This is a genomic window from Microvirga aerophila, assembly GCF_003332305.1.
Taxonomy (GTDB): Bacteria; Pseudomonadota; Alphaproteobacteria; order Rhizobiales; family Beijerinckiaceae; genus Microvirga; species Microvirga aerophila.
The window spans coordinates 111,981-158,021 of record NZ_QOIO01000004.1 but is presented as its reverse complement, the minus strand read 5'-3'; the positions used below and the strand labels follow the sequence as shown (position 1 = coordinate 158,021).

The following is a 46,041-nucleotide window of genomic DNA, read 5'->3' as shown; positions in this document are numbered from 1 at the left end:
CGTGCTCGCCAACGACACGGACGTGGACGGTCCCTCAAAGACGATTGCCTCGGTGAAGGTCGACGCGGCTCAGGGCACAGCCGAGATCGTGGACGGCAAGGTCGTGTTCACGGCGGCCAAGGACTTCAACGGCGATGCGACCATCACCTACACGGTGAGCGATGGCACGCTGAGCGATGAAGGCCAGGCCGTTGTGAAGGTGACGCCGGTCAACGACAAGCCGGTGGCGGTGAATGACGCGCTCAAGACGAGCGAGGACACCCCGCTGACGGTTGCGGCGGCGGATCTGGTCACAAACGACACGGACGTGGATAGCGCCTCGCTGTCGGTCTCGGCCGTGACTCAGGGCGGCCACGGCACGGTGGAGCTGAAGAACGGCCAGATCACCTACACGCCGGAGGCCAACTTCTCCGGCACCGACACCTTCACCTACACGGTGACGGATGGCCAGGGGAACGAGTCCACGGCTACGGCGAGCGTCACGGTCACGGTGGACGCCGTCAACGACAAGCCGGTGGCGGTGGACGACACCGGCACGGTGGCCGAGGAAGGCACGGTCACGATCGACGTGCTCGCCAACGACACGGACGTGGACGGTCCCTCAAAGACGATTGCCTCGGTGAAGGTCGACGCGGCTCAGGGCACAGCCGAGATCGTGGACGGCAAGGTCGTGTTCACGGCGGCCAAGGACTTCAACGGCGATGCGACCATCACCTACACGGTGAGCGATGGCACGCTGAGCGATGAAGGCCAGGCCGTTGTGAAGGTGACGCCGGTCAACGACAAGCCGGTGGCGGTGAATGACGCGCTCAAGACGAGCGAGGACACCCCGCTGACGGTTGCGGCGGCGGATCTGGTCACAAACGACACGGACGTGGATAGCGCCTCGCTGTCGGTCTCGGCCGTGACTCAGGGCGGCCACGGCACGGTGGAGCTGAAGAACGGCCAGATCACCTACACGCCGGAGGCCAACTTCTCCGGCACCGACACCTTCACCTACACGGTGACGGATGGCCAGGGGAACGAGTCCACGGCTACGGCGAGCGTCACGGTCACGGTGGACGCCGTCAACGACAAGCCGGTGGCGGTGGACGACACCGGCACGGTGGCCGAGGAAGGCACGGTCACGATCGACGTGCTCGCCAACGACACGGACGTGGACGGTCCCTCAAAGACGATTGCCTCGGTGAAGGTCGACGCGGCTCAGGGCACAGCCGAGATCGTGGACGGCAAGGTCGTGTTCACGGCGGCCAAGGACTTCAACGGCGATGCGACCATCACCTACACGGTGAGCGATGGCACGCTGAGCGATGAAGGCCAGGCCGTTGTGAAGGTGACGCCGGTCAACGACAAGCCGGTGGCGGTGAATGACGCGCTCAAGACGAGCGAGGACACCCCGCTGACGGTTGCGGCGGCGGATCTGGTCACAAACGACACGGACGTGGATAGCGCCTCGCTGTCGGTCTCGGCCGTGACTCAGGGCGGCCACGGCACGGTGGAGCTGAAGAACGGCCAGATCACCTACACGCCGGAGGCCAACTTCTCCGGCACCGACACCTTCACCTACACGGTGACGGATGGCCAGGGGAACGAGTCCACGGCTACGGCGAGCGTCACGGTCACGGTGGACGCCGTCAACGACAAGCCGGTGGCGGTGGACGACACCGGCACGGTGGCCGAGGAAGGCACGGTCACGATCGACGTGCTCGCCAACGACACGGACGTGGACGGTCCCTCAAAGACGATTGCCTCGGTGAAGGTCGACGCGGCTCAGGGCACAGCCGAGATCGTGGACGGCAAGGTCGTGTTCACGGCGGCCAAGGACTTCAACGGCGATGCGACCATCACCTACACGGTGAGCGATGGCACGCTGAGCGATGAAGGCCAGGCCGTTGTGAAGGTGACGCCGGTCAACGACAAGCCGGTGGCGGTGAAGGCGGTTGCTGACCAGTCCTCGGCTGAGGATGCGGCGTGGAGCTTCGTGGTTTCGCCCGGCACGTTCTCGGATGTGGATGGCGATGCCCTGACGCTCTCGGCAAGACTCGGGAACGGCGGAGCGCTGCCGACCTGGCTCAGCTTCAATGCCGCCACGCAGACGTTCTCGGGTACCCCGCCTAAGGACTTCAATGGCGACATCGAGCTCACGGTCACGGCCAGCGATGGCACGCTGTCGGCGTCCGACACCTTCAAGCTGACCATCACCCCGGTCAACGACGCGCCGGTGGCTGTAGCTGATTCCTTCGGGGCCGACATAAAGACAGCAAAGATCTATGAGGGGACAGAGTACATCATTGATGTTTCTGAGCTCTTAGCTAATGACACCGACGCGGAGGGAGATGTAATCAGCCTCGTACCAAACTCGATCTCGGGCGCGACCAAGGGGCTGCTTGGCACTGTTGTCGAAAACGGCAAAACCTATGTAACCTACACGTACAACGGCCCGTCGCTCGCTGATGGATCGATAGGATCTGACTCGTTCCGGTACTCCGTTAGTGACGGAAAGGGAGGAGCGTCTCAGGGAACAGTTGACCTCAAAATCACCGGCCTACCTAATACAAGCATTCCAGCTACAAACGCAGCTGATGTGTTGAGCGGTGACAAAAAAGGCATTGCGAACGACTACATCGATGGTCTTAACGGCGATGATGCGATCTCAGGCCTAGGTGGCAATGACAAGCTGATGGGTAACAATGGCATCGACAAGCTCTACGGCGGCAGTGGAGCTGACATTATTGATGGCGGTCGGGGCGACGATTTGCTCGAGGGTGGACGCGATAACGATTTCCTAACGGGCGGACTAGGTGCCGATACGTTTGTCTTCGGAATGCTCGAGAATGGCGTCTCGGTTAACACTGGTACTGATCGGATCCAGGATTTCAAGCCCGGCGTAGACGACATTGTTCTAAATGCCGGGGTAACCATCACAAGTCTTGGACCTCAGTCAGACCTAAACGGAGATAAGATGCTAGATACGGTACTGAACCTCAGCAATGGTGGGAAAGTTGAGATCCTAGATATCAGTCACCTATCGTTGGCGGACTGGCAGTTGATAGCATAAACAACTAAGCCATTATACGACGAGGAGAAGGGAGGCGGACCAGCCTCCTTTCGAATCCAATTATTTACGAGAACAAACATCTTAACAGTAATCGAAGCGGCTTTACTCACATGCAAAGAATCTTGAGTAGGCCAACCACAATGTATGCTCCCGGTTGTGTGCGACCGCAGATCGTGAACTGCTGAGTTGTATCCCATAATCTTCTGACCAACGGTTTGCACGAGGCCGTGGTCAGATGGTTGACTTAACGTTAGAAGCCAATGTCCTCGCTTATCGTGAAATGTGTTTGGTAGCGGAACGTTGTTGGGACCGGGTGCTTTGGGCGATTGAGAACTATACGTGGCGCTTCGATGGCGCGCGGCGCCACGCGGACTAGGCGATCACGACGGCAGGCTCGATCCGGCCCTGTTGGAGGCGTGTGGCCACACGGCGGATTTCCTGGACAGACCTCGCACTAGCGCTGTCGCCTGGCTTCATCGTTTCTTTTTGGGATAAGGTGAGCGCGCTGGCGCACCACCGCCATCATGGCAAAGGCCAGCATCACCAGTGAGACATGCTGGTGCCAGCCACGCTAGGAGCGGGTTTCGTTGTGGGTGAGCCCCAGTTCGGTCTTCGCCGTCTTGAAGGCATCTTCGATAGCCCAGCGCTGCCCCTCCACCCGCGCCAGCTCTTCGGTCGGTGGCCGACCGGACACCAGGTCGCGAAGAACGCCAGAGCCTGATCAGAGATGGTGCGCCGGATCAGCAGCCCCGTATCCACAGGCCGGTGAGATCAATCTTTATATTCCTCCGCCCTGAGATGCGCCAACTGGACATAGGCCCATTCATACAGGCGCTCTCCCTTGGTGCCGTCTCCCGCCGACAGGCATCGCCAAACCTCACAGGGAAGAGCCTTCGCGATCTGCTCGGCCGTGCCGGCAACTTCAGGTTTGTCGATCCAGGAAGAGAACTGATCGGCGGCGTGAACCCCAGCACATAGCTTTTGCTGGCCCGTCGCAGCTGCATCTCCAGTTTTCCGATGCCATAGATCGTGTCGGTGGCCACCCACGCGAATGGCACGCCGGCCGCCATGGCACGCTCGATCATCTGCGCGAGCCCGGAAGGGGGCACCTGCTTATGGGATACGGACGCGCAAAACTTATGGTGCGCATTGCAACGAAAGAACAATCACTTGTCAGATCTGGTGACACACTTATGAAGTGTGTAGCAAGCTGTCCCATTGGGTAGCTTTGCCTTTAGCGTCCCGCTTGCTTCCCATATGCTTCCCAATTCAGATTTCTGGGAAGCAGCTCTCGAACCTACGAGGCATTAAGTTATTGATTTTGAATGGTACAGCCGCCCCGGCTCGAACGGGGGACCCCCAGATCCACAATCTGGTGCTCTAACCAACTGAGCTACGGCTGCACGCGAGGCAGGGTTTAATCGCCTGAGCGACCAATTTCAAGGCTTGTTTGACGTCGCAGCGCCAGAAAACGGAAAACGGCGGGCGAGGTGCCCGCCGTTTCTGAGGATTTGGGTTGTTGCCTTATTCGGCCGTGGCGCCCGCTGCCTTGAGAACCGGGGTCCAGCGCGCCACTTCGCTCTCGACGAGCTTCTGCAGGGCTTCCGGCGAGCGCTCGGCGCCGGTCGGGAGCACGCCGCCCAGGTCGAGAAGGCGCTTCTTGGTGTTTTCGTCGTCGAGGGCTTTCACGAGGGCGTCGTTCAGCTTCTTGACGATTTCCGGCGGGGTGCCCTTGGGCGCGAACATCGCGTTCCAGGCGCTTACCTCGTAGCCTTCGAGGCCAGCTTCCTTGGTGGTCGGCACGTTCGGCAGCGCGGGAGAGCGCTGGGCAGTCGCGATCGCGAAAGCCTTGATGTTACCGCCCTGGATCTGCGGCGCCACGTTGACGATCTGGTCGGTCATGAAGTCCACCGTGTTCGCCATCAGGTCGTTCAAGGCCGGGCCCGTGCCGCGATAGGCCACCATGGTGGGCTTGGCCTTGATGACCGAATTGAAGAAGATGCCGGTGGAGTGGGAGACCGAGCCCACGCCCGCATGGGCCATGTTCACCTTCTCGCCGTTGGCCTTCATGTAGTCGAGGAAGCCCTTCAGGTCGTTGGCCGGGAAGTCCTTCTTGGCCACGATCAGGATCGGCGTGCCGGCCGCGAGGCCGATCGGTGCGAAGTCCTTCGTCGGATCGTATTTCAGGTTGGGGTAGAGGGCCGGCGCAGCGCCGTGGGTTCCCATGTGGCCCATCATGATGGTGTAGCCGTCAGGCTGGGATTGAGCCGCCCGGGTGATGCCGGTGGTGCCGCCCGCGCCTGCCACGTTCTCGATAACGATCTGCTGCCCGAGGGTGCGGGACATGTGATCGCTGACGATACGAGCGATCACGTCCGTCGGTCCGCCAGCGGCGAACGGCACGATCATCGTGACCGGGCGTGTGGGGTAAGTCTGCGCCTGAACGCCCGTGGCCGCCAAGCCAACGAGCGCCGCAAGAGCCAATGTCATCTTCTTCATCAGTTTCCTCCCAGGAAAGGTTCTGTCGTTACATTTTGGGCGCCGCTCGCCAGAAGACAAGCTACTCCGTGAAGACCTCGTCCCTCCCCTTCCGAATCGAGGGGAGCAGCGCGAGGACGAGAAGAACCAGCGCAACCAGAAGCAGGCCGGCGCTGATCGGTCGGTCGATGAAGGTGTCGAGCGACCCGCGCGAGATGATGAGCGCGCGCCTCAGGTTTTCCTCCATCAGCTTGCCGAGCACGAAGCCGAGAAGCATCGGCGCGGGCTCGAAGCCGAACTTCATCAGCATATAGCCGACGAGACCAAACAGCCCGATGAACATGACGTCCGTCGGCAACGAGTTGATGGAGTAGATGCCGATGCAGCAGAACATCAGGATCGCCGGGAACATGAGCCGGTACGGCACCTTGAGCAGGCGCACCCACATGCCCACGAGCGGCAGGTTGATGATCAGCAGCATCAGGTTGCCGACCCACATGGAGGCGATCATGCCCCAGAACAGGTCGGGGTTGCGGGTCATGACCTGGGGGCCCGGCACGATGCCGTGGATGGTCATGGCGCCCACCATGAGGGCCATCACGGCGTTGGGCGGGATGCCCAGCGTCAGCAGCGGAATGAAGGATGTTTGCGCGCCGGCATTGTTGGCGCTTTCCGGCCCCGCCACGCCCTCGATGGCGCCGCGCCCGAAGCGGCGCGGGTCCTTGGCGAGCTTCTTCTCGACCGTATAGGCGGCGAACGGCCCGAGTACCGCGCCGTTACCCGGCAGAATGCCAAGGGTTGCGCCGATCAAGGTGCCCCGCAGCACGGGCTTGTAGGCCTGCTTGAAATCGTCCCGATTGGGCAGGAGCCGGCCGATGGCCTGGCGCACCACGTCGCGGGACTCGGTGTGGTCGAGGTTGCGCAGGATCTCGGCGATGCCGAAGATGCCCATGGCCAGCACGGCGAAGTCGATGCCGTCGGCCAGGAACGGCAGCCCGAAAGTCATGCGCTCCTCGCCGGTCTCCAGATCGGTGCCGACCGTGGAGAGCAGCACGCCCACGAGGATCATCGAGATCGCCTTCAGGATCGAGCCCCGCGCCAGCACCACGGCGAACACGAGGCCCATGACCATCAGCGAGAAATACTCGGTGGGCCCGAACACCAGCGCGAGCTTGGTGAGAGGAGCCCCCAGAGCCGCGATGACCAGGGTGGCGACCGTTCCGGCGAAGAACGAGCCGATAGCCGCAATGCCGAGCGCCACGCCTGCTCTGCCCTGGCGGGCCATCTGGTGCCCGTCAAGGGCGGTGACGACGGAGGTCGCTTCACCCGGGATGTTGACCAGAATGGCCGTGGTCGAGCCGCCGTATTGCGCGCCGTAATAGATGCCTGCCAGCATGATCAGCGCGCCCGTGGGATCGAGCCCGAAGGTGATCGGCAGCAGCATGGCGATGGTGGCTATCGGGCCAACACCCGGCAACACCCCGATCAGTGTGCCCACGAGACAGCCCAGAAAGGCGAGACCGAGATTCTGCAACGTCAGCGCAACGCCGAAACCAAGGCTCAGGTTGGAGAAGAGGTCTCCCATCAGATCCTCCCGGTGTGGTCTGCGACGTCGACCGTCCTGGTTGTCCGGCCGCGTCCGGCGAAGAACACCGCGATCGCCACCAGAACCATGACGGCGGCCGTTGCCCGCAGGACCGCCTTCTGGGACCAGTCAGCCGGGAAAAGACCCGCTAGGGCTTGGGGGAAGACCGGGATCGGCAGGTTCAAAAGGTCGCCGAAGAGCACCATGCAGAACGGCGTCAGACTGAGCGCCAGGATCACGAGATCCCGCAGCCGCGCCTCGGGCGTGGCGAAGCCGCCGATGATGATGGCGAGCGGCCCCGCCACCACGAGGCCGAGGCCCGGAACGGACGGGCCTCCGAACGCGAAGGGCCGGATGGTGATGGCGAAGGCCAGGATCGCCCCGATCACCAGCACCGGCCCACGCAGGCTCCAGCGCTCGAGCGCATCCCCGTCCTTAAGGAAGGCGGAGGCCAGCAGGACCAGCCCGCACAGCCCAACCCCGTAAGCCAGCCAGTCCGGCAGCATAGCCGGGCCCATGGCGCGTAAGGAGCCCTGGTCGAGATCCCGCGTGAGCCAGAGGGCAAGCGCCGCAAGGGCGATCAGCAGAAGCCCGCCAGCAAAATTTTGCGGCGCGCGGACCAACCCATGGCGCCCTGCGGCTCCGGGGCTTTCGTCTGAAGTGGACATGGACGCCTCCCGAACGGGCGCGTTTGGCGCGCCCAAATTTTGTTCGATCCAAACCGTGACTAAGCCCTCGCGGGGGATCTAGCAAGTTACGGCAATTTAGCGCGATCGACCGGAAAGACATGGGGTTTCGGCGATATAACCTGTGCCAAAAGCCTGGGGAGAGAATTGACTTTAGTCGTATGTTCCCGCGTTTTTTCGGTTGAAACCCTGCGTCATATCTATAGTTAGGCCCCATCTGGATCCTTGACCCGAAACCTCCCAGGGGCCCCATGGACTATATTTTATCGACGACATTTCTCGTTTCGCTCCTTCAGGTCATTTGGATCGACATCCTGCTCTCGGGCGACAACGCAGTTGTCATCGCCATGGCGTGCCGCTCCCTGCCGGCGCACCAGCGCAAGCTCGGCATCATGCTCGGCGCCGGAACCGCAGTTGGCCTGCGCATCATCTTCGCGTTCCTGATCTCGGAACTTCTCGGCGTCCCGTTCCTGCGCATCGTCGGCGGCCTGCTCCTGTTCTGGATCGCCCTCAAGCTCATCCAGGGCGAGGACGAGGATGCGCATGGCAACATCGAAGCCAGCACCAGCCTCTGGAAGGCTGTGCGCACCATCGCCATCGCCGATGCGGTGATGAGCCTCGACAACGTGGTGGCCATCGCGGCCGCCTCCCGCGGACACCCGGAACTCTTCGTGTTCGGCCTCCTGCTGTCGATTCCGCTCATCATGGTGGGCGCCACCCTGATCACGAACCTGATCACCCGGTTCCCGTTCATCGTCTGGGCCGGAGCGGGGCTTCTCGGCTACATCGCGGCCGAGATGATCGTCACTGATCCGATCGTGCTCGAATGGCTCGCTACCTATCCCGGCCTCACCGTGCCGGATCCGGGGCACCCGCCGCTGGATCTCAAGCCTTCAGCCGCAGTCCTCTACAGCGCCGCCGCCGTCGGAGCGCTCTTCGTGGTGCTCGTCGGCTATGTCCTGGCCCGCAACGCGGGCCGGGGAGCGGCCAAGACTTAAGGACCAATCAAGTCGCGTCGTTGCCCATCGTGAAAGGAACGGGCCCAACCTAAAAAGTGGGCTCCCCTTTCGGGATTGGCGCTCCGGCGCGGTTGACGGGCAAGGCGGTGAAGGGCACAGAGCAAAGCCTCATGTCCACCCTCCGCCCCCACTTCTCCTCTGCCGGCTTCAAGCACGGCGCGCGTCTCGCCGTGCCGGCTTTCCCAGGCTTCATCATGTTTGCCCTGGCGTTTGGCGCAGCAGCCGCCCAGAAGGGGCTGTCGCTCGGCGAGACCCTGGGGCTCAGCGCCTTCGTGTATGCAGGCGCGTCCCAGATGGTCGGCCTTGAGATCTGGCAAAAGGTCTGGACGCCCTCGACGATCCTGACCATCATCACCGTCACGGCGGTGGTGAACGTGCGCATGATCCTGCTGGGGGCCACGCTTCAGCCCTGGCTCAGGGACGAGCCCAAGCTCCGCAGCGCCCTCAATCTCTTCCTCCTCACGGAAGCCGGCTGGATCATCAGCACCCGCTACCACAGCGAGGGGGGACGCGATGTAGGCATCCTCCTCGGCTCGGCAGCCATCCTCTACGTCGTCTGGCTCGGGGCGACTCTCGCAGGCTACTTTGCAGGAGCGTTTGTGCCTGACCCGAGGCGCTTCGGCCTCGACCTTGTCATGCCGGTCTTCTTCAGCATCATGCTGGTTCCCTTGTGGAAGGGCGTAAGGCCCGCCCTGCCGTGGCTCGTCGCAGGGCTCGTTTCCCTCGTGGTCCATGCTCTGGTGCCCGGCTATCTCTTCATCGCAGCCGGCGCATTGGCGGGCGTCGTCGCCGGAATGCTGATCGAATGACCGCTTTCGAGTCCTTCGTGGCCGGCCCCTGGGGCGCGGCGGTCGCCATCGCCGGCATGGCTCTCGTGACCTATCTGTGCCGGATCGCCGGGGTAGTGGTCATGAGCCGCGTCAGGATCACGCCGCGCATCGAGCGCGGTCTTCGCGCGCTGCCCGGCTCGATCATCATGGCGACCATCCTGCCCGTGGTCATCGATGCGGGCGTCCCGGCCATGCTGGCCATCGCGGCGGCGGTCTTCGTCATGGCCGTCACGCGGATCGATCTCGCCAGCCTCGCGGTGGGCCTTGGCGCGATCTCCCTACTCAGGGCCCTTGGCGTCTGATCCCTGCTTGAGCCGCAGACGGATGCGATAGAGCAGGCCGTCGCGCACGTTGCGATAGGCATCGAGAACCTGTTCGCGCGATCCTTGGGCTAGGCTCGGGTCAGGGGTCGGCCAGTATTCCACTTCGGCAGCGACCGTCCGAGTCAGTTCGAGCGCGGCGTGATGCGCTTCCGGCGAAAGCGAGATAATCAGGTCGAAGTTGAGGCCTTCCCACTCCTCCAGCTCCTGGAGCGTATGCGGTTTGTGCTTGGAGCCGTCGATGCCGATCTCGTCGAGGGCCGTCGCCATGAAGCCGTTCACCTCGCCCCGGCGGACGCCTGCGGATTGGACGTAGATGGATTTGCCGAAATAATGCTTTGCGATGGCCTCGGCCATGGGCGAACGGATCGCGTTCATGGCGCAGACGAACAGGACCGACTGGATCCGCTTCGGACGGGATTCCTGCACCCGTCAGCCTTTCCAGTGAAGGGCGAAGATCAGCGTGAAGATCCGGCGCGCCGTGTCGAAATCGAGAATGACCTTCCCGTCGAGGCGCTTCATCAGGAGTTCCGCAGCCTCGTTGTGCAGACCCCGGCGTCCCATGTCGATCGCCTCGATCTGCGCCGATGAAGCGCTGCGGATCGCCGTATAGTAGCTGTCGCAGATCATCTCGTAGTCGCGAATGGCCCGCTTGAACGGCGTCAGCGACAGATGGTGCATGACGAGAGGCGTGCCATCCTGTGCGCGGATGTCCAGGCAGAGCTTCTTGTCCACGAGGGCGATGTGAAGCGTGTAGGGACCGCCGTCGTAATTCGGCAGCGCAAAGCAGTTCGCCTCGACGATGTCGTAGATCGCGATGGCGCGCTCATGCTCCTGATCGGGATTGCCCCGGCCGATGGACGCCTCGTCCAGCGTCACAGCGACAAGCCGGCTTCGCTCCTTCGCTTCACTCGCCATCCCGCCTCCGATCCGGTTACAGGTTCAGGCGGATCGCCACCGATCGCGCATGACCTTCCAGGCCCTCGGACCGTCCGAGGGCGATGGCTGCGGGGCCGAGCGCCCGCAGGGCCTTCGCATCGCATTTCAGGATCGAGGTTCGCTTCATGAAGTCAAGCACGCCCAGGCCCGACGAGAATCGAGCCGACCGGGCCGTCGGCAGAACGTGGTTGGGCCCGCCGACGTAATCCCCGATGGCCTCGGGGGTATGGCTGCCCAGGAAGATCGAGCCCGCATTGCGCACCTTTGCGGCAAGCTCCTCGGCATTGTCAGTCTCGATTTCGAGGTGCTCCGGCGCGAGGCGATCGACCAGCGGAATGGCGTCTTCCAGGCGCTCGACCAGGATGATCGCGCCATAATCCCGCCAGCTCGCTCCGGCGATCTCCGCCTTCGGCAGGGTCTGGAGCTGGCGCTCGACAGCTTTCTCGACGGCGTCCGCAAGCCCTGCATCGTCCGTGACGAGGATCGACTGCGCCACGGGGTCATGCTCGGCCTGAGCCAGCAGATCGGCGGCGATCCAGTCGGGATTGGCGCTGCTGTCGGCGAGAACGAGAACCTCGGACGGGCCGGCGATCATGTCGATGCCGACTTGGCCGAAGACCCGCCGTTTCGCGGCCGCCACATAGGCGTTGCCGGGGCCGGTAATCTTCGCGACGGGTCTGATGGATGCCGTGCCATAGGCAAGGGCCGCAACCGCTTGAGCCCCGCCGACGCGAAAGATCTCATCGACGCCGGCCAGCCGCGCGGCGGCGAGCACGAGCGGGTTGGTCTCGCCCCGCGGAGTCGGCACCACCATCGTGACGCGCGGGACACCCGCGACCTTCGCTGGAACCGCGTTCATCAAGACGGAGGATGGATAGCTCGCGAGCCCGCCGGGAACATAGAGGCCCACGGATTCAAGCGCCGTCCAGCGCCAGCCGAGCGTCACGCCGACCGAATCCGTGGTCATGGAATCCTGTGGACGCTGGGCCCGGTGATAGACCTCGATGCGATCCTTCGCGAGCGCCAAGGCGTCGAGCGTGTCCCGCTGGCACTGCGCCTCCGCGGCATCGATCTCGGCGTCCGACACACGCAGGCTCTCAGCCGTCAGTTCCAGGGCGTCGAAGCGGCGCGTATAGTCGATCAGAGCCTCATCGCCCCGCGCGATCACATCGTCGATGATCGACCGGACGGCCTGATCAACGTCCTCGGAGATTTCACGCTTTGCCGCAAGAAGATCAGCGAAGGCCTGCGGGAAGGAGGTTTCCCGCGCGTCCAGCCTTTGCGCCATCAGAGGCGCTCCGTCACTTGATCATCGTGTGACGGGCAGCTTTCGGCAGCCCAGACGGGTCCCAGGTCTTTCATCTGCATTTCGATGCACTCCACATCGACCTGAATGGCTCCGCCTTCGGCGAAGATCAAGGTGGCAGTGCCGGCGGGCGCATCACGCTCCACGAAAGAAATCGCCAGCAGGTTGAGAAGCGCGTCCTTGTTGCCCTGTTCGATGCCGCGAACGCGCACAGCCGTAACATGCTCGAAATGAAGGCAGGTCAGGCGGCGCTGCGGCGTGTCAGGGGTCTCCCAGTCGAAGCGGCGGGTCTGGATGACAAATCTGCGCTCGCCGGGCAGGTACAGAACATCGCCCACGCGCAGGAGCGCATCCTGGAGATGCGCCGAGACCACGGCAAGATCTTCCGCATCAAGGGCGACGAGTTTCAGGAGATCCATGAGCCTACCAACCTGTTGCTGAGCTGTTACAGGTAGGTAGAGAGCCCATGCGGCCTGCGCAACCTCCCGCCTGGGCGCAGCTTCATCTTTCCCGGGCGTGAAGCGGGGCTTAGCCCCGCAGCCGCTCGATTTCGGCCCCGCAGCGGGCAAGCTTGGCCTCCAGGGCCTCAAACCCGCGATCCAGGTGATAGACCCGGTTGATGGTGGTGTCGCCCTCGGCCACAAGTCCGCCGATCACGAGAGACACCGAGGCGCGCAGATCCGTGGCCATGACGGGCGCGCCCTTGAGGCCGGGAACGCCTTCCACATAGGCGCTGTCGCCGTCGAGCCGGATGTTGGCTCCGAGGCGGGCCAGCTCCTGAACGTGCATGAAGCGGTTCTCGAAGATGGTCTCGCGGATGCGGGAGGTGCCGGAGGCCCGGGTCATCAGCGCCATGAACTGCGCCTGCAGATCGGTCGGGAAGCCCGGGAACGGATCGGTGGTCACGTCCACAGCCCGGATGCCGTTGCCGTTGCGCCGGATGCGGACGCCGCTATGGGTCGGGGTGACTTGCGCCCCGGCCTGCTCCAGCACGTCGAGCGCGAATTGCAGAAGTTCCGGCCGGGTGTTTTCAAGGACCACGTCGCCGCCCGTCATGGCCACCGCCATGGCGTAGGTGCCGGTCTCGATGCGGTCGGGAAGGACGTCATGGGAGGCGCCGCCGAGGCGCGAGACGCCCTCGATCACGATCTCGGACGTTCCGGCGCCCTGGATCTTGGCGCCCATCTTGATCAGGCACTCGGCCAGATCCACCACCTCGGGCTCCCGGGCGGCGTTGCGGATCACCGTGGTGCCATCAGCCAGGGTCGCGGCCATCAGGGCCACGTGGGTGCCGCCGACCGTCACCTTGGGAAAATCGATCTCGGCCCCTTTGAGGCCCTTAGGCGCGGTCGCCACCACGTAGCCGCTGTCGATCTCGATGGCGGCTCCCAGCTTGGCCAGGGCCATGATGAGCAGGTCGACCGGACGGGTTCCGATGGCGCAGCCGCCGGGCATGGACACCTTCGCGTGGCCGAAGCGGGCTAGGAGCGGAGCGATGACCCAGAAGCTCGCCCGCATGGTCGAGACCAGCTCATAGGGCGCGCAGGTGTCGATGATGGCCTTGGACGTCAGGCGGATCGTCTGCCCGGTCTCAGACGATTGCCCAGGACGGCGACCGGCGATGGAATGATCCACACCGAAATTGCTCATGATCCGCAGCAGAGAGGAAATATCCGCCAGCCGCGGCACGTTGCCGAGTTCCAGGGTCTCCTCGGTGAGGAGGCTGGCGATCATAAGAGGCAGGGCCGCGTTCTTAGCGCCCGAGATCGGGATCATGCCGTTGAGAGGCGCGCCGCCCCGGATGCGAATGCGGTCCATCTAGAAAATCCCCTTGCCTTCTGCTTTGGTGAGCTATGCCCTGAGAAAGCCGCCCAAACTAGTCGGACGGCTTGTCGCGCTCGTCGGAAACGCTCAAGCTACCGCTTTCGGTTCCAGCCGAGCTTTCATTACCAGCTGCCTTCACGGCCTGCCGGCCGCGCGCCTGAGCCTTACGCCGTTTCAGGTTCTCTTTCAAAGCCGCTTTGAGCCGGTCGGCTTTTTGTTGCGAATTCATGGCGGATATGGTTCACGCGACCCATCGTCGCCACTATCAGATAATGGCTTCGCAAGCGCCCCTCAACCAGAATATCCCTGCTCCGGATTTTGACCCGGATCAACGTCCTCTGGCATAACTGGGGCATCGCATGGCCCCTCCGATGAGATAATGGATTATCAAAACTTCTTCACGGCAGCGCTTGACCGGCTTCAGGCGGAGCGTCGGTATCGCGTGTTCGCGGATATCGAGCGTCTGGCAGGGCGCTTCCCCGACGCGCTCTGGCATAGCCCGTCCGGACCCCGGCCGATCACCGTGTGGTGCTCCAACGACTATCTGGGCATGGGCCAGCACCGGGACGTCACCCGCGCCATGGTCGAGGCCGCCTGGCGGCTCGGCGCCGGCGCCGGCGGAACCCGCAACATCTCCGGCACCAGCCATCCCATGGTGGCCCTCGAGGCCGAGCTCGCAGACCTGCACGGCAAGGAAGCGGCCTTGGTCTTCACCTCGGGCTACGTGTCGAACCAGACCGGCATCTCCACGCTGGCCAAGCTCATCCCTGGCTGCCTGATCCTGTCGGACGCCCTCAACCACAACTCCATGATCGAGGGTGTGCGCCAGTCCGGTTGCGACAAGGCAATCTTCCGCCACAACGACCTGGAGCATCTGGAAGAGCTGCTCCAGGCAGCCGGCGACCGGCCCAAGCTGATCGTGTTCGAGAGCGTCTATTCCATGGACGGCGACATCGCGCCGATCCATGCGATCTGCGACCTCGCCGAGCGCTACGGTGCCATGACCTATATCGACGAGGTGCACGCGGTCGGCATGTATGGCGAGCGCGGCGGCGGCATTGCCGAACGCGACGGCGCCATGCACCGCATCGACGTAATCGAAGGCACCCTGGCCAAGGCGTTCGGGGTGATGGGCGGCTACATTACGGCCACGAAGGCGGTGGTGGATGCGGTGCGCTCCTTCGCGCCCGGCTTCATCTTCACTACCGCGCTGCCGCCCGCGGTGGCCGCCGCCGCCACGGCATCGATCCGGCACCTCAAAGGTTCGAGCGTCGAGCGGCAGCGGCAGCAGCGGCAGGTGGCGCGCACCAAGGCGGTGCTGACCGGAGCCGGCCTGCCGGTGATGGATACGGTCACGCATATCGTGCCGGTGATAGTGGGCGATGCGGAGGCCTGCAAGGCGGCCACCGACCGGCTTCTGGACAAGCACGGGATCTACATTCAGCCGATCAACTATCCCACCGTGCCGCGAGGCACCGAGCGGCTGCGGATCACCCCCGGCCCCCTCCATACGGACGCCCATATCGACCGCCTCGCCGCCGCCCTCCTGGAGGTCTGGACCGCTCTCGGCCTTCCTCTCCAGCCAAAAGCGCAGGCCGCCGAATAAAGATCGTATTGGCGTCTTGCACACGAGGCCAGGCTGTGGCAGTAAGCGGCCCTCCTCGTTGGCGCGCTGCCGTAGCTCAGTGGTAGAGCACTCCCTTGGTAAGGGAGAGGTCGAGAGTTCAATCCTCTCTGGCAGCACCATCAACAAACCCTTATGAGATAAGGGTTTCAGCGTCCAAAAGCCCCTTCCAACCTCCGACCCTTAACGGCAAATCGCGGCAGAACGTGACGCGAATATGCCGCATCGATCCATGGAACTTCCGTGGAGCCGATTCAGGCTTCGTTCCCTCTCCGTCCCTTACTGGAGATGGACGATGAGCGAGGCGACCAAGTACCTGACCCTCACTCTATCGAATGGCGAAGTCTGGATCTCTGGAGGATCAACAAAGAGATCAGGAGCCCGCTGGATTAAAGCGACTGCGACCTTGCCAGCCAGATGAGCATCTCGCGCAGCCTCATCCGGAAACGCATCAAAGATTGTAAATGTATTGTGATCAAACCGCACTGCGTACCAGGTTGTCGTCCCGGGCTCATCCTCGACGAGAGGCAAGGCAGAACGAAGAAACTCGGCCGCCTCCTCCTCCCGGCCCGCCTTGGCTTCCAGGGGCACATACAGCGCGAGCTTAGCCATTCCAGCGTCACTTTCATTCCGACGGAGTGCCGGCTGAAGGCGATATGGGCAACCGAAAGCGGTTCCTAGATTGACCTAACCGAACCGGATGCTGTCATTCGTCTCGTAGGATGAGGCGGCGTGTCCGTCGCCGGGCCTCAGACAGGCTGGGACCTCAGGGTAGCGGGTTCGCCGATTTTCACTGGACCCGGTGCACTTAGTTCGTCGTAACTCTCCAGACCGTGTTCGACAGGTCGTCGGCGACGATCAAAGCGCCGCGCGGATCCACCGTCACTCCGACCGGCCTTCCCCGCGTGTTGCCGTCGTCAACCAGGAAGCCGGAAACGAAATCGATCGGTTCGCCAGCGGGTCGGCCGTCGCGGAACGGCACGAAGATCACCCGGTAGCCAACCGGCACGCTGCGGTTCCAACTGCCATGCTCTCCGACAAACACGCCCTCGGCGAAAGCTGCGCCCATGGCCGGAGTGGAGAACGCCACGCCGAGTGCTGCTACATGGGACCCCAGGCCATAGTCCGGGCGGATGGCCGAGGCGACTTTTTGCGGGTCCTGCGGTTGTGCGCGTGGGTCGACGTTCTGACCCCAATAGCTGTAGGGCCATCCGTAGAAGCCGCCCTCGCGCACGGACGTTAGGTAATCTGGTACGAGGTTAGGGCCAATCTCATCACGTTCGTTCACAACCGCCCAAAGCTGGCCCGTACCCGGCTGAATGGCGAGAGCCGTAGGGTTGCGCAGGCCCGTCGCGTAAGGCTTGTGGGCGCCCGTCTGTGCATCGATCTGCCAGACCATGGCCCGGTCTTCCTCAGCGTCCATACCGCGCTCGGTAATGTTGCTGTTGGACCCAATGCCGACATAGAGAAAGCGACCGTCGGCGCTGGCGGTCATGGCCTTCGTCCAGTGATGATTGATCACTGCGGGCAGATCCGTGACCTTCGTCGGCTGTCCGCTCGCCTGAGTCTGGCCGTCACGATATTCAAAGCGCACCAATGCATCCTGGTTGGCAACATAGATGGCGCCGTTGATCAGTGCCAGACCATAGGGCGCGTTGAGGCTGTCGGCGAAAACGCCTTGCATTTCATAGGTGCCGTCGCCATCGGCGTCCCGCAGCAGCGTCAGCCGGTTGCCGCCTTTTGCCGAACTTTTGCCGAGGCTCTTGATGAAGCCCGCGATCAGATCCTTGGGACGCAGCGAAGGTGCGTTGCCGCCGGATCCTTCCGCTACCAGGATGTCGCCATTGGGAAGGACCAGGGTCTGACGCGGGATCCTGAGATCTGTGGCGATGGCTTGAATCTTGTATCCCTGCGGCACCTTCGGCAGATCATTGCCCCAGTTGGCTGGCCTTGGGATCTTCATGGAGGGCAACAAGCCGCGCTGCGGTTCGGGCAGATTCGGATTGGAGCCATATTGCGGGGGCTCGGGCTCGCCGTTGCAGGCGGAGAGCGCGAGGGCCATGGTGCCGATCAGGAGCGACGAGCGGATCATTCCACCTCTCCTGTGCGAAATCCGGAATAGCCGATCCAGGCGGCAACCAGGGCCAGAAGCGCAGTGATCGCCGAGAGGTAGAGGCCCTCCGGCATGGTGGCCCAGGCATCCTTTGCATGGACGAGGGCATTGACGAAACCGAGCACCCACATCGCGAGCAGCACGACAAAATAGACTATCAGCCGCCCCTTACGGACCCTTCCCCTGCGAAAGAGATCGACCAGTGCCCAAAGCACGGCGAAAGCGCCGACAAGCAGGCCGCCGGCGATGAGCCAGGACGAGAAATTGGCCCACTGTATGTGGAAGCTCGACCAGTACGCGAGATCGCTGACCAGCGCGCCCAAGAACAGGGGAAGTGGAAAGGCGAGAAGGATAGCGTGAAGGGGGTGGAGCGGTCTCAGAAGACCTGGGCTGAACAGGGCGACCACAGCTTTACCTCTCGTTCCCGGGCTCAAGCTCGTAGCCTACGTCTGGCAAAGGTTCGATGAACCAATGCATCAGCGGTCACTAGGTTTCGTTTCGGATCCGCCGAATTGGGTTCATGTTACCCTCTGCTGCTCGAGCAGATGGTGCCGCACCGTCCAACTGGATCCGGTCCATGTGGCCGGCCAAGCCCGGGTGTCCTAGTATTTACAGCGTGGTGAGACCCTTACGAGCCTTGAGCAGGCTGCTGGGCAATGGGAATGCGGACTCGTTTTGCCGACCGGCAATGTCTACCCGCACAAGGCGCGTCTCGTCGCCAGAAGCTACGAATTCAACCCTGAAACGCCGACGCAAATAGCCAGCATTCATCGAGCGGCTGGAACGTAAAGTTCGATTCGAACCTGCCATCTCCATTGCCGAAGCGATTAGCCTGTCTGGAATCCTGGCGTAGAACGCGACAATGCGATCTCCTCTTCAGTCATGTCCTCGGGAATTCCTTCAAAGAGCGGCGTCGAGAGGTAGCGTTCGCCGGTGTCAGGCAGCATCGCGAGGATCACCGATCCCTCAGGCGCTTTCTCGGCCACTTGCATAGCGACCGCGAACGTGGACCCACCCGAGACGCCGGTGAAAATACCCTCCTTTTGGGCAAGCATCTTGGCCCATTTCGTGCCCTCGGCGCCGGTGATCGGGATCAACTCGTCATAGAACTCGCGGTCTATCGCTTCCTGGAGCACCAGTGGAATGAAGTCGGGGGTCCAGCCCTGGATCGGGTGTGGCTCGAAGGCAGGATGGCTCTCGGCCGGAGCGCCTTTCTCATCACGGCCCTGTGCGCGACCGCTTCCGACGAGTTGCGCGTTCGCCGGTTCGCTCAAGATGATCTTGGTTTCGGGCCGCTCGCGGCGCAGCACCCGCCCGACGCCGGTGACGGTTCCGCCCGTGCCGTACCCAGTCACGAAGTAGTCCAGCCGATGGTCCTTGAAGTCGCCGAGGATCTCGCGCGCCGTCGTCGCCTCATGGATGTCGGCGTTTGCGTCTGTCTCGAACTGCCGGGCGAGGAACCAGCCGTTCGCATCGGCAAGCTCCACGGCCTTCCGATACATTCCAAACCCCTTGGCGGCGCGTGGCGTCAGCACAACCTTGGCGCCGAGCATCCGCATCAGTTTCCGCCGCTCGACCGAGAAGCTGTCGGCCATTGTCACGACTAGGGGATAGCCTTTCTGAGCACAGACCATCGCCAGTCCGATCCCCGTATTGCCGCTTGTCGCCTCGACAACGGTCTGGCCAGGCCTCAGCGCTCCCGCGCGCTCGGCCGCCTCGATGATGCTGATGGCGAGCCGGTCTTTTACCGAGGCCGCAGGGTTAAAGAACTCAGCCTTGACATAAATCGTGGCATGCTTGGGCCCGAGATTGTTGACGCGGATGCAAGGCGTGTCACCGACCGTGTCGACAATGCTTTCGAACAGCCTCCCGCGGCCATCGGTAGTTCGGATCAAAGGTTTCGGGTTATCCATGGCTGGCCCTCCTCATGAATCTCTTAAGCGTGGTGAATGGCTTCAACATGCGACCGCCCTCAAACCATCACCTTGTACGGTCAAATCTGGACGCTGTGAGGGCGTGAGAAGCCGACTACAAGCTGCCTTTAGGGAAATTGAACCCGTGAACCAGGATGGTCCGTTCATGGCACGTTCCGGATAGGCGGTGAACTTCCGCTTTGGACAGGAACATCGGACGTTCCTGTCAGTGAACGAATTTCACTGCCTGACTCAGGGCAGACGTTTAACTGAGCCATTAACTGGAGCAGTGCTCCCATGCGGGTTGCGCTGTGTTAGCGCGAGCGCTGCAAGCTGGCTCACCAGCAAGATTACGAGGTGGTCGGATTTGGGATCTCAGGGCAAGGCGAGTTGGATACCGAGGACCAAGTCGTGCGGCTGGAGCCCGGCGACTCGTGGGTGGTGCTTGCGGGCTCCCAGCATACCTGTCGCATCTTGGTGACCTTCACGGCCATTGAGGCAACCGCTCCTCCAGCCCAAATACATGGCCGTGAGCAGACATGATCTGCCGGCGGGGCGGAACACAGCGGGAGCGTTCGAATGAAGATGTCGCCTCCAAGCATGAGCTGAGCTAAGCCGAACTTCCGCGACAGGACTGTGAAGCCAACCTTCGTAAGGTCAAGCCGGATGGCCGTACCTGGCCCTGAGACAACTCTTAAGTTCGTGTAAGAAGGGCGTTAATTTCCATATCAAAAAGGGATTGGTCGCCCATCCCAGGCAAGGAATTGGCCGGAGTGCGTCGCCGTCAGGGCGTCCGTAACAGCAAGCAGCCGCTCAGCAGAGTACGCCGGTGAGAACGCTTTCTTGATCTTGATGCCAGCCTGAAAGGGATGGCTCAGAGCTGTATCGACCGTTCCAGGGTGGAGCGCGACACACACGGCTTCGGGGCTCTGGCGACTGAGCTCGATCGCAATGGTTCGCATAAACTGGTTCAGGGCTGCCTTCGACGCCCGATAGCCGTACCAGCCCCCGAGGCGGTTGTCCTCAATGCTGCCCACTCGTGCAGAGAGAACAGCAAAGACGCTTTTGCCCGCTTTCGGCACGAGGGGAAGCACATGCTTGGCCACAAGGGCCGGACCAATCGCATTAACGCGGAAGCTCCGCAGAAGATGCTCTGGATCAAGGGTACGATAGGTCTTCTCGGGCTGGAGTGCCGTATCGTGGAGCAGTCCCGTGGCCACCAAGATGAAGCGCAGGGGAGCGCCTTCAACAAGCTGCGCGGCTGCGGCAACAATGCTCGCCTCATCCTCAACGTCGATCTGTCCCACCCGTACGCCAGCCAAGCTCCGATCGGGTCCCGAGCGCGAAAGCGCATGAACGGTTTCGAACCCTTCGGCGGCAAGAAGGTCCGTGACGGCGGATCCGATCCCGCCGGACGCGCCGACGACAAGGGCCTGGGCCGGGCGTTCGAGGCTGTTCAAGCGAGATGATGAGGAAGATGGAGACATCGCAGTCATCGGCTCCTTGCGGCATGAGCTTAGGCTTGGATGATCTGCATCCTGACAGCATAGCGAACCAGGTCGGGCAGGGAGTTGAGCTCCAACTTCCGCATCGCGGCGGTGCGATGCGTCTCCACCGTCTTGACGCTGAGGTCCAGGAGGCGCGCGATCTGCTTGTTGCTATTGCCTTCGGCGAGGAGTTGCACAACCTCGCGTTCGCGTGACGTCAGGCGCTCGGCCGCGGGACCCTCCAGGGTGACCTGTCCTCCTTTGAGGAAGCCGTCCAGGAGAACTTCCGACACACGCCCAGCGAAGTAGGGCTTTTTCTGCGATAGGCTTTCGACGGCCGGGATAAGCTGACGCACGGCATCGGACTTGAGCAGATAGCCCCGGGCGCCAGCACCCAGTACCTCTCTGATCAGCTCCTCGCTCTCGTGCATTGTGAAGATCAGGACCTCGGTATCCGGCAGGCTCTGCCGGATCCGGCGCGTCGCTTCGAGACCATTGAGCTCGGGCATGGACAGGTCGATGACCGCCACATGGGGCCGATGCTGAAGGGCGAGTTCGATGGCTTCCCTGCCGTTCGAGGCTTCTGCGCAGACCTGCCAGCCCACATGTTGCTCCAGGAGATCCTTGAGGCCACGCCGGACGATATCGTGATCATCGGCGAGAAGAATGCGAAGCATGATGGGTCCTAACCGGCTGATGAGGCTTCATCTTGGGACATTGGGGCTGCTCAAAGGGGTTGTTCTGAGCCCACGGGCGCGATCGGTACCCTGGCGCTCACGTGGGTACCCGAAGGGCCCGAACGGATATCGAGCTGGCCGCCGAGTTGCTCAAGGCGCAGCCTCATGCCTGAGATGCCGACACCGATCTGCCGGACCTCCCCGTTGCCTGCCTTCAGGAGGCTCCTGAGCCCTGTGCCACTATCCAGGACGTCGAGTTGAACCATATCGTTGGTCCGGTACAGAGCAAGCCGTGCCCGCTTGCTGCCCGAGTGTCGGTGAACGTTCGACAGCGCCTCCTGGGCGACCCGGTAGAGGGCGGTTGCAGTGGGCCGAGGCAATGGTTCGCCGCTATTCTCGATGCTGATGTCGACCTGAATGCCGCTTCGCTGGGAAAACCCTCTGGCGAGCCAACTCAAGGCGGCCGTGAGCCCGATATCGTCGAGGAGTGGAGGGTGGAGCAGATAGGATAGCGTACGGACCTCCTGAAGGCTCTGCTCGGCCAGTTCGAGGGTCTCCATCAGTGTGCGGCGGGCAAGCTCCCCCACATCGGGCAGCCCCTCGTGCAGGCGCGTTGTGTTCAACGTGATGGCCAGGAGGTTCTGGGCCGTGGTGTCATGAAGCTCCCGCGCGATGGCGCGCCGCTCCTCGTCCTGCAAATGCATGAGGCGGCCGCTCAACCGGGCCAATTCCTCCTGCGTACGTTTGACCTCGGTAATGTCTTCATGGGCGATGACGATCCGGCGCGTCTGCGCCTGGTCCGGTCGGGTCACCCGGAGCTGGAACCAGCGCGGTCCCTGCGGGCTGCGACAGGGATACTCCATCCGAAACTCGCAGCGGTCGCCAGCCATGATGTCCCGCAGCGCCTCCGCGGTTCGCGCCGCATCCTTTGATAAGGCGGCGGCTGCCTCGCAGACAGCCAAGTAATTCATTCCGACCCCGTGGTTGTCGTCAGCATAGCCGGAGGCGTGGGCAAAGGCGCGCCAAGCCTGGTTGACCGCGATGATCGTCCCGGCTTCGTCAAGCACCGCGATATGGGCCGACAGGGCATCCAGAGTGGAGCGCAGCAATGCCTCCGGCTCGACGTCGGGTGCGATCAGGGTCGGCAGCCTGTGAGCCTCCAGCGCCCTTGTGGCCGCGCGACGGCGACTGCGGGGCCTTGGATCTTCGGATGAGGCATGATCAGGGGTGAGATGGTCCATTCTGGCCTCAATCTCGATTGCGGGTCGCTGCTGCATGAGGACATAGGGCGGATTTACGTGGACTTCCCATGGCAGCACGGGAGAAATGCGCTTCCTACGGTGATTATCCGGCTCCCCTCAGGAAACTCCCGATGCAAGGTGGGTCGGACCCTGGACATATCCACCGAGGCTGGCGCCGGTGAACCGACAGGGCGCAGCAATCAGAGGATGGAACAATGAACGCGAAGTATAGTGTTTACGCCGTAGCCGCCATGCTCGTCGCGGCAAGTCCGGCCGCAGCGGCGGACATCGTTGAAACCGCTGTTACCAATGGTAGCTTCAAGACGCTGACGGCCGCTCTTCAGGCCGCCGGACTTGTTGAAACGCTCAAGGGCAAGGGACCCTACACGGTCTTTGCGCCGACCGACGATGCCTTTAAGAAGCTCCCGGCCGGAACGGTCGAGAATCTCCTGAAGCCTGAGAACAAGGCGCAGCTCCAGAAGGTGCTGACCTATCACGTCGTGGCCGGGAACGTCATGTCCAGCGACCTCAAGGGTAAGACGACGAACGCCAAGACCGTCGAGGGCAGCGCCGTGCGGATTGATGCGAGCGGCAACACCGTCAAGGTGGGCGACGCGGTTGTCACACAGGCTGACGTCAACGCATCGAACGGTGTCATCCATGTGATCGACAGCGTGATCATGCCGAAATCCTAGGATCGGCAAAGCTTGTGGATGGCGGTGCGCCGCCATCCCGAACATTCAGGTATTGACGATGCGGTCAACTCCCGATGCCTCCTCACAAGGAGGTGTCCGACTTTGGTGCAGCCCGGAAGCCGATCGAATGATGGCTAGTCATCGTCCTGGCGGACGAAGTCGGGTTTTGCATACAGGTTTGAGCTCATGCTGCGATGCTGCGGACCTCATCGTTCCGGCAACATATTCAAACAAGAGGCTATGGTCAGGATACAGAATGAACTCATCCTTGCCGGACTCCGCCCGTCTTATCCGCCCCATGAGACTGAATCAAAGGGGAGAGAATGGACTTCACAGAAATGACGACTAAAGCCGCAGACACCTTGATGTCGGAAGCTACGCTGGATGAACTCCGAGAGCTGGCGCAAGACTTGCGCGCTTTAGCACCCGACAGCGCCCTCGCCGACCTCGTCGAAGTCAAGATCGAGCAGCTCTCGGCTGGGGGCGAACAGGATTAGCAATCTTCGCTGTGCTTGGGCTGGCACATCATCGCTAAATTCTACTCTAGTATGTGAGGTGTCTTCCATCGGATTCTATTCAACCGTGACGCTTAGAAGGTCCAAAGGGTGAGACGGAGAACCTCAGAATGTCTTCTCCTGGCACGCCTGAGACCTAAGCTCGAAGGCAGCAATCCTCACGTAATCAGACCTTCCGAAAAGTGAATGGACTTCACTGCCTGACCCATACCAGAAATAGCGCACCGGTCAGCACGTCAAAGGCGCGGAATTTTGTCTCGCACCGACAAGGAATTGCTACGGATCTAAGTGCCCGTTTGAAAATGTCGCATGGGGTCGGATTGGGTAGTGTCAGGACCACATGAGCCGGATGTGGATGAAAGAGCATCGCGAGCGCCAGAAGGCCTTTGAACGGCGGCGCTACCCAACCAACCTGATCGATGAGGAATGGGAGCGGATCCACCCCATTCTCCCCCAACCCGCCTGGCGCGGACGCAAGCCCAAGATGAACCTGCGCGAGATACTCAACGCCATCCGCTATCTGGCCCGGGTCAGCTGCGGCTGGCGCATGCTGCCGTATGAGTTCGGGCCGTGGCAGACGGTGTACTGTGGTTCAGATGCTTCGTGCGGTGTCTGCTGTTCCAGACCCTGCGCGATGTCGATCTGATGCTGGATCGGGAGCGCTCAGGCCGGCAGGCGGGCCCGACGGCCGGGCGTGTCGACAGCCAGATGGTCAAAGCTCCTGCGGCCCAGGCGGTGGCGGTTACGATGCCGCCTAGAAGGTGATGGGGCGCAAGCGGCACATCGCGGTCGACACGGACGGGCGCCTGCTGATGGTCAACCTCACGCTAGCCGACATCCAGGATGCCCAAGGCGCCGAGCAGATCATCAAGGCGGTGCGCCAGCGCTAGCCCTGGCTCAAGCACCTGTTCGCCGATGGTGCTTACGATCGCGGCAGGCGGGTTATCGGGATTTCGTGATCGGGATCGTGCACAAACTGTCCGACCAGCAGGGCTTTCAACCGCTGCCACGCCCCTTGGTGGTGGAAGTAATCTCTACGCAATTGATAAAAGCGCACGTGCTTACTCCCTGGACCGGTGGGCAGGACGTAGCGGATTTCGACCTCGTCATTCGTGATAATGACACGGTCAACGAGCAACAGCACAAGCTACCGGAGTTGCTCGAAGGTGGCATTTGCCAGCCCGTGCTGCACCCGCTCGCGAAAGGCCTCCAGTGAGGCCGCCACCCCGGCAAGGTGTTGCTGGCACTGTGCATCGTGACGCAGTCTCATGCTCCGACGCGTCGCTCACCTATAGCAATTTTCAAACGGGCACTAAGGCACCAGCCGGCGGTGTAGCCAGTGAACCCAGGAGGCAAACAAGGGGGGCTCCTCCTGCGGACGCCGCGCCAGCAGCACGGCGCCTTCGTCCGTCTTGCGGATGTGTAAGGTGCGGGTATGGAAGGCCTCAAGCTCGGTTCGATGCCCAATCGACAGGACCGATGCACCAGCCAGTTCTCTGGTGAACACTGAGAGCATGGAAGCTTGACTTTCATCATCGAGAGCCGAGGTCGCCTCGTCCATGAACACCCATTGCGGCTTGTGCAGGAGAAGCCGCGCAAAGGCGATGCGCTGCTGTTGGCCCAGCGAGAGCGTCTGATCCCAGCGCTCCCGGCGGTCCAGAGCGTCCGCAAATTCACCAAGACCACAGCGCTCGAGCGCTGCCTCCACGGTCGCCTCATCAAACGTGTCAGGGGCGGCCGGATAGGACACCGCCGCGCGTAGGTTGCCCAGAGGCAGGTAAGGCCGTTGTGGCAAAAACATTATCTGCTCGGGAGCCGGAACCCGGATCACGCCACGGCCCCAGGGCCAGAGACCGGCAATGGCGCGGAAGAGCGTGCTCTTGCCCGAGCCGGACGCTCCTTGGATCAGCACCCGCTCGCCGGGGCGGATCTCCGCCGTCGCATCCTCGATCAGAATGCTGCCGTCACTGAGTGCGATGGACAGCCCCTCAAAGGTCAGCCACCCCTCCGGGTGGAGCTGGACCTCAATGCACTGGTTGTGCGCGATCGCCTCATCCAGATCCAGAGCCGCGTGCCGGAAACTCGCCACCCGCAGCACCGCTGAGCGCCAGTCGGCAATCTTGGGGAAGTTATCTACAAAGTAGCGCAACGCCGCCTGCACCTGATTGAAGGCACCCACCACCATCATCATCTCACCGAGCGACAGCGTGCCGCTGAAATACCCCGGCGCCGCGGCCAGGATCGGCACCACAATGGCCAGCCAGCCATAGCCGGAGGTGATCCAGGTCAGGCGCGCCAAGGCGCCGGACAGCCGGCGGGTCGCCTTGAGCACGGCATCGACGAACTCGTCGAGATTGCGCCGTTCGTCGAGTTCCCCGTTATAGAGGGCCACGCTCTCAGCGCTCTCGTTGACCCGGACCACTGCAAAGCGCAGATCCGCCTCGCGGGCATAACGCTCCGTGTTGAGCCGGATCAGCGGGCGGCCTACGAGCCAAGTCAGTCCAGAACCAATGGCAGCATAGGCGATTGCCACCCAGACCATGTAGCCAGGAATGACCACCTCCTGGCCGTAGAACTCGAACCGGGCATAAGAGGACAGCGTCCACAGCACCCCGACAAAGCTGACGAGCAGGAGAAGGGCCTGCAGCATGCCGGCGCCAAGTTCCGCCGTGAATTCGGCAAACAACCGACAATCCTCCTGCAGGCGCTGGTCCGGCTGGGCGGCGGCCTTGCCGGTAAGCCCGAGCTGGTAGGCGCGGTTCGGCTTGAGCCAGAGGTCCAGCAGGACATGGGTCAGCCGCTGCCGAAGACGGATCTTCAGTCGCTCCTGCAGCCAGGTCTGTGCCACAACCAAGGTGAGAAGTACCGTGACAATCACGAGAAAGACCTGGAGCTGGAGCAGGAAGGCGGTGGAGTTGCGTCTCTCAACGGCATCAAAGAAGGCGCCATTCCACTCGTTCAGGCGCACCTGGCCGAACATATTGGCGACCAGCACGATCACGATCGCGAGGACGAGACGCAGGATCGGCCAGCCCCTGGCACCCCACAGCATGTCACGGAGGAGAGGGTAAAGCTCCCGTACAAGGGAAGCTCGCCCGGCTGAACCGGCCTCCTGATGAACTCTCGGGCGAGTTGCTTGCTCCGCCAGTTCTGGCGGTTCAGTGACCTGCCCTAGATCGGCCTCCTGCTCGACCCCAGTGGACGCGGCAGGAAGCGGTTTCTTCCTGGTACTCCAACGCAGGTCAACCATCAGCGTCACCTAGGCAGCAGCCAGCCAAGGCTTCCTCAATCCACTCAGCTCAAGGCGCAAACGACGCCTCAAGTTCCACCGTGGTGCGCCGGTCAGTGCAGGGGCGAGGCTATCCTGGAAGGCTACTTGAAGATCCGGCATTTGGGTGGGTCGACTTCGAAAGGAAACCTACCTTGGCCAATGAAGAAGTCATCGAATGCCTGCTTCACCTCGGGCCAATGCGGATAGTCGTCACCGATGAGAACACCCTGAGGCCGGATCATGGGCCACCACTCACGAAGATCCGACGTGACGGCATGATAATCATGGCCGCCGTCGATATGGACCACATCGGCCTGAACCTCATGATGTCGAAGGACGTGCGCCGCATTGACGGAATCCAGCGGAAGCGGAAGAACATACTCTTGCAAGCCCTCACCCACGATGTTGGCCGCGAACGTATGGTAGAGAGCGGGAAAGCCTTGGCTGAAGTTCAGATGGGCAAACCACTCATCATTGGTCCAGTGGTCCCATGCCCCAAGCCACGTATCGACGGCGATGACCACCCCATCGAGGCTCATCTCTTTCATCTTGGACGCGAGGGAGATCACGGATGCTCCTTTCCAGACGCCAATCTCGACAACGACCGACGGCCTGAGTCTCGCGATGGCGTCCGTCAGATAATGATGGGCGGAGCCCCAGCCCTGCTGATCTTGCCGGTAGAGCCGGCTTGGGTAGTTCAGGAACGGGTCCTGCCCACGCCATACCTTGCTGAGGAGTGCATTGCGGACGTTCGTCATCGTATGTCTCGCGCATCTTAGAAGCTAACAAAGCTTGTAGGGCAGCATAGGCCAACCCCCAACCACGACCACACGCCGGCCCCTGAACCAAAGAATATGGATCGAACCCTCCCTCGGGTGTCCCGCGTCAGGACGCTTTCCGGTCACAGGGTAGTGGGCCGAACATCCGCAATCGTGGGGGTAAACAGACCTTTTCACGGCCACGCTTAAAGACCGTCCCTGACCCTCAGCCGACCATCGCGTGCAGCGGCCCAAGGCGAAGAACATGACTATGAGGAGCTTGCTCCACTTGCCCAGGCTTGGCCCACGATTGGTGAGTTTGAAGAGGTCGGCTCAGAAGCGTGAAAAGAACGACCGGCTGCTTCAGCCGGTCGTTCGAACATCGGGGGCTAGACCCCTTCACAACCCAGTCGCGTCAAGGTCTCGTCGACCCAGGGCTTTGAAACGTTGCCTTCCTGGGTAGCCGCCATGGTCTTGGCCTCGGCGGCCTGCTTTGCCTTGGCGTCAGCGTAGATCGTCGTGGTGTCGCCGAAGGGTACGCAGAGCAGTCCGTCATCGTCGCCGAGGATCAGGTCACCTGGTTCGATAACCATTCCATCGATTGCGATAGGGACGTTGACCTCGCCCGGGCCGTCCTTGTAGGGCCCGCGGTGCGTCACACCGGCTGCGAAGACTGGGAAGCGGCTCGTGCGGATCGCGCCGTAATCGCGCACCGCGCCGTTGATCACGATCCCCGCCAAGCCGATCTTCTCGGCATGCGCGAGCATCAGCTCGCCGATGATGGCATTCGACAGGTCACCTCCGGCGTCGACGACGATGACGTCTCCAGCCTCCGCCATCTGTAGGGCCTTGTGCACCATCAGGTTGTCGCCGGGCCGCGTCTTCACGGTCAGGGCAGGGCCTGCGAGGATGCCACCGGCGTGAAGCGGACGCAGGCGCGAGCCGGCAGCCGTCATGCGCGACATGACATCGCTGACGTTGGCGACAGGTAATTCACGGAATTGATCGACGACTTGTGGGTCGACCTTCCGCTGTCGTTGCAGAACTCTGAATCCGATGGTCATTCTCGGTGCTCCCTTGTCTGATGTTGTGGGATCTGATCGCGACGCGGGTCTGGGTTGATCGGGCCGCGTCGCACAGGCTTGTCTAGCGTGTCGTGGAGGCTGCGGCCTGGAATGCAGGATTGGCGACGCTCTTGAGGTCGGGCCCATTGCCGTCAAGGACGCTGATGATGTGGCGGGCGGACGTCTCCGCCATTGCCCGCATGCCGCCAATCGCGGCTCCGCCCGTATGGGGGGTCGCGATGATGTTCGGGAGCGACCAGAGCGGGCTGTCCTTCGGCGGCGGTTCCTCCGCGAAGCTGTCAAGGCCGGCTCCTGCAATCGTGCCGTTGCGCAAGGCCTCCACCAGGGCTGCCTCGTCGACAATTTCCCCGCGCGCGGTGTTCACGAGGAAGGCGCTCGGCTTCATGCGGGCAAGACGTTCGCCATTGATGAGGTGACGCGTCTCCTTCGTCAGGGGACAATGCAGGCTGACGATGTCCGAGGTGGCCAGAAGTGCATCGAGTTCCGTCTCACGTTGGACCTCCTCCGGCAATTCGGCCGTGTAGGGATCGAAGACCGTGACGGACATACCGAGCGCTCGTGCGAGCGACGCGACCTCCTGCCCGATGGCCCCAAATCCCACCAGGCCGATCACGGCGCCTGCGAGGTCGCGCCCGACGTAGCTGGCCTTGGGCCACTCACCGCCCTTGACGGCGCGGTCGAGGGGTACGAGGTCCTTCAGCAAAGCAATCGACAGGGCGATGGCGTGCTCAGCCACCGATCTGGCGTTGGCCCCGAGCGCCCGGAGTACCGGAATGCCGAGCCGGGCGGCGGCATCGAGGTCGATGTTGTTCACGCCGGTGCCGTGCTTCGCGATGACCTTCAGGCGCGGCGATGCCGCTATGACGGTCTCATCGATCTGCCCCTGCCGGACGATCAAGCCCTCGATCTGGAGTTCCGCCGCGAGCTTCGCGATATCCTCCGGTGTTGCATAGGGCTTGCAGTAATAAGCCTGGAGACCATGGGCCTCCAGATTGGCAGCGGCTTTGCCCGCTAGGGCCGAACCCGTGACGAGCACCGCCCGGCCATGGGCCGATTGCATGGTGCCTGTCGACGTCTGATTCTCCGGCTGACTTCCCAGCACTTTCCTCTCCTATCCCGTGGCATGTCCTCCGTCTCAGGCCGTCAAGCCGAAGTGCGCTCGGAGGCAGCAGGTTGATGACACTCGCCATTACGAAATTTTCTTGCGCGACGAACCCTTTTGACAGAAGCACATTTCTGCGCTATTTCATAGTAAGAAATGGCGTTACACAGAGTGAAACGATCATGGCTAGACAAGCATTAGACATCGAAGCGCGGGAGGAAGGCGGGGTGATTGCCGTCGAGCGGGCATTAGCCGTCCTCGATGCCTTTACCGCTGATGATCGCTCGCTCAGTCTCGCCGAACTGGCGCGGCGGGTCGGCCTTTCGAAGCCGACTGTCCTGCGCTTCACGAAATCCTTGGCACGGGGCGGCTACCTGGTGCGCAACAACGACGCGACGTGGCGTCTGGGGCCGAAGCTCGCGCGACTGGGAATGCTCTACCAGGCCGGCTTTCGCATCGAGGATTACGTCCAGCCCGCCCTGCGTCGCCTAGCCCAGGAAACCGGGGAGAGCGCGGCATTCTACGTCCGCGAGGGCGATATGCGCCTATGCCTGTTCCGCGTCGACTCGCCGCAATCGATCGGGCACCACGCGCGGACCGGCGATCTGCTGCCCCTTGCCAGAGGTGCGCCGGGTCGCGTGCTCCTCGCCTTCAGCGGCGAGCCGGGAGAAGTCTACGACAAGATCCGCCGCGAATCCTTCTACGCCACGTCCGGTGAACGTGACCCCCAGGTCGGAAGTCTCGCGTACCCCGTGTTCCGGTTCGGCCAACAACTCGTTGGCGTGCTCGCCGTGACAGGTCCGACCGCCCGCTTTGACGAGGCGACAGTCGCCCAGCACCTCAAGCCGCTGCGTTCCATCGCCAACGAGCTCACACGACAACTCGGCGGAAAGACCGAGGACCAGAATTCGACCCGCAGGATGGCCGTCTAAGGTCGCGCCTGAGGCGAATAAACCCGACCAACAGTTGATCATAAGGAGAGGAAACTGTGCTAAAGGCTCTGAAAACGTTTTGTATCGGCGCGCTCGCCGTGAGCGCCACCGCCGGTGTCGCTCATGCTGAGTGGCCGAAAGACCGTCCCATCGAGATCATCGTGGCGTTCGCGCCAGGTGGGAGTACTGATGTCATGGCCCGCGCCATGCAGCCGTATCTCGAGAAGGAACTCGGCGCGAAGATCGTAATCATCAACAAGCCCGGCGCTTCGGGCGAGATCGCCTATACGCAGCTCTCCCAGGCCAAGCCGGACGGCTACACCTTCTCGTTCATCAACACGCCCGGCTACCTGTCGATGCAGGTGCAGCGCAAGCTGCGGTATGACCCGAAGAGCATCCAGGCCGTGGCGCGCATCGTCGACGATCCGACCGCCTTCGTCGTGAAGGCCGATTCTCCGCTCAAGTCGCTCAAGGATCTTGTTGCACAGGCCAAAGCGAACCCGAAATCGGTTTCGGTCGGTAGCTCCGGCGTTGGTACCGATGACCACCTTGCAACGATCCTGCTGGAATCGGCGGCAGGCGTATCCCTGACGCACGTGCCGTTCCCTGGAGCGGGTGAAACGAGGACGGCGCTCCTCGGCGGCCACATCACGGTGGGTGGCCTGAATGTCAGCGAGTTCGCGAGCGGCGATACGAGCAGCGTTCGTCCTCTGGTCCACTTCGGCGACAAACGGTCTCCCGAGGCACCGGACGTCCCAATGGCCCAGGAGCAGGGTTTCGAGGTGTTCATGAGTTCGGAGCGCGGTCTTGCCGCACGCCGTGACGTGCCCGCCGACATCCGGACCAAGTTCTCCGACGCAGTGAAGAAAGTTGTCGACAATCCTGAGTTCAAGGAGCAGGCCAAGAAGCTGTCTCTCCCGCTCGCCTACCTGTCAGGCGAGGAATGGGAGCAGCAGATGCCGAAGCGCCTGCAAGCGTTCCAGGACATCTGGAACAAGACACCCTGGGTGCAATAATGGCCAACCGCTCGGAACTCGGGCGGAAGGGCAACCAACCTGATCTTCTTGCTGGCTTGATTTTCATCGTCGCGGGAGCGCTCGGCCTTTGGGCCGGGCGTGACCTGACGATGGGCAATGCTGCCATGATGGGTCCGGGTTACCTTCCGCTAATTGTCTCGGCGCTGATCCTGCTGATCGGCCTCGGGGTGACAATCATGGGTCTCATGCGCTCCAGCGAACCTCTCGGTGTCGTTCGCCTGCGTCCGCTCCTGATCATTCTCATCGCGGTGGCGGGCTTCGCCTACGCGGCGGGATCCTTGGGCTTCATCATCGCGGCCGCGTGGCTCATCGGCATCGGCAGTCTGGCCGATCCCGAAACGCGGCTCCGCGAGATTGCCGCCTCCATCGTGGTGCTGACGATTTTCGGCATCCTCGTTTTCATCCTTGGACTGGGCGTCCAGATGCAGTTGGGGCCGTTCTGATGGAATTGTTCGATTCACTCATTCTCGGGTTCAGCGCCGCTGTCACCCCGACCAATCTTCTGTTTTGTCTCATTGGTGCTCTCCTGGGCACGCTCATTGGCGTTCTGCCGGGGATCGGCCCGACAGCCACCCTGGCAATCCTCCTGCCGATCACGTTCTTCCTCCCCCCGCTGGCAGCGTTGATTATGCTCGCGGGCATCTTCTACGGGGCGCAGTACGGGGGATCGACCACCGCGATTCTGGTGAACCTGCCCGGTGAAGCCTCCTCAGTGGTCACTGCCCTCGACGGTTACCAGATGGCCAAGCAGGGACGGGCAGGAGCAGCGCTGGCCATCGCAGCGTTGGGATCATTCTTTGCCGGCACCGTGGCGACCATCGGGCTGGCCATTGCCGGACCGACCCTTGCGGGCTTTGCGCTCTCGTTCGGGCCGGCGGAGTATTTCTCGCTTACCATCTTCGGCTTGCTCTGCGCGACGGTTCTCGCCAGCGGTTCAGTTATCAAGGCCATCGCAATGATCGGCATCGGTCTTGTCCTTGGGTGGGTCGGCACGGACGTGAACAGCGGGTCCGAGCGTCTCACCTTCGGCGCGGTGGAACTCTTCGACGGCATCGAGTTCGTCGTCATCGCCGTCGGGCTATTCGGGATCGCCGAGATCATCATCAATCTCGAAACGCCAGAACTCCGCGGTTTGATCGCGACCAAGATCAGCCGTCTTTGGCCGACCCGGGATGACTTCCAGAAGGCGTGGCCGGCGGTTCTTCGGGGAACAGCACTTGGGACCTTCCTGGGGATTCTCCCCGGTGGCGGGGCGACGCTCAGTGCGTTCAGCGCCTACACCCTCGAGAAGAAGGTTTCGCGCCAGCCGCAACAGTTCGGCAGGGGCGCCATCCAAGGGGTCGCTGGGCCGGAAGCGGCTAACAACGCCGGAGCCCAGTCATCGTTCATTCCCCTGCTGACGCTTGGTATTCCCTCGAACGCTGTCATGGCGATGTTGCTGGGCGCCATGACCATCCACGGGATCACGCCTGGCCCATCCGTGATGCAGAATCAGCCGGATCTCTTCTGGGGCCTTATTGCCAGCATGTGGATCGGCAACCTCATGCTCCTGGTCATCAACCTGCCGATGATCGGCCTGTGGGTTAAGCTCCTGACGGTGCCATACCGCCTCCTTTACCCTGCGATCCTTCTGTTCTGCTGCGTCGGCGTCTACAGCGTCAGCAACCGGGCCTTCGATGTCGCTCTCGCGGTCGGCTTCGGCTTCCTCGGTTATCTCTTCCGCAAGGCGAAATGCGAGCCTGGCCCGCTCCTGCTCGGCTTTGTCCTGGGACCCTTGCTGGAGACGAACCTGCGGCGGGCCATGCTGATCTCGCAGGGAAGCCCGAGCGTCTTTATCGATCGGCCGATCAGCCTTGCCCTTCTGATCGCGTCTGCGGCCCTCTTTCTCTTGCTCCTGGTGCCAGCCATCCGCAAGACCCGCGAGGAAGCCTTTGTTGATGAGGAAGCCTAGAACGATATCAGCCCGCGGCTCTTTGCGGGCTGTCGACTTTGCGATGACTTCTCGGTTTTCCAGCGTGAACACAGGAGACTGCAATGGATCGCTTCCGCACGAATCGACGTGAATTTCTCAAGGCAAGTGCGCTCGGCGTCGTGGCTGCCGCCAGCGGATTGCGCAGCCGGGAGGCTCGTGCCCAGCAGGTCGTGCTATTTTCCTCTGGGACCGAAAGTCCCAAATCGAGCGTACCGCCCAACGCGTGCGACTCACACATTCATATCTTCAGCACTCGCTTTCCGGCATCGTCGCATTGGAAGGGCGAGCCCGTCAGCGATAGCGATGTCGCGGCTTACCGGCTGTTCCAGAAGCGCATTGGAACAAGTCGGGCCGTGGTGGTCACTCCATCGACGTATGGTATCGACAACCGCGCCACGCTCGACGGCGTCGCCCAGCTTGGGCCATCCGCCCGGGCGGTAGTCGTCGTCGACCTCGACATCACAGATGCCGAGTTGAAGGCAATGGCTGCCCAAGGTGCGGTCGGAATCCGGGTCAACTTCGTCAGTCCGCAATCCTGGGGCGTGACGACGGCAGAGCGACTCGAGAACATGGCCAGGAAAGTGCATCCCCTTGGTTGGCACGTACAGGTTTATATGACGGGTGACCAGATTGCAGACCTGGAGAGCGTGTTGCTGCGCCTGCCAACTCCGCTCGTCATCGACCATTTGGGTCGGTTGCCACCTCCCTCCGGCGTCGACCACCGCGCCTACCCGGTCGTTCGCAAACTCCTCGATCAGGGCAAAACATGGGTCAAACTCTCAGGCGCATATCTCAACACGACCAGCGGGCCGCCAGCCTATGCTGACGCCTCCAAGGTAGCCCAAGCTTATGTCAGGGCCGCTCCCGAGCGATTGGTTTGGGGCAGCGACTGGCCCCATCGGGGCCAGGCACAAATGCCCGATGATGCCGTGCTTTTCGACCTCCTGAGTTCTTGGGCGCCCAACGAAACCACGCGGCAACGCATCCTCGTGGAAAATCCAGCTACGCTGTACGGATTCCCGAAATCCGCTTGATGTTCGCCGCTGCGCCCGAGGATGAAGCCTCAGCCTTCATCCTCGGTGTGCCGAAAAGGAAGGGCATCGATGTCGTCGCCTCACTACGTTCGTCGAAGATCGACTGGTACGGACGGACCCGCCACGGGAATGCGCCGCCATTCCTGTACGCTTTCCGGAAAGCTCGAAACATCCGGCGATCGAGGGGCCACAGGTGATCACCAGTGCGCCGTGCCATTCCTCATTCATGAGTGATTGGAGAGAAGACTTCCATGGGAAATTCTGACACGCCGCACGGTATGGAGCGATCCTCAACGGACCTGGAATCCACGCCTGTCAAGGGTATCGTGCGACCGCCTCCTGCCGCTCTTCCAAGGCGTCTTCGCCGGATCCTCGCACTCGACGACTTCGAGACTGCAGCGCGCCGCCACCTGCCGCGGCCGATCTTCGGGTATGTCTCGGGAGCCGCTGAGACCAATGCGTCTCTCCGCGACAACAGGTCGGCCTTCGAGGAATTCGGCTTCGTCCCGCGGGTGCTCGTTGACGTATCCAAGAGAACGCAGAAGGTCGAACTGCTCGGCCGCACATACGCGGCTCCCTTCGGGATCGCTCCCATGGGGATCAGCGCCCTTTCCGCCTACCGCGGCGACCTGGTCCTTGCGCGGGCGGCCGGGCAGGCGAACATCCCGATGGTGATGAGCGGGTCTTCCCTCATCCGCTTGGAGGACGTTGCTGGGGCGAACCCCGAGGCTTGGTTCCAGGCCTATCTGCCAGGTGAACCGGACCGGATCCTCGGGCTGCTGGAGCGGGTGGAACGGGCAGGCTTTGGGACACTCGTGCTGACTGTGGACACGGCAGTCCTAGCCAATCGCGAGAACAACGTTCGGAGTGGCTTCTCGACACCTCTTCGGCCCGGCCCGCGCCTGGCATGGGACGGCATAATACGACCGAACTGGACGTTGAACACGTTCCTGCGGACGCTGCTGATGCACGGCATGCCCCACTTCGAGAATTCCTACGCGACACGCGGCGCTCCGATCCTGGCCAGGAGCGTGATGCGGGACTTCGGAGCGAAGGATCACCTAAACTGGCGTCATCTGGAGCTGATCCGGGAACGGTGGAAGGGACGCTTGGTCGTCAAGGGCATCATGGCCAAAGAGGATGCCTGCATCGCCCGGGACAGTGGCGTCGATGGAATCGTCGTCTCGAACCATGGCGGTCGGCAACTCGACGGGGCAGTCTCGCCCCTACGCGTCCTCCGGGGCATTGCGGAAGCGCTTGCGGGAACCATCCCGATCATGATGGATGGTGGTGTCCGGCGAGGCTCTGACGTGCTGAAGGCCATCGCCCTTGGTGCGGCATTTGTCTTCGTTGGCCGTCCGTTCGTTTATGCGGCCGCCATAGCAGGAGAGGCCGGCGTCAGCCATGCGGTCCGCATCCTTTCCACGGAGATCGATCGCAACATGGGTCTGCTCGGAATCAACTCACTCAGGGAGATGAGCCCGGATCGCCTCCACAGGCTCAGCCACGTGGATACATGTCAAAACTGAGAGCTGTGCCTAACTGACGCGAAGGTCCGGACCTGGCACGAGGCGGACCTTACCTGAATAGCTGCTCTAGAGGCATGGGCAGACCTTAATTCAGCGGGCCTTCCTTCCCGTTTACCCAGCGTGCACAGGAACCAGCCAACTGCGGGAGCAGGTAGCGCCCCTGCCCTGCCGAGTGCAACCTTCCCTTCACCAACCTCATGCCATACCCTCGGCATGACCTATTCTCGCGACACCACCGCCCTATCCGAAATCACCGGCTAGCCTGCCAGCACCTGGTCCGACAAATAGCAGCAAAAGCAAAAGTCTTAGGGCGGAGCTCAATTGAACCATCTGCTACGCATCTCCAACGTTGGTTAGTTAGCAAACGATTGTCAGCTTGAGCTTATATGACGAGCTGCAGCGAAGGCCCGGCTTGCCAATGAAGCCGTGTGACGGCAATCTCCAGCACAACAAGACGTTCAGCGGGTGTATGCCGGAGCATTGTCTCGTCGGGCAACAGGACAAGGGAAATGGCCAAATCATGATCATGAACGGTGGGAATGCCGATGCTGGCGAGACAGACGATGTGGCTTTGCTTGGGCGTCGGGCGGGGCTTCTCAGCCGCCGGTCGTTTCTAGTCGGATCGGCCGTCGGTGTCGGCACGCTAGGGCTAGCTGGCTGCGTGACATCCGATGGCATGAGCCTCGCCGAGGCAGCGAAGGTCTACGGGCCGGTGCCGGATGAGAAGTTCCCGATCCCGGCGGTCGATGTCAGCAAGGTCGATCCGAAATATTATCGCAGGACCGTTCGCTACGACACCAAAGAGGCGCCCGGTACGATTATCGTCGACCCCGGCAATTACTACGTTTACCGCATCGAGGACGACGGAAACGCCACCCGCTATGGCGCCAATGTCGGCCGCGACGGGTTCCGGTGGAGCGGTGACGCTTATGTCGGGCGCAAGGGCGAATGGGCGACCTGGACCCCGCCCAAGGAGATGATCCGGCGCCAGCCCGAGGCGGCGAAATACGCCGGCGGCATGCCCGGTGGCCTCGACAATCCGCTCGGCGCCCGCACGCTTTATCTCTATCAGAACGGCGCTTACACGCTCTACACGATCTACGCCAGCCTCGACGCCGAATCGATCGGTACGGGCATCACAAGCGGCTGCGTCGGCCTTCTCACCCAGGATATGATGCACCTGTACTCACGAACGCCGGTCAAGACGAAGGTGGTCGTCCTGCCGGCATAGCAACGGCGCCAGCCTCGGTCCGGGCGCTGCCGGTGCGTGCAGCGCAAACAACAGGCCCGTTCTTGAAGTCTGAGCGATTGCGCGGGTGGCGATCCCTGGAAGGTCGACGACGCGGCCTCTGTCGTCACGCAAGACTCCAGGTTGGCGACGCCAGCATCCAAGGACCCGCCAGCCATTCCCTTGCCAAGGGAATTGGGCGATGGGAATGGCGGCTCTTGGCACGAGGGTGGGCCTTACTCGAATAGCTGCTTGGAGGCATGGGCAGACCTTAATTAGCAGGTCCTCGGTCCCGTTTACCCAGAGTGCACAGGAACAGGCCAACGGCGGGAGCCGGTAATGCTCCCTACCCTCACCTCTCTTCAATCATTCTCCCCATGATCTACTCCCGCGACATCGCCGTCTCCAAGGTCAGCAGTCGTCCCCTGAATCCTTCGGCTTAGGGGGTTCTAGCTACAGCGGGAGGCCTAAGCTGCTCGGTGGGGTTTGTAGGCGAGGATCTCCAGCCTCTGGATCTCTGGAGGATCAACAAAGAGATCAGGAGCCCGCTGGATTAAAGCGACTGCGACCTTGCCAGCCAGATGAGCATCTCGCGCAGCCTCATCCGGAAACGCATCAAAGATTGCAAATGTATTGTGATCAAACCGCACTGCGTACCAGGTTGTCGTCCCGGGCTCATCCTCGACGAGAGGCAAGGCAGAACGAAGAAACTCGGCCGCCTCCTCCTCCCGGCCCGCCTTGGCTTCCAGGGGCACATACAGCGCGAGCTTAGCCATTCCAGCGTCACTTTCATTCCGACGGAGTGCCGGCTGAAGGCGATATGGGCAGCCGAAAGCGGTTCCTAGGCTGGCAATGCCGACCTGACGCAGTCACCCTCCGCTTGTTCGGGCATGCCAGCCATGACTTACTCGCGACACCACCGCTCCCTTGAGCGGCCGAGGCCTTGAACCTTCACTGTCAATGCTTAACCCAAGGCAGACCCTTGATCCGGGCCCCTCTGATGTAAGGCAAGCTGGCACTTACGTGATGTCGGATCTTCTTTGATCTGGCTGCCGGCAGCGGAGGTGGGCATGATCCACGACATTCTGGCTTTCTTCGTCAACCTGCTGATCGTTGACCCGCTCCAAGGCGAGATCAGCAAGCGGCTCGCCGATGCCCGGGCGCCGCAAGCTATCATTGCCGATGTGAGAGCCTGCGCCGAAGCCTCCCTGCCCAGGCTTGCCGACCGGGCGATGGCCGATCCCACATGGGTCCTGACCACCACAATGGACGTCTGGTCTGGCAACGCGGCTCCAGAAACCGTCCTCAGCAGTTCCTCACCGCAGTGCGATGCCACGATCAAGTCAGCCAGAGCCTATCTCGAGAGTCGGGGAGCCTAGAGGACCGAAGGACAGGCCCAGCAGCCCTCTTCCACACCGCATGCCATGCCGGGCATGATTTGCTCCCGCGACACCACCGCCATCTTCAGTGGCGCCAAGCCACAGATTTTCTCCAGCCCAGCTGAAACGCCCTGTCCTGTGGTGCGTTGAAGCGCCGAAGGCTGCGCTCAGTCTTCACGACCAGGAGGCCTCCTCAGTTGCCGGTAACGGCAGGTGAGGAGGCTTTTCTTTTGCGTCGCCTTTGATCGAATAGGATCGTCTGAGTGCGCGAGAGTGAACCATCACTCCATCGGCACAATGAACCCTGAGGATTCCCCCAGGGTTCAAGCTTCGACGAAGGGCAGCAACGCTCGTCCAGAGCGAACCGCGTCCATTTTCACAGGACGTAAAAGTCCTTGTTGGTCATTTTAAGGTTCTTGGACAGCTGAGCGAACTCAATGGCCTGACCGCGCCCGGATCCGTCAGCATCATAGTAGAGAATGCCCTTCTTGCTGTCGTAGACAATGTAGTCGTTCTTGTCCTTGGCGGCAGCGCCAATGGTGAAGTACGACTTGCTTAACGTACCGCTCTTGGTGAGCTTCCGGAACACGGCGGTCTCAAGCCAGATCGTATCATCAGTAACCTTGAAGTCCTTGATGGTGTCGAAGTTTACCTTGCGGTCGGTTTTAGCCGTCCCGAGAGCCGCGTCAAACACAAAAGTATCCTTGCCTTTGCCGCCAATCAGGACATCATTGCCCCCTTCGCCAACAAGCAAATCATCGCCACCATTGCCATAGATGACGTCCCGGCCCGCGCCGCCCAGGATCATGTTGCCAAGTGCGTTGCCACGGCCCGTGAAATTGCCTTCACCGGCGAACAGCAGGTTCTCGATCCAGTTCGGTCCGTCCGGCAGCTCCGCATTATTGTAGGTCACGATAAGCGTGTCGACGCCGCCATCGTCCGAGAATTGATCGGAGGGATCGTCGAACACGAACGTGTCGTTGCCCCAGCCGCCGTAGAGAACGTCGATGCCCGCGCCGCCGTCGAGGTAATCGTCGCCTTCCCCGCCAAAGATCGAGTCGTTGCCGTCATTGCCATATACAGCGTCATTTCCGGCTCCGGCGTTGATGACATCGTTATAGGAGTTGCCGTTGAACGTGTTGAATCCATCAAGCGGGATACTCGAAAAAAGATCGTTGTTAGCAATCTGGGTAGCAGTGACGAAGGCACCTACGTTGTGAGCTTCAAACGAGAGAATTCCGCCATACGTCGCGACGATATCGTCGATGACGAATCCACCGCTGATAGTGCTATAGTCAACTACGAACGTGTCGACCGATTTGTTACCGAATACTGAATACGTAACCTGACCTGGTATCGAATTATCGATGATCGCGAGACTCTCGCCTGAATACGAGAGTCCAAAGGCGTCAAAATTAACATTATCCATGCCGGTAAGGGCATTATCGTAGATCGTGAAGCTGGACATTTGCGTTCCATTGATTCCCCGCGACTCGGGCATCCGCGAGTTACAACAAAAGCGCTTACGTTCGAGTTACCGCCCCAATAAAAATCCTACCTAGTGGCTATCGATTTTGGTAAAGAAGAAATCTTTATTGAATTTTTTCCTAAATATTTCTGATAGCGGTTTCAGGTTACCATTCTGTTCATAATGGTTTCTATCTTGGCCGGAAGCACTACTGCTACTATGTACCACTCTGGGCTTTGGCTTCTCTGTTCGAGGCTGCTCATCTTGAACAGATACTCAACCAGAGGCCGTCCAATGCTCAACCAATCGTGGGGGTGTAACGGTAACTCTGGGTTGGTCGATCGAGGACGCGCCGCCCCACCAGGCTTGCCACGAGATCGACCATGAGCAGGGCCGTGCGGCCGCGCTCGTCGAGGAAAGGATTGAGCTCAACCAAGTCGAGGCTCCCCACGAGGCCGCTATCGTGCAGGATTTCCATGATGAGATGCGCTTCGCGGAAGGTCGCGCCGCCAGGAACGGTGGTGCCGACGCCGGGAGCGATGCCAGGGTCAAGGAAATCCACATCCAAGCTGACATGGATGACGCCGTCCGCTGCCGCAACACGCTTCAAAAACGGATCGAGCAGCGCAACAATGCCGTTCTCGTCGATGGCTCGCATATCGTGGATCGTCACGCCCGCGGTCCTCAACGCAGCGCGCTCTTCCGGATCGACGCTGCGGATTCCCATCATGCACACGTTCTGTGGCTTGATGGGAGCCGCGAGTGCAGGGAAGTAGCCCTCGAAACCTTCAAGGCCCGTCGCATACGCCATCGGCACGCCGTGCAGGTTGCCGCTCGTTGTCGTCTCAAGCGTGTGAAAGTCCGGGTGCGAATCGAGCCACAGGACGAAGAGTTCGCGGCCTTCCTCTGCGGCGCGGCGGGCGAGGCCCGTCATTGAACCGGCCGAAAGGCTATGATCGCCGCCAATGAAAATTGGCATGCCTTCACCGCTCGCCTGATAAGCCGCTTCCGCGATCGCTTCGGTCCAAGCCACGATTTCCGGAAGGGCCTTGATCATAGAGTTCGGATGGCGCAGATCACGGAGTGAATTGGGTATGATGTTCCCCCGGTCCTCAACCGAGTAGCCGAGATTGCGGAGTTCGGTCAGCAAACCAGCGGTACGAAAGGCACTCGGGCCCATGTCGCAGCCAGGCCGGCCGGCGCCCACCTGAACTGGCGCTCCCAAAACAATGCACGGCTTCGACGTCATTGGACCCTCCTTGCGGTGCCGTAGGCTAACGAGCAGTGGTCGCGAATTGAACAGTAAAGTTTCGCAAACAGGCCATGTCGGTTAGCCCATTGACGCCTCCTACCCGTCTCTGTGGATCGCTCACCGGAACATATCAAGGGCACCCTCGCCCCCACTACCGGTTGTATGCGAGGCCTTAGGGTCTCGGCAGAGCCACAAGCCAAGGCGCGCGAGGAGCAACTCCATCGACAGGATAGTTCCGTCCACAGATGGCTTCACCATATCTGAGCCATCTATGCGAAAAGCTGCTCTATATGGCTTTGGAGCAAAGCCTATTCGGATGATTGAGGGCGCCATGAGAGTGATCGTCTGCGGTGCCGGCCAGGTGGGCTCGACCATCGCCCGCCATCTTGCCACCGAAGGAATTGATGTGACGGTGGTGGACCTCTCGCCGGAGCAGGCCCGGCGGGCGGACGAGAGCTACGATGTCCGCGGGATGGTCGGCCACGCCTCCCATCCCGAGGTCCTCGAACGGGCCGGTGCGCGCGATGCCGACATGCTGATCGCGGTCACCCGCTCCGATGAGGTCAACATGGTGGCCTGCCAGGTGGCCTATTCACTCTTCAATGTGCGCCGGCGTATCGCCCGTGTCCGTCATCATGGCTATCTGGAGCCGATCTGGCAGGGTCTCTACGCTTCCGACCAGTTGCCCATCGACGTGATCATCTCACCCGAGGTCGAGGTCGCCAACGGCATTGTCCGGCGTCTCAGAACGCCTGGCGCCTTCGACACCGTAGCGCTCGCCGATGGCCGGGTTCACCTCCTCGGGGTCCACTGCAACACAGGCGCATGCTCTCTGGTCGGACGGCGGATGAAGGAGCTCTCCACGTCGGGCGGCTCCGGCATCGTCGTCGGCGTCATCGTGCGGAACGGTCATGCATTCGTGCCGAGGGCCGAGGATCAGGTGCAGCAGGGCGACGATGTCTATGTCATCACGGAGACGGATCGCGTGGATCGGGTCATGGCGTTTCTGGGCCATGAGGAGCAAGTCGCCCGCCGTATCGTGATCGTGGGCGGCGGCAATGTCGGCCTCAACTTGGCGAGCAGGATCGCCCGTCATGCCCCGTATGTCTCGCTTAAAGTCGTCGAGCATTCGCGGGAGCGGGCCGAGTACATTTCCCGCGAGCTCAGGGAAGCCGCCGTGGTGATCCAGGGCGATGCGCTCGACAAGGAGGTGCTCATTGAGGCCAATGTCCAGAGCGCCGAGACGATCATCGCCGTGACAAACGACGACGAGACGAATATCTTCGCTTCGGTTCTGGCCAAGCGCGAGGGCTGCACCCGAGCCATCACCCTGGTGAACAAGACCTCCTATGAGCATGTGCTGCCGGCCCTCGGCATCGATGCGGTCGTAAGCCCGAGCGCCATCACCATATCGACGATCCTGCGCCATGTGCGCCACCGCTCGATCTCCGCCCTCTATACGCTCCGAGAAGACTTCGGCGAGGTGATTCAGGCGACCGCCCAGGAGGGCTCGCGACTGGTCAGGGGTACGCTGCGGGATGCCGGAATGCCGGACGGCATGCTGATCGGAGCCATCGTTCGCAACGGGGAAGTGATCATTCCGACCAGCTCGACGCGGGTGCATCCCGGCGACAACATTATCGCCGTGGTGGCCTACCGGGCATTGCGCAAGGCCGAGGCGATTCTGGCCGGCCCGACGCACGACACAGGGGATTAGGCCGAACGATGCGTGAGAAATTGTTTTCAGGCGCGTGGGCCCCGCCATACATCCGTCCGGTCTTCCACCTGACGGGGCGCATGCTCCTCGCCCTCGCGGCAGCCATGCTCCTGCCTGCAGGCGTCGACACCCTCACGGGCGATCCGGACTGGAGAGCCTTTCTGATCGGGAGCGGCATCACCTTCGCCTGCGGCGCGGCCCTGACCCATGTGACCCGTTGCCGGCTGTCTGGCGGGCTGACCCTGCGCCAAGCCTTTCTTCTCACGCCGGTTGCATGGACGACCATCGCTCTGTTCGGCGCCATTCCCCTCTACATCTCCGACTATTCCCAGCTGAGGGACCACTTCACCAACGCGTTCTTCGAGTCCGTCTCCGGCCTGACGACGACTGGCGCAACCGTGATCGTTGGCCTCGACGACGCCCCACAGGGGATTCTTCTGTGGCGGGCGCTCCTGCAATGGCTCGGCGGCATCGGCATCATCGGCGTCGCGATTTCGATCCTGCCAACCCTCGGCGTCGGCGGCATGCAGCTGTTCCGGACGGAGTCCTCCGATCGCTCCGAGAAGGTCATGCCGCGCGTACGGGAGATCGCGACCGGGATCGTCCTGATCTATGTGGCCCTCACGGTGGCTTGCGGGCTTGCCTACTGGCTGGTGGCGATGACGCCATTCGAGGCCGTTGCCCATGCGCTGACGACGGTCTCGACGGCCGGGTTCTCGACCTCCGACATCTCGATGGCGCGCTGGGACAGCGCCTCCCTGCATTGGATTGCGACCTTCTTCATGCTCTCGGGCGCCGTGCCGTTCGTGCTTTACCTGCGCCTGTTCCAGGGACAGCGGGATGCCCTACGCGACAGCCAGGTCTGGTTTCTGGTCGGCCTGCTCGCGGTTGTGATCGTCGTCGTCGCGGCATGGCTGACTCTTGCAGGCAAGCACAGTGCTGCAGACGCGCTGCGGTTGGCCGCCTTCAATGTGGTGTCGGTGGTGACGACGACCGGCTATGCCACTGCGGACTACACGCTGTGGGGCAACCTCATGATCGGGCTGTTCTTCGGTCTCATGTTCGTGGGCGGCTGCACCGGATCCACCTCGGGCGGGATGAAGATCTTCCGCTTTCAGGTGATGATCCGCATGCTCCAGAGCCAGTTCCTGCGTCTGCTCTACCCGCGGGGGGTGTTTCCCCGGGTCTACGCAGGCCGGCTGCTGCCGGACGACGTGATCGGGTCAGTGGTGGTGTTTTTCTCACTCTATTTCATCTGCTATAGCGCGCTCACGGTCGCTATGATGGCGTTCGATCTCGACTTCCTGACCAGCGCCAGTGCCGCCGTGTCAGCGCTGTCGAATATCGGTCCGGGCCTTGGTCCGATCATCGGCCCAGCCGGCAACTTCGCCATGCTCCCGGACGCCTCCAAGTGGCTCCTGTGCTTTGGCATGCTGCTGGGGCGGCTGGAGTTGTTCACGGTGCTGATCTTGTTCTTTCCCCAGTTCTGGCGCGGGTAGAGTTGATCTGTCCTTGCTCATGTCCCACGTGCTGCCTCGGTGAAGTCGCAGGAGAGCCTGCCTTTCAAACTATTGTTAGGCCAGGGCTGAGGAGGTCTTTCGTGCCAGGGCAGCTATCCGCTTATGTCTCCCTCCTCTAGCCGACGAAATCGGCACCGAGCCGAAGTAGGCCGAGCGCCCACAATTGTATGGGTAAGCCGACCTTTGCACGGCCATGTTTAGGGGCACAGTTTGACCCAAGGTGGACCTTTCGCTGCCACTTACAACCGTGCTTGAGAGGTTTGACGGCGAAATCCTCGTTTCCGTCTCCTCGTGCTGCGAACCGAAAGGCCACGCTGTCATTGTCATGGTTGAGGATGATTGCTCCTCGGCACGGCCAGCTTTTGGCCTCAATAAAAGAGGAACTGACATGGCTACGAACAAGAAAGACGGTACTTCGCAACCCAGCAAGGGGCGGAAGGCCTCGGA

40 protein-coding genes, 2 tRNA genes and 2 pseudogenes are annotated in these 46,041 nt (G+C 61.8%); 20 read left to right on the top strand and 24 right to left on the bottom strand.

What is annotated here, in order from left to right:
* On the top strand, nucleotides 1-3,058 hold a 3,058-nt coding region (locus DRB19_RS04210), incomplete at its 5' end, for a tandem-95 repeat protein (RefSeq protein WP_162815580.1).
* 454 nt (nucleotides 3,059-3,512) lie between these two features.
* Here DRB19_RS04210 and DRB19_RS31010 read toward each other — a convergent pair.
* From DRB19_RS31010 to DRB19_RS04185, 5 genes and pseudogenes are all read right to left on the bottom strand, one after another.
* Nucleotides 3,513-4,155, bottom strand: a pseudogene (locus DRB19_RS31010) (IS701 family transposase); the annotation flags it as partial.
* Between the two features lie 229 nt (nucleotides 4,156-4,384).
* Nucleotides 4,385-4,461, bottom strand: a tRNA-His gene (locus DRB19_RS04200).
* A 121-nt stretch (nucleotides 4,462-4,582) separates the two neighbouring features.
* A complete protein-coding gene (locus DRB19_RS04195) occupies nucleotides 4,583-5,557 on the bottom strand; it encodes a tripartite tricarboxylate transporter substrate binding protein BugD (RefSeq protein ID WP_174799946.1) in 975 nt (324 codons plus the stop codon).
* 61 nt (nucleotides 5,558-5,618) lie between these two features.
* Nucleotides 5,619-7,121, bottom strand: coding sequence for a tripartite tricarboxylate transporter permease (locus DRB19_RS04190; RefSeq protein WP_114184776.1), 1,503 nt, complete (start codon nucleotides 7,119-7,121; stop codon nucleotides 5,619-5,621).
* A complete protein-coding gene (locus DRB19_RS04185; RefSeq protein ID WP_114184775.1) occupies nucleotides 7,121-7,789 on the bottom strand; it encodes a tripartite tricarboxylate transporter TctB family protein in 669 nt (222 codons plus the stop codon). The genes DRB19_RS04190 and DRB19_RS04185 overlap by 1 nt, the downstream gene beginning before the upstream one ends.
* Nucleotides 7,790-8,058: 269 nt before the next feature.
* On the opposite strand from DRB19_RS04185, the gene DRB19_RS04180 reads away from it, so the two are divergent.
* The 3 genes from DRB19_RS04180 (at nucleotide 8,059) to DRB19_RS04170 (ending at nucleotide 9,958) form a co-directional block, all read left to right on the top strand.
* Nucleotides 8,059-8,805: a TerC family protein gene (locus DRB19_RS04180; protein ID WP_114184774.1), complete on the top strand. Its 747-nt coding sequence runs from the start codon at nucleotides 8,059-8,061 to the stop codon at nucleotides 8,803-8,805.
* A gap of 131 nt (nucleotides 8,806-8,936) precedes the next feature.
* Nucleotides 8,937-9,635, top strand: a complete 699-nt coding sequence (locus DRB19_RS04175; RefSeq protein ID WP_114184794.1) for an AzlC family ABC transporter permease — start codon at nucleotides 8,937-8,939, stop codon at nucleotides 9,633-9,635.
* Nucleotides 9,632-9,958: an AzlD family protein gene (locus tag DRB19_RS04170; RefSeq protein WP_114184773.1), complete on the top strand. Its 327-nt coding sequence runs from the start codon at nucleotides 9,632-9,634 to the stop codon at nucleotides 9,956-9,958. The genes DRB19_RS04175 and DRB19_RS04170 overlap by 4 nt, the downstream gene beginning before the upstream one ends.
* On the opposite strand, the gene DRB19_RS04165 is transcribed toward DRB19_RS04170, so the two are convergent.
* From DRB19_RS04165 to murA, 5 genes are all read right to left on the bottom strand, one after another.
* Nucleotides 9,935-10,405, bottom strand: coding sequence for an arsenate-mycothiol transferase ArsC (locus tag DRB19_RS04165; RefSeq protein ID WP_276330595.1), 471 nt, complete (start codon nucleotides 10,403-10,405; stop codon nucleotides 9,935-9,937). The genes DRB19_RS04170 and DRB19_RS04165 overlap by 24 nt on opposite strands.
* 3 nt (nucleotides 10,406-10,408) lie before the next feature.
* Nucleotides 10,409-10,894: a UPF0262 family protein gene (locus tag DRB19_RS04160; protein WP_114184772.1), complete on the bottom strand. Its 486-nt coding sequence runs from the start codon at nucleotides 10,892-10,894 to the stop codon at nucleotides 10,409-10,411.
* Between the two features lie 16 nt (nucleotides 10,895-10,910).
* Nucleotides 10,911-12,203, bottom strand: a complete 1,293-nt coding sequence (gene hisD, locus DRB19_RS04155; protein WP_114184771.1) for a histidinol dehydrogenase — start codon at nucleotides 12,201-12,203, stop codon at nucleotides 10,911-10,913.
* Entirely contained in the window at nucleotides 12,203-12,640 is a 438-nt protein-coding gene (locus DRB19_RS04150) for a DUF2948 family protein (RefSeq protein ID WP_114184770.1), read from the bottom strand. The genes hisD and DRB19_RS04150 overlap by 1 nt, the downstream gene beginning before the upstream one ends.
* Before the next feature lie 109 nt (nucleotides 12,641-12,749).
* Nucleotides 12,750-14,039, bottom strand: coding sequence for a UDP-N-acetylglucosamine 1-carboxyvinyltransferase (gene murA, locus DRB19_RS04145; protein WP_114184769.1), 1,290 nt, complete (start codon nucleotides 14,037-14,039; stop codon nucleotides 12,750-12,752).
* Between the two features lie 385 nt (nucleotides 14,040-14,424).
* On the opposite strand from murA, the gene hemA reads away from it, so the two are divergent.
* Entirely contained in the window at nucleotides 14,425-15,651 is a 1,227-nt protein-coding gene (gene hemA, locus DRB19_RS04140; protein ID WP_114184768.1) for a 5-aminolevulinate synthase, read from the top strand.
* Between the two features lie 65 nt (nucleotides 15,652-15,716).
* Nucleotides 15,717-15,791 (top strand) — tRNA-Thr (locus DRB19_RS04135).
* Between the two features lie 157 nt (nucleotides 15,792-15,948).
* Here the strand turns inward: DRB19_RS04135 and DRB19_RS04130 are convergent.
* The 4 genes from DRB19_RS04130 to DRB19_RS04115 all read right to left on the bottom strand — a co-directional run bounded on the left by DRB19_RS04130 (nucleotide 15,949) and on the right by DRB19_RS04115 (nucleotide 19,695).
* Nucleotides 15,949-16,281 (bottom strand): putative quinol monooxygenase, encoded by a 333-nt coding sequence (locus DRB19_RS04130; protein ID WP_245439271.1) that lies wholly within the window; start codon nucleotides 16,279-16,281, stop codon nucleotides 15,949-15,951.
* A gap of 196 nt (nucleotides 16,282-16,477) precedes the next feature.
* Nucleotides 16,478-17,761, bottom strand: coding sequence for a PQQ-dependent sugar dehydrogenase (locus DRB19_RS04125; protein WP_114184767.1), 1,284 nt, complete (start codon nucleotides 17,759-17,761; stop codon nucleotides 16,478-16,480).
* Nucleotides 17,758-18,189, bottom strand: a complete 432-nt coding sequence (locus DRB19_RS04120; protein WP_114184766.1) for a DUF2231 domain-containing protein — start codon at nucleotides 18,187-18,189, stop codon at nucleotides 17,758-17,760. Before DRB19_RS04120 ends, DRB19_RS04125 begins: the two co-directional genes overlap by 4 nt.
* A gap of 420 nt (nucleotides 18,190-18,609) precedes the next feature.
* The gene (locus DRB19_RS04115) at nucleotides 18,610-19,695 is read right to left on the bottom strand and encodes a PLP-dependent cysteine synthase family protein (RefSeq protein WP_114184765.1); all 1,086 of its coding nucleotides are present in this window, start codon (nucleotides 19,693-19,695) and stop codon (nucleotides 18,610-18,612) included.
* A gap of 333 nt (nucleotides 19,696-20,028) precedes the next feature.
* Here DRB19_RS04115 and DRB19_RS04110 point away from each other — a divergent pair, with 333 nt between their 5' ends.
* Complete coding sequence (locus DRB19_RS04110; RefSeq protein ID WP_114184764.1) at nucleotides 20,029-20,238, top strand: cupin domain-containing protein; 210 nt, start codon at nucleotides 20,029-20,031, stop codon at nucleotides 20,236-20,238.
* 185 nt (nucleotides 20,239-20,423) lie between these two features.
* Here the strand turns inward: DRB19_RS04110 and DRB19_RS04105 are convergent, their stop codons facing one another.
* From DRB19_RS04105 to DRB19_RS04095, 3 genes are read right to left on the bottom strand one after another with little or no spacing between them, the layout of a single operon-like run.
* A complete protein-coding gene (locus tag DRB19_RS04105) occupies nucleotides 20,424-21,182 on the bottom strand; it encodes an SDR family NAD(P)-dependent oxidoreductase (RefSeq protein ID WP_114184763.1) in 759 nt (252 codons plus the stop codon).
* Between the two features lie 29 nt (nucleotides 21,183-21,211).
* Nucleotides 21,212-21,859, bottom strand: coding sequence for a response regulator (locus tag DRB19_RS04100; RefSeq protein ID WP_114184762.1), 648 nt, complete (start codon nucleotides 21,857-21,859; stop codon nucleotides 21,212-21,214).
* Nucleotides 21,860-21,909: 50 nt separating this feature from the next.
* Nucleotides 21,910-23,100, bottom strand: coding sequence for a sensor histidine kinase (locus DRB19_RS04095; protein ID WP_162815579.1), 1,191 nt, complete (start codon nucleotides 23,098-23,100; stop codon nucleotides 21,910-21,912).
* 215 nt (nucleotides 23,101-23,315) lie between these two features.
* On the opposite strand from DRB19_RS04095, the gene DRB19_RS04090 reads away from it, so the two are divergent.
* From DRB19_RS04090 to DRB19_RS31005, 3 genes and pseudogenes are all read left to right on the top strand, one after another.
* Nucleotides 23,316-23,795: a fasciclin domain-containing protein gene (locus DRB19_RS04090; RefSeq protein ID WP_114184760.1), complete on the top strand. Its 480-nt coding sequence runs from the start codon at nucleotides 23,316-23,318 to the stop codon at nucleotides 23,793-23,795.
* Nucleotides 23,796-24,118: 323 nt separating this feature from the next.
* Nucleotides 24,119-24,292 carry a hypothetical protein gene (locus tag DRB19_RS30570; RefSeq protein WP_170148901.1) on the top strand — a complete coding sequence of 58 codons (174 nt, stop codon included), beginning with the start codon at nucleotides 24,119-24,121 and terminating at the stop codon, nucleotides 24,290-24,292.
* A 367-nt stretch (nucleotides 24,293-24,659) separates the two neighbouring features.
* Nucleotides 24,660-25,337 (top strand): annotated as a pseudogene (locus tag DRB19_RS31005) (IS5 family transposase); the annotation flags it as partial.
* Between the two features lie 285 nt (nucleotides 25,338-25,622).
* On the opposite strand, the gene DRB19_RS04075 reads toward DRB19_RS31005, so the two are convergent.
* From DRB19_RS04075 to DRB19_RS04060, 4 genes are all read right to left on the bottom strand, one after another.
* Nucleotides 25,623-27,560 (bottom strand): ABC transporter ATP-binding protein/permease, encoded by a 1,938-nt coding sequence (locus DRB19_RS04075; protein WP_114184757.1) that lies wholly within the window; start codon nucleotides 27,558-27,560, stop codon nucleotides 25,623-25,625.
* A 122-nt stretch (nucleotides 27,561-27,682) separates the two neighbouring features.
* On the bottom strand, nucleotides 27,683-28,339 hold the full coding sequence (locus tag DRB19_RS04070; protein ID WP_114184756.1) for a class I SAM-dependent methyltransferase: 657 nt from the start codon (nucleotides 28,337-28,339) through the stop codon (nucleotides 27,683-27,685).
* A 389-nt stretch (nucleotides 28,340-28,728) separates the two neighbouring features.
* Nucleotides 28,729-29,403 (bottom strand): RraA family protein, encoded by a 675-nt coding sequence (locus DRB19_RS04065; protein WP_114184755.1) that lies wholly within the window; start codon nucleotides 29,401-29,403, stop codon nucleotides 28,729-28,731.
* An 82-nt stretch (nucleotides 29,404-29,485) separates the two neighbouring features.
* Nucleotides 29,486-30,526, bottom strand: a complete 1,041-nt coding sequence (locus DRB19_RS04060) for a hydroxyacid dehydrogenase (RefSeq protein WP_245439269.1) — start codon at nucleotides 30,524-30,526, stop codon at nucleotides 29,486-29,488.
* 182 nt (nucleotides 30,527-30,708) lie between these two features.
* On the opposite strand from DRB19_RS04060, the gene DRB19_RS04055 reads away from it, so the two are divergent.
* The 7 genes from DRB19_RS04055 (at nucleotide 30,709) to DRB19_RS04020 (ending at nucleotide 38,261) form a co-directional block, all read left to right on the top strand.
* Entirely contained in the window at nucleotides 30,709-31,458 is a 750-nt protein-coding gene (locus DRB19_RS04055) for an IclR family transcriptional regulator (RefSeq protein ID WP_114184754.1), read from the top strand.
* Between the two features lie 56 nt (nucleotides 31,459-31,514).
* The gene (locus DRB19_RS04050; RefSeq protein ID WP_114184753.1) at nucleotides 31,515-32,474 is read left to right on the top strand and encodes a tripartite tricarboxylate transporter substrate binding protein; all 960 of its coding nucleotides are present in this window, start codon (nucleotides 31,515-31,517) and stop codon (nucleotides 32,472-32,474) included.
* Complete coding sequence (locus DRB19_RS04045) at nucleotides 32,474-32,938, top strand: tripartite tricarboxylate transporter TctB family protein (RefSeq protein WP_114184752.1); 465 nt, start codon at nucleotides 32,474-32,476, stop codon at nucleotides 32,936-32,938. Before DRB19_RS04050 ends, DRB19_RS04045 begins: the two co-directional genes overlap by 1 nt.
* Complete coding sequence (locus DRB19_RS04040) at nucleotides 32,938-34,446, top strand: tripartite tricarboxylate transporter permease (protein ID WP_114184751.1); 1,509 nt, start codon at nucleotides 32,938-32,940, stop codon at nucleotides 34,444-34,446. Before DRB19_RS04045 ends, DRB19_RS04040 begins: the two co-directional genes overlap by 1 nt.
* 83 nt (nucleotides 34,447-34,529) lie before the next feature.
* Nucleotides 34,530-35,501, top strand: a complete 972-nt coding sequence (locus DRB19_RS04035) for an amidohydrolase family protein (RefSeq protein ID WP_114184750.1) — start codon at nucleotides 34,530-34,532, stop codon at nucleotides 35,499-35,501.
* Between the two features lie 251 nt (nucleotides 35,502-35,752).
* Nucleotides 35,753-37,030 carry an alpha-hydroxy acid oxidase gene (locus tag DRB19_RS04025; protein ID WP_114184748.1) on the top strand — a complete coding sequence of 426 codons (1,278 nt, stop codon included), beginning with the start codon at nucleotides 35,753-35,755 and terminating at the stop codon, nucleotides 37,028-37,030.
* Nucleotides 37,031-37,550: 520 nt separating this feature from the next.
* Nucleotides 37,551-38,261: a L,D-transpeptidase gene (locus tag DRB19_RS04020; RefSeq protein WP_114184791.1), complete on the top strand. Its 711-nt coding sequence runs from the start codon at nucleotides 37,551-37,553 to the stop codon at nucleotides 38,259-38,261.
* A gap of 464 nt (nucleotides 38,262-38,725) precedes the next feature.
* On the opposite strand, the gene DRB19_RS04015 is transcribed toward DRB19_RS04020, so the two are convergent.
* Nucleotides 38,726-39,034 carry a putative quinol monooxygenase gene (locus tag DRB19_RS04015; RefSeq protein ID WP_114184747.1) on the bottom strand — a complete coding sequence of 103 codons (309 nt, stop codon included), beginning with the start codon at nucleotides 39,032-39,034 and terminating at the stop codon, nucleotides 38,726-38,728.
* Nucleotides 39,035-39,328: 294 nt separating this feature from the next.
* Between DRB19_RS04015 and DRB19_RS04010 the strand changes: the two genes are divergently transcribed.
* Nucleotides 39,329-39,637, top strand: coding sequence for a hypothetical protein (locus DRB19_RS04010; RefSeq protein ID WP_147021735.1), 309 nt, complete (start codon nucleotides 39,329-39,331; stop codon nucleotides 39,635-39,637).
* 376 nt (nucleotides 39,638-40,013) lie between these two features.
* Here the strand turns inward: DRB19_RS04010 and DRB19_RS04005 are convergent, their stop codons facing one another.
* Both DRB19_RS04005 and rocF read right to left on the bottom strand, forming a co-directional pair.
* Entirely contained in the window at nucleotides 40,014-41,105 is a 1,092-nt protein-coding gene (locus tag DRB19_RS04005; RefSeq protein ID WP_162815577.1) for a calcium-binding protein, read from the bottom strand.
* A gap of 298 nt (nucleotides 41,106-41,403) precedes the next feature.
* Nucleotides 41,404-42,354, bottom strand: coding sequence for an arginase (gene rocF / locus DRB19_RS04000; protein ID WP_114184744.1), 951 nt, complete (start codon nucleotides 42,352-42,354; stop codon nucleotides 41,404-41,406).
* 334 nt (nucleotides 42,355-42,688) lie between these two features.
* Between rocF and trkA the strand changes: the two genes are divergently transcribed.
* A complete protein-coding gene (gene trkA, locus DRB19_RS03995; RefSeq protein ID WP_114184790.1) occupies nucleotides 42,689-44,074 on the top strand; it encodes a Trk system potassium transporter TrkA in 1,386 nt (461 codons plus the stop codon).
* A gap of 8 nt (nucleotides 44,075-44,082) precedes the next feature.
* Entirely contained in the window at nucleotides 44,083-45,573 is a 1,491-nt protein-coding gene (locus tag DRB19_RS03990) for a TrkH family potassium uptake protein (RefSeq protein WP_114184743.1), read from the top strand.
* The last annotated feature ends 468 nt before the right edge of the window (nucleotides 45,574-46,041 follow it).

Bases quoted from the DNA above. Each gene is read 5' to 3' on its own strand.
- DRB19_RS04195 (WP_174799946.1), bottom strand. From the start codon at position 5,557: ATGAAGAAGATGACATTGGCTCTTGCGGCGCTCGTTGGCTTGGCGGCC.
- DRB19_RS04190 (WP_114184776.1), bottom strand. From the start codon at position 7,121: ATGGGAGACCTCTTCTCCAACCTGAGCCTTGGTTTCGGCGTTGCGCTG.
- DRB19_RS04185 (WP_114184775.1), bottom strand. From the start codon at position 7,789: ATGTCCACTTCAGACGAAAGCCCCGGAGCCGCAGGGCGCCATGGGTTG.
- DRB19_RS04180 (WP_114184774.1), top strand. From the start codon at position 8,059: ATGGACTATATTTTATCGACGACATTTCTCGTTTCGCTCCTTCAGGTC.
- DRB19_RS04175 (WP_114184794.1), top strand. From the start codon at position 8,937: ATGTCCACCCTCCGCCCCCACTTCTCCTCTGCCGGCTTCAAGCACGGC.
- DRB19_RS04170 (WP_114184773.1), top strand. From the start codon at position 9,632: ATGACCGCTTTCGAGTCCTTCGTGGCCGGCCCCTGGGGCGCGGCGGTC.
- DRB19_RS04160 (WP_114184772.1), bottom strand. From the start codon at position 10,894: ATGGCGAGTGAAGCGAAGGAGCGAAGCCGGCTTGTCGCTGTGACGCTG.
- hisD (WP_114184771.1), bottom strand. From the start codon at position 12,203: ATGGCGCAAAGGCTGGACGCGCGGGAAACCTCCTTCCCGCAGGCCTTC.
- DRB19_RS04150 (WP_114184770.1), bottom strand. From the start codon at position 12,640: ATGGATCTCCTGAAACTCGTCGCCCTTGATGCGGAAGATCTTGCCGTG.
- murA (WP_114184769.1), bottom strand. From the start codon at position 14,039: ATGGACCGCATTCGCATCCGGGGCGGCGCGCCTCTCAACGGCATGATC.
- hemA (WP_114184768.1), top strand. From the start codon at position 14,425: ATGGATTATCAAAACTTCTTCACGGCAGCGCTTGACCGGCTTCAGGCG.
- DRB19_RS04130 (WP_245439271.1), bottom strand. From the start codon at position 16,281: ATGGCTAAGCTCGCGCTGTATGTGCCCCTGGAAGCCAAGGCGGGCCGG.
- DRB19_RS04125 (WP_114184767.1), bottom strand. From the start codon at position 17,761: ATGATCCGCTCGTCGCTCCTGATCGGCACCATGGCCCTCGCGCTCTCC.
- DRB19_RS04115 (WP_114184765.1), bottom strand. From the start codon at position 19,695: ATGGATAACCCGAAACCTTTGATCCGAACTACCGATGGCCGCGGGAGG.
- DRB19_RS04105 (WP_114184763.1), bottom strand. From the start codon at position 21,182: ATGTCTCCATCTTCCTCATCATCTCGCTTGAACAGCCTCGAACGCCCG.
- DRB19_RS04100 (WP_114184762.1), bottom strand. From the start codon at position 21,859: ATGCTTCGCATTCTTCTCGCCGATGATCACGATATCGTCCGGCGTGGC.
- DRB19_RS04095 (WP_162815579.1), bottom strand. From the start codon at position 23,100: ATGGACCATCTCACCCCTGATCATGCCTCATCCGAAGATCCAAGGCCC.
- DRB19_RS04090 (WP_114184760.1), top strand. From the start codon at position 23,316: ATGAACGCGAAGTATAGTGTTTACGCCGTAGCCGCCATGCTCGTCGCG.
- DRB19_RS30570 (WP_170148901.1), top strand. From the start codon at position 24,119: ATGGACTTCACAGAAATGACGACTAAAGCCGCAGACACCTTGATGTCG.
- DRB19_RS04075 (WP_114184757.1), bottom strand. From the start codon at position 27,560: ATGGTTGACCTGCGTTGGAGTACCAGGAAGAAACCGCTTCCTGCCGCG.
- DRB19_RS04070 (WP_114184756.1), bottom strand. From the start codon at position 28,339: ATGACGAACGTCCGCAATGCACTCCTCAGCAAGGTATGGCGTGGGCAG.
- DRB19_RS04065 (WP_114184755.1), bottom strand. From the start codon at position 29,403: ATGACCATCGGATTCAGAGTTCTGCAACGACAGCGGAAGGTCGACCCA.
- DRB19_RS04055 (WP_114184754.1), top strand. From the start codon at position 30,709: ATGGCTAGACAAGCATTAGACATCGAAGCGCGGGAGGAAGGCGGGGTG.
- DRB19_RS04045 (WP_114184752.1), top strand. From the start codon at position 32,474: ATGGCCAACCGCTCGGAACTCGGGCGGAAGGGCAACCAACCTGATCTT.
- DRB19_RS04040 (WP_114184751.1), top strand. From the start codon at position 32,938: ATGGAATTGTTCGATTCACTCATTCTCGGGTTCAGCGCCGCTGTCACC.
- DRB19_RS04035 (WP_114184750.1), top strand. From the start codon at position 34,530: ATGGATCGCTTCCGCACGAATCGACGTGAATTTCTCAAGGCAAGTGCG.
- DRB19_RS04025 (WP_114184748.1), top strand. From the start codon at position 35,753: ATGGGAAATTCTGACACGCCGCACGGTATGGAGCGATCCTCAACGGAC.
- DRB19_RS04020 (WP_114184791.1), top strand. From the start codon at position 37,551: ATGATCATGAACGGTGGGAATGCCGATGCTGGCGAGACAGACGATGTG.
- DRB19_RS04015 (WP_114184747.1), bottom strand. From the start codon at position 39,034: ATGGCTAAGCTCGCGCTGTATGTGCCCCTGGAAGCCAAGGCGGGCCGG.
- DRB19_RS04010 (WP_147021735.1), top strand. From the start codon at position 39,329: ATGATCCACGACATTCTGGCTTTCTTCGTCAACCTGCTGATCGTTGAC.
- DRB19_RS04005 (WP_162815577.1), bottom strand. From the start codon at position 41,105: ATGTCCAGCTTCACGATCTACGATAATGCCCTTACCGGCATGGATAAT.
- rocF (WP_114184744.1), bottom strand. From the start codon at position 42,354: ATGACGTCGAAGCCGTGCATTGTTTTGGGAGCGCCAGTTCAGGTGGGC.
- trkA (WP_114184790.1), top strand. From the start codon at position 42,689: ATGAGAGTGATCGTCTGCGGTGCCGGCCAGGTGGGCTCGACCATCGCC.
- DRB19_RS03990 (WP_114184743.1), top strand. From the start codon at position 44,083: ATGCGTGAGAAATTGTTTTCAGGCGCGTGGGCCCCGCCATACATCCGT.